The sequence below is a fragment of the Pseudomonas sp. Y5-11 genome, from assembly GCF_022368695.1.
GTDB classification, from domain to species: domain Bacteria; phylum Pseudomonadota; class Gammaproteobacteria; order Pseudomonadales; family Pseudomonadaceae; genus Aquipseudomonas; species Aquipseudomonas parakoreensis.
Map to the genome: position 1 here is coordinate 6,367,412 of NZ_CP058974.1, position 56,879 is coordinate 6,424,290.

Genomic DNA, 56,879 nt, shown 5'->3' on the forward strand with positions numbered 1-56,879 from the left:
TGCGCAACCTGGCAATTGCCTTCGAGCATTACAACGAGCAGCATCCGCACAGCGCCTTGAACTATCGCTCACCGAGGGAGTTCAGGCGCTTGGCAGCAGCATCAATTTGACGGGGAGTTGGTGTCCGGTTTTGTAGGGGCAAGTCCAGACAGCCAAAGATGCTAGCGATTGATAAGGTCAGGAATTGCCCCCTAGCAACCTCATTGAGGTAGAGACAAACCTTGACTTTAAGGATGCAACCTAACCTGAAAAGGCTTGATTTGGCGCTCCGCCAACTCTAACTCCCTTACGCGTTCCCATAGCTGTAGATTTTGTGTGAGGACCCGGTCGCGCTGCGCACGAACAGTTGCTAATTCAGTCGCCAAGGCATCAAGCTTATCTTCCAAACTGTCAATTTTTTTAGTGTTTGAATGACTGCCCCCCCGATTTGCCTCTGCACGAAAAGCCTCAATCCTGGCTAATATGGGCAAATGTGCGTTACGAGATTTCTTGAGGTAGCCACGATCAAATCCGGCTTCGAAACTTACAATGCTCGCGGTGATTTTCGAACGAGATAAGCCTACATGCTCCGCCACAACTGGCCTGCCTTCGAGAAGGCGCTGCAACGCCTCTTCACACTCAAGCAAACCACGACCAACTACTTTATTAGAACGCATAGCTACACATCCTTATCAATAAAGCGCGCCTTAAAGCTCAGGAGTCGTTCAAGATCCCCATTGGCTACTTGATATTCTCCCGAACCATAAGAATATAGCGTTAACTCTTCAGTCATAGCCTCAATGGCATGGCCAACTTTTTCAGGCTGTATTATTGCGCCTTCACATATCAAACATTCTGTGAAATCACCAAGCAAAAAATAATCACATCGACCAACCTTAGAACAACCACCTAAAAAAGTTGGCCGATAGCTAATCTCGCAATTCTTCACACGAATCAAAGTGTCTGCCCTAACATCCTCAATGCATACTTCACCATTCTTCAAACGAGCTTTCTGTTTCTCAATATAAGACCCCGTGCCTCCGAACAATGGTGCTTCCCTGAACAGCACATCGGACAGCAGTTGATTCGCAACAGCCATCGGCATCCCCATCTGAAACTCCAACGCAACATGCGAGTTGGGCAAGACAAAGCCATTACTTTTCGGATCGTAGTATCCAAAAATAGTCTTTAGATTTTGAAACCCATTACTGTAATAGCGAGCCATTTCGAGAGTCACTTGTTTGTATTGCGACTTCAAACTGGGCAACGAAATAAATCCACTATTGCTACCATAGAAAGCTAATGAACGGCGAAACTGGTGACCTGTCAGCGGCCAAGAACGACCTACCGCAAACTCTGGCTCACTGTAAAAGTCACGCTTCGTATCAGTTTGCGCCAACTCCTGTATGTCAGAAAGCTCAATCCTGACACCTTCTATTAGAGGAATTTTATTATAAAAATTCCCTAACTTCCCCACACCAACATCGGTATTGCGTTTTCGAAGGACTGCGGGATTTAGAAATAATGGACAGTCATTATCCACATCAATTTTATAGATACTTGCTAGTCCTCGACAAATTGCCTGCGCAATTTTTACAGCCTTGACAACTTCGCTCGGCGCGAACCACGATTCTGATTTTTTGTACCCTGTAAATTTTGTGGTCGTCGACAGAACTGAGACTGATCTCGCCAAGTCGCGAGTCACTCCATTATCATCAACGACCTCCTTTAAATAGATCTCATCAGACAAACAATCATACTGCATGCGCAGCACCTCTTGCTCTCTCATGCCTGTGTATAAGTGAATTACGTTTTTTACAATGTATTGCATTTTCAATAGCGCAGGGCTCAACCCTCTTTTATGAGAACAAGAAAAAACTCCAGAAAAAACCTCATTCAGACAATGAGCCTGAAGCACCTCAGTCATAATTGGTCTGTAATTAGCCTTTCCGCCAGGCAACAGACTTTTCTGAACATCATGAGCGAGCCCATAGAATTCATCGCAAAACTTAGATACAAAGCACTCCAGGCTTTCTACGCCTCGGTGAATCTGATCAAGCATATCTTGGAGAACGTTTATTAGCTCCAAATAGATCCTAGTTGGAATAACCGGATGTTGATTAGGCTCATGTCGACGCAATTCAATATCACGCGAACTAATAACGCGATAACCCAATCGATCATCACCAACAGAAATTAAATTGGCAAGCAAAGCTGATAGCATTTGCGGAAAATGTGGCTGCGCCCTCTCAGCAATAAACGCTGCCAAATAGACCGGGGTACTGAAAAGTTGTTGCAAGGACAACACACCAACTAAAGGCTTTTGGATTTGCTCATAACAAAACAACACCGCGCTCCGCAAAACCACCCAGCGCTGCTCTAATGTCTTTGCACTCAACCGCCCCAGACGACCACCTCCTGCGAAATATGCAAGACAATAGATAATGTATTTCACCTCATCGATCAACGCTTTGTTTTCGGGACCAATCGACTTTAAAATCTTATCAAATCTAAACTTCGTGACCCTCGTCGCTCCAAGTCGATATGGATTAAAGTCCCATATCCACTCTTTATATATTGCCGTTGGCGTACCATGTTTATTTCGACACAGAACAAACTCAGATGAGGGTTTAAAGTTTATATCCAGCATTGCAGCATCAGGAGCAACGGCACCCAAATTACCCATGGCGGCATATAAACCACTTACCGCAGAGGCACTCAAAATACAACCCCCATTGCTTCATAGCGTTGCAGGCGTCGCTCCCAAAATGGCGTTAGCACCCCAAGATTAAATACTTTATTCCTCATGGCAGATACTAACTGCGAAACAGACTCCGAGCGATTTGCAATTGCCTCTAAGATAAACTCGACCCGAATGGATAAGTCCTTATAGAGTACTTCTGCGTGACCACTATCCTGAGCAGTATTGCGTACAGCGTTAACCACATAATGGAGACTTAATAACTTATGAATATCATCTTCATCGGCGTGACAGAAATAATGAGTGCAATACAAACAGCCGTACTGATTACGACAATTCGGCTGAATCACCGGTGCTTCGGTATCGCTGACGGGAACTGGAAACCTGAACGAGTCACAATGACCAACGGCAATTGAGTCAAGTTTATCTGACGCTGTAACACTTCGCTCACGTACCATTTGAGCAGCTTTACGCACTGAATCCCAGTAAGTACCAAACTCACTTTCCTGCTGTTCAACAGTGGCTTCTGAGTACGACGAAATATTCACCCCACTGGAATGATTTAACGCCCGCGCAACTGTTTCCAGGGAGTACTTAGCCGCGTGATGAGCGGAACTTTTATGCTTACGCGCCTTGTTATAGGTTATTTTTGGATATTTGCCATCTACAAAAACGCCCGAAATCGATGAGTAAAACCTAGTTGCCGCAGCCCCGGCATCAAGATCAGAAAATGATAGACAAACAGCGCCTTTAGAAATCTTTATCTTGAAAAACAATCTATCAACATATTCTCCATTGAGAATCCAATCACGCAACTTAAAATACTCTCGAAGCAGTGTTAACCCTTTTTTTCGCCCTAAGACATATCCGGTCATCTTTCCTCTAGCACGAAATTTTACAGCCGTTAATTCTTTCTTCAATACTGACTTATCAATCCCCAGAGCATCCTCATAACTAAACTGTTCCAGTTCAGTAGGTGATGCACCTGTCATCAACATAAAAAGAGAAATATATGCTTTTACAGCAAAGGCGGCCATTTGCAACCGGACATAATTACGAGATTCAGAATTAGCAAATTCTACGCTAGCCTGCGCATCTGCTATAGCACGCTCTGCTTCACAAAGCCTAATTGTCTGACCTCTTCCAGCATATTTGGACATGTATTCTTCGACTGTTGCAACACGTCTTTCTGCCACGTTATAACAATCATGCCCCTGTCGAAAAGGACTATTCATTCCACCATTAGAAGGAAACTTAACAACTTCATAATTTCTTATCCGGACTACGCATGGAAATGGCTCTTGCTCAAGAATAAAATTACTGTAATCACGCGCAATGGCAATACATACGTCCGTAAAAAAGTGTACATCGGATTCTCTAGGCGGCTTTATTGCTTTTCTTTGCCTAGCAATTGGCACGGCACTACGAACTACATAATCCACTACTGATGAAAACTGGAGTCCAATTATGAACTGTAAGGTCTTCTGACATTTAGCGGCATGCTGAGGAGCAAAATCCCCTTTTCTGATTGAATCATTAAGATAAGATGTGTAGTCAGCGTATGCTCTAGATGCACAACTTACATCAGTAAAAACCTCCACATAACCATTGGCATTTAACCAATTCACGACAATGTGCAACACTCTAAACTGGGTTACTATCGAATTATCGCGCAAACCTATTAGAGAATCGAGGAGCTTCACCACTAGCTCACGCCTACTTTCCACAAGAGATGACTCGACAACCGATATAGTACCGGCATTGTCAAACTCCCTCGATCTAGCTTCGCCTCGCGTTGCATATGCGATACTCCCAATATCGATAGGCGACTTATACCCCTTTGCATTGGCAAGCTTTAGACGCAAGCGCTCCGGAAACACATGCTCCTGACTGATTTCATCTACCGTGATGACTTTTGTTTCACGAAATGACCAATCAACATGACTATTCATCTTGAGCACTCAGTATAAAACTTGAATAACTACCTAAAAATAGACTAGCCTCAAACTTTTCCTGCGCGACAGTTTTCTGAGGAAGCATCTTGAATAGTTGAAGGTAATGCTCTGTCATCTCTCGTGTGGCGTGGTGCATTCGCTCCATTATAAAATCAATATCATCTCCTGGACGCATAAGCCCCACAACAATAAGGGCCTGCAATCTTTGATAGAGCTGAAACCCAAAAGTCGCACGCAACCAGTGATACGAAAAGTCCTGAGGGTACTTATCAGATGTCTTTTGCAATATTTTTCGCTTTATTGTGTCTGTGACTTGGCCAATGGGTCTAGATTTGACAATAGGGTAGCGCGGATCATCTTTTGCCATGTAATAACACCCTCCCTGATCAGATAAAAAGACGTACATATCCTCGTCTTTTATCTGTATATTTGGGTAATATAAAGACAGAGCGGTTCTAAACTTATCTCGCCGTTGCCTCATCATCGGACTATCTCCAAGCACCCGTAACTCCTCAGCAAGTTGCTTTGGCACGTGCAAACGTTGGCTACGGTCTTTCTTGGTATCCATCCCTGTGCCTGGACCGGCATGTAACAGATAGGTGCCATCTAACTGCAGCCTTTCTGAAATGAACCCTTTTAGATGCTTTAACCGCATCGTAAGCACGGTCTGCTTACGGGCGCCAGTCATCAAAGCCGTCAACAGTATAAGACGTTCTAGTGCTGACCACTCCTCACCTTCAATAACCTTCAAAAACTCAGCCAGCTCAACATTAGACAAAGGACGAAGATCTTCGTTGTCCTCTCGCACATACCCTATTGATACCAGCCTTCCTGGAACCGTTGATTTAGTTTGACTACGCTTTTCAGCCGTAATCACCCTAGCGGCCCCGTAAGCATTTTTAATTAAAAATTTTACCTCCTTGACTGTATCTACTCGCTGCAAGTCAATGTCATGCCAATTGGCACAAACAAATCTATAGAAATCAAATACCACGCCTGTGTATTGATTTACGACTGCCGAACTACGCCCACTATGATTTATCAAATGAGCAAAATACTTATATGTAGGTCTCAACACAGGGCGACGCCCCGAAAAGTCGAGCCAGTTAAGTCCTTCGCTTTCACAGTAGATCAAGTAGTCTAATAATTTGCTGGCTCGACGGCGCAGATCATCGGTAGGCCTATTGCTTAACGTTTTATTTTCAATCAAGGATAAAAGGTATGAATTGGCTTCATGCCAAGGCTCACCTTCCTTATGAAACAGAAACGGGAGATTGTAGATATCTCCCGAGGTAAACGAAGAGCCGATTTCCTCAACCTGGTAGAGCTGTTTGGTTTCAGCCCCTTCAAGTACCGATTTAATTGAGTCAACGGGCTGGATACCGACATGCAGGGTCGCGAAGGCGCTCTGCGCGTGAGGGATGAGAACGAGGCGACCTTCGTAACGCCGATTTGAGTAGGACATGACTCACCCTCAAAGGACTGAGTCAACCCTAGATGTTAAGCGCTAAAAATCAAGGCTTCTTGTCAATGTCTTTCTTGTTAAGCGATTCGACCCAAGGGTCTAACTTATGGAATAGCTTCGGATACCGCCCCTTCAGATCCTTTTTCACCTCGGCATAGGTGCTGCGCCAGAAGTTGGCCAGATCCTGTGTCACCTGCACCGGCCGCCGCGCCGGTGACAATAGGTGCAACTTGACCACTTGCCGCCCGCCGGCGATTCGCGGCGTCTCGGCGAGGCCGAACAGCTCTTGCAAACGCACCGCGAGAATCGGCGGCGACTCGCTGTAATCCAGACGAATCGATGACCCCGACGGCACGCTGATGTGATGTGGGGCCAGCTCATCAAGCTTCTGCGGCAACGGCCACGGCAGCAGATTGCGCACGATGCTCGACAGGTCCAGATTGGCGAAATGACTCAGTCGCGAGACTTTGCTCAGATAGGGCATAAGCCATGCTTCCAGGGTTTTGAGCAACGTCGCGTCGCTGACATCCGGCCATTGGCTGTCGGCCTGTGTCGCCAGATCCAATTGCCGCAACAACGCGACCCGCGCCTGCCACTGACGCAGTTCCGGCGTCCACGGCAGCAACTCCAGACCTTTGCGCCGGACCAGATTGACCAGCGCCTGACTGCGCGCCGCTTCGTCGAGCCCGGTCAACGGTTCGCGGCTGAGGATCAGTTCGCCAACCTTGCGCTGACGCTCGGCGCGCAGCACGCCTTCGCGCTCGTCCCAGTCCAGTTGATCGACGGCACGCACTTGCTCGGCGAGCACCGAGTCGAACAGCGTCGGATCGAAATCCGCCGCCAGGTAAATCCGTTCCTCGCGCTGCCCCTGACGACTGCCGAGGTCGGCGATCACAATCCACGCCTCCTTCATCAGGCTGTCGGCTTCGGCGAACAGCGCAGCGCGACCATTGGCCAGCCGATATTCGGCGCCACCGGCGCGCCGCTGTTGGGCGACGCGATCCGGATAGGCCAGCGCCAGCAATGCGCCGAGCCAGCGCGGATGATCGGGATCGCTGACGGGATCGCTGGCCTTGCCGCGCAGGTAACCGCGATACTGCCGCGCCAGTTGCCGCGCACGTTGCACGCCACCCTGAGCACCGCGTGCCGCGCGTTCCTCGCCAGAGAGCAGCACCAGGCGGCTGTGCAGATCCGCCCCGGCGCCGCGCAAAATATCGCGTTCGCCGAGCAGTGCCGCGACGTCGCACGCCATCTGCGCCAGCCCCAGCGCCTGACCGCGCAGCAACAGATGGGCGATGCGCGGATGTGCCGGTAATTCGGCCATGGCCTGACCGTGGGCGGTCAGCGCCTCGCCTTCGAGTGCGCCCAGGCGCTGCAGCAGATCCTGCGCCTGGGCATAAGCCGCTGCCGGCGGCACATCGAGCCAGACCAGTTCGCCCGGCGTGACGCCCCAGCGTCCGAGTTGCAGCGCCAGCCCCGCCAGATCCGCCGACAGAATTTCCGCACTGCCGTAAGCGGCGAGTTGCTCGTGCTGATCCTGCGACCACAGGCGATAACACACGCCCGGTTCCAGACGTCCGGCCCGGCCCGCACGCTGGGTGGCGCTGGCCCTGGAAATACGCTGCGTATCGAGACGGGTCATGCCGCTGCCGGGGTCGAAACGCGGCACCCGCGCCAGCCCGGCATCGATCACCACTCGCACGCCGTTGATGGTCAGACTGGTTTCGGCAATGTTGGTCGCCAGCACCACTTTGCGCTGACCCGCCGGCGCCGGGTCGATGGCGGCGCGCTGGGCATTCAGGTCCAGTTCACCGTGCAACGGGCAGAGCAAGACATCTTTACGCTCACCGATGGCATCGCTCAGTTGCTGATGCACACGACGGATTTCCGCCTGCCCCGGAAGGAACACCAGCAGGCTGCCGGTTTCATCGTGCAGGGCATCGAGGACGGTCTGGGTCACGCGTTGGTCGATGTATTCGCCAGGCTGGAACGGCCGCCCCCAGCGCATCGTCACCGGGTACATGCGCCCTTCGCTGCGCAGGATCGGCGCGTCATCCAGCAACCCGGCCAGACGCTCGCCTTCCAGCGTGGCGGACATCAGCAGAATCTTCAGCGGCTGTTCAGCGCGGAACAGTTCACGACCGTTCAAACTCAGAGCCAAAGCCAGATCGGCATCAAGGCTGCGTTCGTGAAATTCGTCGAAGATCAGCAGACCGACACCTTCCAGCGCCGGATCATCCTGCAGACGCCGGGTGAGAATGCCTTCGGTGACCACTTCGATGCGGGTGTCGGGGCCGACCTTGCTGTCGAGACGGATGCGATAGCCGACGGTTTCGCCCACCTTCTCACCCAGTTCGCTGGCCAGGCGTTCTGCGGCTGCACGCGCGGCGAGACGGCGTGGCTCGAGCATCAGAATGGTCTGCCCGGCCAGCCAGACCTCATTGAGCAAGGCCAAAGGCACGCGGGTGGTTTTACCGGCGCCGGGCGGTGCTTCGAGCACGGCTTCGTGGCGTGTCGCCAACGTTTCACGCAGGGCGGGTAAAACTTCATCGATCGGCAAAGAAATCATGCTGGCTCCCAAACAGAGCCGCGAGTATAACGGCGAACTGCTTGGCGTTCGTCAGGGTCTTAACTTCACAAGACGAAGCTTCGTTAACAGATGACTCAGGAGATTTTCCATGCGCTTACCTTCTCGCCTGATCGGCGGTGTACTGGTCGCCACCCTGCTCACTCAACTTACGGCCTGCGGTTCGATTTTCTATCCGGATCGTCGCGGTCAGATCGACGGCAAGATCGACCCGGCGATTGCCGTACTCGACGCCGTCGGCCTGCTGTTCTACGTCATTCCCGGGCTGATCGCTTTCGCGGTCGACTTCACCACGGGCGCGATCTATTTCGAACCGGGCCATACGGCGCAGGTCGATCCGGCGAAACTCAAACAAGCGATCGGCCCGGACGGCCAGGTCGATAACCTCAAGTTGCAGGCTATTCTCGAAACTGAACTGGGCCGCAATCTGCCGCTGGACGATCCACGCCTGATCCAGCACAAGGGCAGCACCCAGCAACTGGCGATGTTCGGCCTGCAACCCGCCGCCTGATCCATAAGGAATTTCTGCACTCATGACCACCAGCCCCGAACACGCCCGCCTGCTGCGGCTGGCAACCCGCGCCTCGGTAGCGGTGGCCTGCACGCTGATCATCGCCAAAGCCATCGCCTGGTGGCTGAGCGGTTCGGTGAGCATGCTCGCCGGCCTCACCGACTCGGCGCTGGATGGCGTCACTTCGCTGCTCAATCTGCTGGCAGTGCATTACGCACTGCGCCCGGCGGATGACGATCACCGTTACGGCCACGGCAAGGCTGAATCGCTGGCGGGCATGGCGCAGGCGCTGTTCATCGGTGGCAGTGCGGTGCTGATTGCGTTTCAGGCGTATGAGCGCATCAAGCAACCGGAGCCGCTGGGCGCTCCGTGGCTGAGCATCGGCGTGATCGTTTTCTCGCTGTTGCTGACCGCGGCGTTGCTGACGCTGCAACACCGGGTGATCAAACAGACCGGCTCCAACGCCGTGCGCGCCGACTCGCTGCACTACCGCTCGGACATGCTGCTCAACGGCAGCATTCTGATCGCGCTGGTTCTCGCCGGCATGGGCTTTCATCAGCTCGATGCATGGTTCGGTCTGGGGATTGCCGGGTACATTTTGTGGAGTGCGATCCAGATCGCCCGGGAAAGTTTTTCGGTGCTGATGGATGAGGAGCTGCCGAGCGATGTCAGTCAGCACATGCTCGAACTGGCCTGCGGCGTACCCGGCGTGTTGGGCGCACATGATTTGCGCACACGGATTTCGGGTAACCACTGGTTCGTGCAGTTGCATCTGGAGTTGCCGGGAGAGCTGACGTTGTCAGTCGCCCACGGCATCAGCGATCAGGCGGCGGATGCAATTCACGCCGCCTACCCGCGAGCCGAGGTGCTGGTGCACGCCGACCCGCAGGAAGTGGTCAAGACCGAGCGGGCGCAAACCCGGCTTCAGTAAGACACCTGATAACCGCGACTGCTCAGGCAATTGCCCTGAGCCTGGCGGTAGGCCTGCACCACTTCGGGCGCCGGTTGGTACGTCGCGGTACGTGGATCGAAACCGCTTTGCTGCACCGCGTACTGGTAGCACTGGTAACCGTCCTGCTGCACCTGTTCCGGCGACTGACCGTTGGCCGGATACGCCTCGACGTCATAACCCTGCGATTGCGGCTGCGGCTGCGGCGGTTGCTGCACCGGTGGCTCGACCACGACGTAATCCTGGGTGGCTTCCTGATACGCATAGTAGGAACCGGCAGCGAGGAACAGCAGCGCACCGCCGATCCATACTTCGCGGGCGTAGTCCGGCAGGTACTGAATACGAATCCCGCGTGGCGGCTGCACGACGATGTAGCGCGGGCCTTGCGGGCGATACCAGTAGCCGCCGGAATAGAAGTAATCCTGACCGCGATACGGCACGCGATATTCACGATCCGGGAAGCGGTCGATCACATGCCCCGGGCGATATTGCGGGCCAGGGCCCCAACCGTTGCCATGCCCGTCCGGGCGACCCGGCCAGCGATTGTCATTGGGTCGGTTGCCGGTTTGCCATTGCTGGTTGTGGTAGCCATTCTGCGGACGCTCGTCGCGGTAGTAGCCCTGACGCGGCTCCTGAGTCTGGCGCACGGTGTCGGGACGTGGCTGGATCGGCAGGTTGTTCGCCGGTGGCGCCTGATGAACCGGTGCAGGCTGATTGGGCGCGCGGTTCTGGTTCTGCCATTGGCCGTTATTGTGCGGCTGGCCGTTGTGCTCGAATTGGCGGCTGTTGTCGCCGCGAATGATGTCGCTGTTCTGCGGCCGCGGCGGATTTTGCGGCGGCGGATTGTTTTGCCCATGGGGCTGACGCTCGCCGCCATGCCCCTGATTGCCCTGATGCTCACCGCCGTGCCCGTTATTCTCGGGGCCACGATTCTGTGGCTCGTCGGCCAGCGCTTGGGCACCGACGCTCACACACAGCAAACCAACACCGGCCAGACGCCAGATGCGCGACTTCATGCTTTTCCTCACTGCGGGTATTAAGAGGGCTTGTAGCTAAGACCGGGAATACGCACACCGGGTTCTGCGACAGGTTATCAGTCACGAAACTTATTTATTGAGGAAGGCTGTGCATCGAGGCACAAAAATCGCAGACAAGAAAAAGGGAGACCCGTCGGCCTCCCTTTAGAGAACTTCGTCCTGGCTCGACGCTTTTGACGTCGGCTCACCTCACGCCGTCTTCTGGACAGTGTGCAGCTCGGGGGCCGGCACATCCCCGGTGGGGGTGGCGGCCGCGGCGGGCCTGATTGGGCGGGCCGCAGTGGACTGTGTTACCGAGCAGTGATTCTGGTGATAAGAATAGGCCGCAATGCGCGACAGATGATTGCGAAGATTGCTCAAATAAACACCGCTTGCGCAATTTTTAACCCTGGATAGATAATCCGCCGCAATAGTTACAACCAAGGACTGATTCATGAGCAAACTCGACCGTTACGACCTGAGTATTTTGGCGGAATTGCAGCGCGACGCCCGCATCTCCAACCAGGAACTGGCCGAGCGCATCGGTCTGTCGCCCTCGCCCTGCTCGCGCCGGGTCAAACAACTGGAGGATGACGGCTACATTTCGCGCCAGGTCGCCCTGCTTGATCGCAAGATGCTCGGCCTGAGCCTGACCGCCTACGTGCTGATCGGCATGGACCGGCACACCCCGGAACGTTTCGAGAACTTCGAAGCAGCGATCCGCACCTTGCCGCAAGTGCTGGAATGCAGCCTGGTGACGGGCGTGGATGCCGACTATCAGTTGAAAGTGGTGGTGCCGGACATGGATCACTATCAGAAGCTGCTGCTGGGACACCTGACCCGGATTGAAGGGGTGACCAGCGTGCGTTCGAGCTTTGTGCTGAATCAGGTGCTCAACAGCACCGAACTGCCGCTGACTCATCTGCGCAGCTAACCCGCACTCCCCTGTAGGAGCTGCCGAAGGCTCGGGCCGCGATCGGACGATCTTTGGATTTTGCTTTTCAAGATCAAAATCAAAAGATCGTCCGATCGCGGCCCGAGCCTTCGGCAGCTCCTACAGGGGGGGCCGCGTGGTAGAGGTGCGGCACACCGACGCAGATCAATGCGTCCCCAGCCACCCCAGGCGTATAATCGCCCAGCCCTTTCAGCCCTGTGCGCGCCGGAGATGCCCGATGGATCCTGCAGTATTCGAAGAGTGGATGATGACTGGCCTGGTCAGCATCCTGATCATTTTCATGGGTTTCATCGTCTGGGATCTGGCGAAGAAGTCCAAGGCCGGGCGCTTCGGCTCGTTCATTCTGTTCTTCGTGCTGGGTCTGGGCGTGGCCGCGTTCATCATCAAGAGCGTGGTAATCGGCCTGATCGAATCCGGCGCTCTATAACCGCGCTGGCACTTCCTTCCACTGGCCCTGATCGAGCCCTTCGAGCGTCCAGTCGCCAATCCGCACCCGCACCAGCCGCAACGTCGGCAGCCCCACCGCGGCAGTCATCCGCCGTACCTGACGGTTGCGTCCTTCACGAATCACCAACTCCAGCCAACGGGTCGGCACGCTTTTGCGAAAGCGTACCGGCGGATTGCGTGGCCACAGTTCAGGCTCATCCAGTTGCCGTGCCTCGGCGGGCATAGTCATACCGTCGTTCAGCTCGACACCGTCGCGCAGGCGCTGCAGTTGTTCAGCCGTCGGCTCGCCCTCGACCTGCACCCAGTACGTCTTCGGCAACTTGTGTTTCGGGTCGGCGATCCGCGCCTGCAACTGACCGTCATTGGTCAGCAGCAACAAACCTTCACTGTCGCGATCCAGACGTCCGGCCGGATAAATGCCCGGCACATCGATGAAATCCTTGAGCGTCGCCCGCCCGCCTTCGTCACTGAACTGCGTCAGCACATCGAACGGTTTGTTGAACAGGATCAGCTTCGGCTCGGCCGGCGGCGCCTTGGCGACACGACGTGGCGCTGAGGGGGAAGGCTTCGCGCCAGGGCGGCGGGAAGGAGGACGCGGGGGACGGGACATGGCGAAAAGAACATCTGACGGTCAGGGCTGCTAATGCTAGTGCCCCGACCGCCAAATGACCACGACTAACCGTTAACGGAACGGCGGCTCGTCGAAGCTGCGCAGTTTGCGCGAGTGCAGCGAGTTGAGTTCGGTGCGCAGCAGATCCACCGCCGCGATGCCGATCTTCAAGTGCTGGCTGACCGCGCGCTCGTAGAACGCGTTGGCCGAACCCGGCAGCTTGATTTCACTGTGCAGCGGTTTGTCCGAGACGCACAGCAACGTGCCGTAAGGCACCCGCAGGCGATAGCCCTGGGCGGCGATGGTGCCGCTTTCCATGTCCACCGCCACGGCGCGGGACAGGTTGATCAACGGACGTTCCTGCGCCCAGCGCAATTCCCAGTTACGGTCATCGTAGGTCAGCACGGTACCGGTGCGCAGACGCTTTTTCAGTTCCTCGCCCTTCTCGCCGGTGATATTGGCCGCGGCTTGTTGCAGCGCCAGCTGCACTTCGGCCAGCGCCGGAATCGGAATGTTCGGTGGCACCACGCGATCGAGAATCCCGTCGCGACGCATGTAGGCGTGTGCCAGCACGTAGTCGCCGATGGTCTGCGACTGACGCAGGCCGCCGCAGTGGCCGATCATCAGCCAGCAATGCGGACGCAGCACCGCCAGGTGGTCGGTGATGTTCTTGGCGTTGGACGGGCCGACGCCGATGTTGACCAGGGTCACGCCATGGCCGTCGCTGGCGATCAGGTGATAGGCCGGCATCTGGTAGCGGTGCCAGACCACGCCAGCGGCAATCGCCGAGGCTTCGCCGTGATCCATGCCCTTCTCGATGATCACATTGCCCGGCAGGACCATGCGCACGAAACGCGGGTCGTTGCGCAGTTGCTCCAGGCCATGGACGATGAACTGGTCGACGTAGCGATGGTAGTTGGTCAGCAGAATCCACGGCTGCACATGGCGCCAGTCGCTGCCGGTGTAGTGCACCAGGCGACGCAGGGAGAAGTCGACGCGCGCGGCGTCAAACAGCGCCAGTGGCAGCGGATCGGTGTTTTCCCAGTCATAGAGGCCGTCGGCGATGCCATCGGTCGCGGCGGACAGGTCGGTACTCGGAAACACCCGCGCCAGCACCGCAGCGGTGACGCCGGAGCCGGCCAGCTCATCGCCCTGCTCGACCACGTACGGGTACGGAATGTTCTGCTGACTGACGCCGACTTCCACGGTCACGGTGAAGTCGTGCATCAACGGCACCAGTTGTTCCAGCAGGTATTTGCGGAACGCCTTGGGGTGGGTGACGGTGACGCTGTAAGTGCCCGGCAGTTGCACCTTGGCGTAGGCGCGGGTGGTCTGCGGGACTTCGCCCTGACACAGGTAGGTCAGACGCAGTTCGGGGTAACGAAACAGAGCACGCTGTTCGGCGTCAGGCTCGACGCGATCCTTGAGGTAACGCTTGAGCGCCGAGTTCAGCGCAGTGGTGGCCCGCTCATGCAGCTCGGCCAGACGATCCACGGCTTGCTCGGCGGTTTGAACGACAATAAACGCTTCGGTCACGATCAGCTTCCTGTGTTCTGACTTGCAGAGCTTCATCTTGCCTGCATCGTGGTCTCACGGGAACAGTGGCGTTGTGGCTGTACCCAAATCTTTCAAACAAAGCGAATCCCAGTGGGAGCTGGCTTGCCAGCGATGAGGCCGGCACATTCGATATCAATGTTGACTGACAGGTCGCCATCGCTGGCAAGCCAGCTCCCACAGGGTTTTGCAGTGTTCGAGGGACCGGGGTCAGAAACCCTGCGGGGTTGAGCGGGCGACGATGGCTTCGACATCAAGCCCACGCGGCAATGCGCCATAGACCCGGCCGCCACCGTTCAGACGGCTGGCAATAAACGCATCACTGACCGCCGCATTCCCCGCCTCCAGCAACAACTTGGCCTGCAACCCCAGCGCTATATCTTCAGTCAGTTGCCGCGCGCGGTATTGAATATCGCTGGTGTCCTTGAACTGCGCCTGCAACTGCTGAATATGCGCGGCCAGACGCTTGTCGCCATGGCCGTTGCCCAACTCGCTGAACAGCACATCGAGCACACCCGGCTCTTTCGACAGTGCACGCAGCACGTCGAGGCACTGCACGTTGCCCGAGCCTTCCCACGTCGAGTTGACCGGTGCTTCGCGATACAGCCGCGGCAAAATGCTCTCCTCGACATACCCGGCGCCGCCCATGCACTCGGCGGCCTCGTTGATCATTCCGGGGGCGCGTTTGCAGATCCAGTACTTGCCCACCGCCGTCACCAGACGGGCGAATTGTGCTTCGTGGCGGTCATCCAGATGATCCAGCGCCTTGCCCATGCGCAGGCTCAGCGCCAGTGCGGCCTCGCTTTCCAGCGCCAGATCGGCCAACACGTTCTGCATCAACGGTTGCTCGCTGAGCAGTTTGCCGCCGACCGAACGGTGCGCGCAGTGATGGCTGGCCTGAGTCAGCGCCTGACGCATCAGCGAGCTGGAGCCGACCATGCAGTCGAAACGGGTCATCGCCACCATCTCGATGATGGTTGGTACGCCGCGCCCCTCCTCGCCGACCATCCATGCCAGCGCGCCGCGAAACTCCACTTCGCTGGAGGCGTTGGACTGGTTGCCGAGTTTGTTTTTCAGGCGCTGGATGTAGAACTGATTGCGCGTGTCGTCCGGACGATGGCGCGGCAGCAGGAAGCAGGTCAGCCCCTTGTCGGTTTGCGCCAGGGTCAGAAACGCATCGCACATCGGCGCCGAGCAGAACCACTTGTGCCCGACCAGTTCATAGGCCTGGCCCGGACCACTGGCGCCCACCGGATAGGCCTTGGTGGTATTGGCTCGCACATCGGTGCCGCCCTGTTTCTCGGTCATCGCCATGCCGATGGTCACGCCGGCCTTGTGCGCCATACCGACGTTGCGCGGGTCGTACTCGGTAGCGAGGATTTTCGGCAGCCACTGCCCGGCCAGATCCGGCTGCAAACGCAGGGCCGGGACGCTGGCGAACGTCATGGTCAACGGGCAGCCGCTACCGGCCTCGGCCTGGCTGTGCAGATAGCTCATCGAGGCGCGGGCAACATGCGCGCCGTCCTGCGGATGAGTCCAGGGTGACGAGGTCAGGCCATGTTCGATCGCGGTGCGCATCAGCTCATGATAGGCCGGATGAAACTCCACCAGATCAATGCGATGGCCGTACCGGTCATGGCTGACGAATACCGGTTTGTTCTGATTGGCGAGGAACCCGGCTGTCATCAGCGGTCCGCCGGCCAGCGCACCGTAGGCATCGATCCGCGACTCGGCCCAACCGGCGCCAAAGCGGCGCGACCACTCCTGCAATGGCAGGTCGATGCGGTACAGGTTGGCACCGTCCAGCGACGGTGGCTGGTTGGTGACTTCGTGGGTTTCGGCGAACTGATGCAGGTTCATGACGGGGCTCCTTTGGTCAGCCAAGGAATCCAGTTAAGCACCGGCCCGTGGCTGATCAAAGTGTCATATGCGCCGAACTGTCGGCGCTTTCACCCTGTTACGCGCTGAGCACCCGACGCTCCAGCGCCGTCTGCAGGTCTTCGAATTTCACCGGTTTGTTCAGGTAATCGATGCGCGTACCCGGCGCGCAATGCTCGCGATCCGTGCCCTGCGCCAGCATGAACACCGGCAGACTGGCGCAGCCGGGCAACGCATGAATCTGGCAGCACAGCGACGCGCCTTCGTGGGAGGGCAACTGGCAATCGATCAGCACCGCATCGAAGTTTTCCCGTTGCAGACAATCGAGTGCCGCCGCGCCGTGGTCCGCCGTGCGCACGCGGAAACCGAGCTTGAGCAGCATGCCGCGCATCACCAGTTGGTTGACGCTGTTGTCGTCGACCAGCAATACCGTGCAGTCCTGCGGCGCACGGATCCGCTCCTGCAGCGGGGCCGGGCTCGGCGCCGCTTCGACCGCCGGCAGTTCGAACTCGACGTCCAGCTGAAAACGGCTGCCACGCCCGGGTTCGGAACGATGGGTGAGCTTGCCGCCGAGCAACTCCACCAGTTGCCGACAGATCGCCAGCCCCACGCCCAGGCCGCCGTATTCGCGGGTCATCGAACCGTCGAGCTGGAAGAAGCGCTGATACAGCGTCGCCTCGCCCAGATCGGTGAAACCGATGCCGGTGTCGATCACCGCAAACGACAACGCCAAGCGGTTGTCCGCCGTCGGCTTGCCGGTCACCCGCAGCGCCAGACCACCGACCCGGGTGAACTTGATCGCATTGTCCAGCAGGCACTCCAGGCACTGCGCCAGTTTTGCACTGTCGCCGTGCAAGCGATCCGGCAGGGTCGGCAGCACCTCGACCTTGAAGTCCAGCGACTTGCTCGCCGCGTTGCCGTCGAACTGCACGCGCAAGGCCTCGACCACCGCGCGCAGGCTGAAGCTGCCCGGCGTCGCCTTGAGCTTGCCGGCCTGCAATTCGGTGAGGGTGAGGATGCCGTTGACCATGCGCATCATGTCCCGCGCAGAACCGGCGGCGGTTTGCTGGTATTGCTCCAGTTCAGGCTCCAGCTCGACGGTCTGCATCAGTTCCAGCGAACCGATCACGCCGTTCATCGGCGTGCGCAATTCGTGAGTGAGGGTCGCGAGGAATTCATCCTTGAGCTTGTTGCTGTGCGCCAGTTGCTGGTTGAGCACTTCGAGTTTCTGCCCGGCATCGAACAGGGTCTGCGCCTGTTGCTCGCGCATCGCGTTGATGCGGTCGGCCAGCGCCAGCGACAGCAGCGCGACTTCGATCGCCGAGCCGATCTGACTGGCGTACATGGTCAGGAACACGTTTGGCAGCAAGCCGAGCACCATCAGCGTGTTGACGATACCGCCGAGCAAAAACGCCGACCAGGCAATAATGAAGTAACGCGCCACCCGCAAGCCGCGCCACCAGGCGAGGATCCCGGCAGCGAAAATCACCACGGTGAACACCAACGCCAACAGGGTCGCCAGGCGCAGCGACAAGGCGTAACTGGTCATCAGCGACAGCCCGACCACCAGCGCACCGAACGCAATCAAAGCGATCAGCAGATAGTCGAGCCAGCGGCTGTGGGTTCTGGTCTGCAGGAAACTGCGGGCGAACTGGCTGCCGAACAGCCCGGCGCAACCGATGAAGAACGGCGTGGCGGCGTTGGCCCACCACGGATTGTCCGGCCAGAAATACTCGACCGCCGCGCCATTCACCGACAGTTGATAGAGGCCGAACGAGGCGATGTAGAAGATGTAATAAAGGTAGCTGGTGTCGCGCACGCTCAGGTAGATGAACAGGTTGTAGACCAGCATCCCCAGCAGCACACCATAAATAATCCCCAGCACATACAGGCGCACCGGCTGGTCTTCGAGGTAAGCCGTGCTCGACCATAACGTCACTGGGGCCTGGATCGAGCCTTCACTGGCCAGACGCAGGTACACGGTTTTTTGTTGGTCAGGGGCGAAGGTCAGGTCGAACAGGTAATTGTTCTGCCGGATCTCGCGGCTGGCGAACGGCAAAGCGTCGCCGGTTTGCCGGATCAACCGGTAGTCGCCATTGGCATCGGCCATATAAAGGTCGAGGTGATCGAGCGGCGGATACGCCAGCTCCAGCAGCCAGGTGCGTTGTGCGGCCGGATTGTCTGGACGGTAATGCAGGTCGATCTTCAGCCAGAACGCCGAGCGCGAGTAACCGGCATTGAGCGTGGCTTTGTCGTGGGGTTTGAAATTGCCCGCCGCCGCTTGAGCGCGAACGTCGGCGATGTTCGCCTGACCGCTCGGGTCTTCGAACACCTGCAAGGAGCGGCCCAGCGGGAGGCTCTGGGTATTTTCGTCGAACTCGACGGCGCTTGCGAGAAGGGGCAAGCAGAACAGCAACATCAGCAAATAGCGCATTGAAGCCCCAGCGTGGCTCGTCCGGTTGTGTCAGGAAGCCCCCCATTCCCTTTGAGTAGACGTAAAACCGGTATTACCTGTTATTGGTTTGGATCCAGACTAGCATAGCCGTTGATGGCCATTGAGCACCATCGAAATTTTTCCTGCAAAGGCTCTAGAACGGGCGTTTCAGAGCAAAGCTGCGGACTAGAGCTGTTGAGTTGGTCAACTCGCTACAACGGCGCATGTTGTGCATACCTCTGTGGCGAGGGGATTGATCCCCGATGGGTCGCGAAGCGGCCCCAAACCATGCAACCAGATTCTTTCAGACACGATTCGTAAAATGGATTTGCGACTGCTTCGCAGCGCATCGGGGATAAATCCCCTCGCCACCATTGCTACCCGACTAATGGCCGCAATGTGTCAGACAATCTCTAGCCAAACACCGTCAGGACTGAACCCCAAAATCAGGTTTGGTGGTAAGCTCGCGCACCATGAATATCTACAGCTCCCGCCCCGTTGTCCTCTGTCTCTCCGGCCACGACCCCAGTGGTGGCGCCGGCTTGCAGGCAGATATCGAAGCCTTGCTCGCGCAGGGTTGCCACGCGGCTCCGGCCGTCACCGCCCTGACCGTGCAAGACACCGTCAACGTCACTGACTTCCGCGTCCTCGACCGTGAGTGGGTACTGGCCCAGGCCAATGCCGTGCTCAACGACTCCGAAGTCGCTGCGGTCAAACTGGGCATGCTCGGTTCGCTGGAAATGGTCGACACCGTGGTCGAACTGCTTTCTGCGCACCCGCACCTGCCGGTGGTCTGCGACCCGGTGCTGCGTGCCGGCGGCGGCGGACGCCTGGGCAAGGATGAAGTCGGTTACGCGATGCGCGAGCGTCTGCTGCCACTGTCGATCATTGCCACCCCCAACCTGCCCGAAGCGCGGATCCTCGCTGAACTGCCCGAAGGCACCGCAGACGAGTGCGCGGAAAAACTCCTGCCGTTCGTCAAAAACCTGCTGATCACCGGCGGCCACGGCGACGAAACTGAAATCCACAATCGCCTGTACGGCCGTGACGGCCTGCGTGACACCTTCTATTGCCAGCGTCTGCCAGGCAGTTATCACGGTTCCGGTTGTACCCTGGCCAGCGCTATCGCCGGTCGTCTGGCCCAGGGCGAACACCTCGCCAGTGCCGTACGCACGGCACTGGATTACACCTGGCGCACCCTGCGCGATGCCGAACAACTGGGCAAAGGCCAGTTCGTGCCGCGTCGTCTGCCGCTGGATTTTTGCTCGTAACGTCGTGAGGTCTGCCTGATGAAACTACGTGGCCTGTACGCCATCACCGACAGCCAGTTGCTGGCGGGCAAGTTTCTGTCGTACGTGGAGGCGGCGCTGGAAGGCGGCGTCACCCTGCTGCAATACCGCGACAAAAGCAGCGACGAGGCCCGCCGCCTGCGCGAGGCCGAAGCCCTGCGTGACCTGTGCGAGCGCTACAAGACGCAGTTGATCATCAACGATGACGCCGAACTGGCCGCGCGCCTGAACGTCGGCGTGCACTTGGGGCAGACCGACGGCCCGCTGTCGCCGACCCGCGCCCTGCTCGGCTCCAAAGCCATCATCGGTTCGACCTGCCATGCGCAGCTCGAACTGGCTGAACAGGCCGCCAAGGAAGGCGCGAGTTATGTCGCCTTCGGTCGCTTCTTCAATTCCAGCACCAAACCCGGCGCGCCAAGCTGCAGCCTCGATCTGCTCGACGAGGCCAAGCGCAAGCTGCATCTGCCGGTCTGTGCGATTGGCGGCATCACCCTCGACAACGCCGCCCCGCTGGTGGCCCACGGTGTCGACCTGCTGGCGGTGGTCCACGGCTTGTTCGGTGCCCAGAGCACCGCCGAAGTGACCCGCCGCGCCCGCGCCTTCAACGAACTTCTGAAAATCTGATTTGAGAGCCCGAACATGTCTCGTTCCGAAACCCTGTTTGCCAATGCCCAGAAACACATTCCCGGTGGTGTGAACTCGCCGGTGCGCGCGTTCAAGAGCGTGGGCGGCACACCGCTGTTCTTCAAGCACGCCGAAGGCGCCTACGTCACTGACGAAGACGACAAGCGTTATGTGGATTACGTCGGTTCGTGGGGTCCGATGATCCTTGGCCACAGCCACCCGGACGTGCTCGACGCGGTGCGCAATCAACTGCAGCACGGCCTGTCCTACGGCGCGCCGACCGCGATGGAAACCGAAATGGCCGACCTGGTCTGCTCGCTGGTGCCGTCGATGGACATGGTGCGCATGGTCAGCTCCGGCACCGAAGCGACCATGAGCGCAATCCGTCTGGCCCGTGGTTACACCGGTCGTGACAGCATCATCAAGTTCGAAGGCTGCTACCACGGTCACTCCGACAGCCTGCTGGTCAAGGCCGGTTCCGGCGCACTGACTCAAGGCGTGCCGAGCTCCGCCGGTGTACCGGCAGCGTTTGCAAAACACACCTTGACCCTGCCGTTCAACGACATCGACGCGGTTGAGAAGATGCTCGCCGAAGTCGGTCAGGACGTGGCGTGCATCATCGTCGAGCCAGTGGCGGGCAATATGAATTGCGTGCCGCCGGCGCCGGGTTTCCTCGAAGGCCTGCGTGCGCTGTGCGACAAGCATGGCGTGGTACTGATTTTCGACGAGGTGATGACCGGTTTCCGGGTGGCCCTCGGTGGCGCTCAGGCGTACTACGGCGTAACCCCGGATCTGACCACGTTCGGCAAGATCATCGGTGGCGGCATGCCGGTCGGCTGCTTCGGCGGCAAGCGCGAAATCATGCAGCGCATTGCCCCGCTGGGCCCGGTTTATCAGGCCGGCACCCTGTCGGGCAACCCGCTGGCAATGGCCGCCGGTTTGACCACCCTGCGGCTGATCAGCCGTCCGGGCTTCCACGCCGAGCTGACCGATTACACCACGCGCCTGCTCGATGGCCTGCAACAACGCGCCGATGCGGCGGGCATTCCGTTCGTCACCACGCAAGCGGGTGGCATGTTCGGCCTGTACTTCAGCGGTGCCGACGACATCGTCACTTTTGAAGACGTGATGGCCAGCGACGCGGCATTGTTCGGTCGCTTCTTCCACCTGATGCTGGAAGGCGGCGTGTACCTCGCACCGAGCGCCTTCGAAGCCGGTTTCACCTCGATCGCCCACGGCGAAGCCGAGCTGAAAATCACTCTGGACGCAGCCGAGCGCGCCTTCGCCGCACTGAAGTAATCGCCGTGCCGCTGACGTTGGCCATCGCCAGCGTCAGCTTTTACCTACACCCAAGCCGTTTTTCCCACGCCTCTGCTAAAAATCGGCAAGAAAGTGGCCGATATATTCCCCGCGCAGCAGAAAAACGAGTAAAGACTTTGTAAGGTTGGCCCTGCTTATTTCATAATGCGCGCTTATTGGATCCCTCGATGGGTCCGCGTGCCCTTCAGAGGTAAGTCGATTCCCATGAACCGCACCGGCCGCACCCTTGCCTTGGGCTGCCTGTTGCTCCTTCAGCCCCTGCTCGCGCATGCACAAGCAGGCGGCAACTCGTTGTTGATCCCGGCGATGGGTCGTTGCACCCTCAATACCCAGCCGCAAGACGTCACGCAGGCACTGGCCGCCTGCCAGAAAGCGGCGGACGAAGGGGATGCACAAGCGCAATACGAGTTGGGTGAGTTCTACTACGACGGCAAGAATGCGCCACGCGATCTCAATCAAGCCCTGAGCTATTTCGAAAAGGCCTCGTTGCAAGGCCACGCTCAGGCGCAGTTCAAGCTCGGCACCATGTTTTTCCACGGCGAAGGCGTGCAGGCCAATAACATTCAGGCGTACATCGTACTGAAGATGGCCGCGGTCAACGGCGCTGAAGATGCGCTGGACACCGCCGACGAAGTCTCCGAAAAAATGTCCCGCGAAGACCTCGAAACCGCGACCCAGGTGCTGGGGCAAATTTTCCGTAAATACCTGATGGAACTGCAGAACGCCGATGGGCGCACGCCGTTTTCGCCATTGCCATAAGACCTTTTGTGGCGAGGGGATTTATCCCCGATGGGTTGCGTAGCAGCCCCAAAACCCTGCAATCAAGTTCCTTCTGACATACCTTGCTGAATGGACTTGCGACTGCTTCGCAGTCGATCGGGGATAAATCCCCTCGCCACAAATCATTTCAAATCCAGATCCGGGCTTACTTCTCAGGCATCGGCATCGGAAACGGCATCACATTGCCGACCGCACCGCGGGCTTCGCTGATTTTCGGGGTGCCCAGACGTTCCACCTCGTCGATGCGCACGATCGAATGCATCGGCACAAAGCTGCGCACCACGCCTTCGAACTGCGCCTTGAGCTTCTCTTCGCTCGGATCGACCACCACTTGCGTGCGCTCGCCAAAGACGAACTCTTCCACTTCCAGAAAACCCCACAGATCACTTTGATAGATCTGTTTGGCGTACATTTCGAACACCTGGCCCTGGTTGAGGAAAATCACCTTATAGATTGGAGCTTCGCGTTTGGTCATGGCGGGGGGATAACATCGGGGATAAAAATGAGGGCGCAAACTATAGCATAGCCACCGGACGCGCAGCGGTAGGAACCTGAGGGCTTGTTCCCTATAATGCCGGGTTCTTTGAATCACGTGACGACCCTACTCCATGGCCAAGAAGCTTTACATCGAAACCCACGGTTGCCAGATGAACGAGTACGACAGCTCGCGCATGGTTGATCTGCTGGGCGAACACCAGGCCCTGGAAGTCACCGCGCGCGCTGAAGATGCCGACGTGATTCTGCTCAACACCTGCTCGATCCGCGAGCGCGCCCAGGATCGGGTGTACTCGCAGCTCGGCCGCTGGCGCGAACTGAAACTGGCCAACCCGGACATGGTGATCGCCGTCGGTGGTTGCGTGGCCAGCCAGGAAGGTGCGGCGATCCGTGATCGCGCCCCGTACGTCGACGTGGTCTTTGGCCCGCAGACCTTGCACCGTCTGCCGGAAATGATCGACGCCGCGCGCAGCAGCAAGCTGCCGCAAGTCGACGTCTCGTTTCCGGAAATCGAGAAATTCGACCACTTGCCCGAGCCGCGCATCGATGGCCCGAGCGCCTACGTGTCGGTGATGGAAGGCTGCAGCAAATACTGCACGTTCTGCGTGGTGCCTTACACCCGTGGTGAAGAAGTCAGCCGGCCGTTCGATGACGTGATCGCCGAGATCATCCACCTCGCCGAAAATGGCGTGCGTGAAGTGACCCTGTTGGGGCAGAACGTCAACGGCTATCGCGGCCTGACCCATGATGGGCGTCTGGCCGATCTGGCCGAACTGATCCGCGTGGTTGCCGCCGTCGATGGCATCGACCGCATTCGCTACACCACTTCGCACCCGCTGGAGTTCTCCGACAGCCTGATTCAGGCCCACGCCGAAGTGCCGGAACTGGTCAAACACCTGCACTTGCCGGTGCAGTCGGGTTCCGACCGGATCCTCGCGGCAATGAAGCGCAACCACACCGCGCTGGAATACAAATCCAAACTGCGCAAACTGCGCGCCGCCGTGCCGGGCATCTGCATCAGTTCGGATTTCATCGTCGGCTTCCCGGGCGAGACCGAGAAAGACTTCGAACAGACCATGAAGCTGATTGCCGATGTCGGCTTCGACTTCTCCTATTCGTTCGTCTACAGCCAGCGTCCGGGCACGCCGGCGGCCGATCTGGCTGATGACACCCCGGAAGAGCTGAAGAAAGAACGCTTGAATGCCTTGCAGCATCGTTTGAATCAGCAAGGGTTCGAGATCAGCCGACAAATGGTCGGTTCGATCCAGCGCATTCTGGTTACTGACTATTCGAAGAAAGACCCGGGCGAGCTGCAAGGGCGCACCGAGAATAATCGTATCGTCAACTTCCGCTGCGATAATCCGACCCTGATCGGCCAGTTCGCCGACGTGCACATCGACGCGGCGCAACCGCATTCGCTGCGCGGCTCGCTGGTCCAATAACATCGCGCGCTTTCTGTAGTAGGACTGTTGTGGTGAGGGGATTTATCCCCGATGGTTGGCGCAGCCGACCCAACGCTGAAGTTGCGGTGAATCTGCCATACCAAGAGCTCTGGTTTTGGGGCCGCTCCGCGGCCCATCGGGGATGAATCCCCTCGCCACAGATAACTCCACCCGCCACAGAAAGGCGCTCCAAACTCGCATCGATATTTAAGAGCTTTCGCACCCACGCCACTGGCGTTATCCTTGATTTCATCTTAATTGCCCCAGGGCGGCTAAATACGACCTTGAACGCACCCATAGAACCACATCGTTTTATCCTCGAGCCCTTTGAGGCTCGCCGCTTCGCCAATCTGTGCGGGCAGTTCGACGAGCATCTGCGCTTGATCGAACAGCGCCTGGCCATCGAGATCCGCAATCGCGGAAACCAGTTCGAACTGATCGGCGACCCCAAGCACACCACGTCTGCGGAAAACCTGCTGCGCCGCCTGTACCGCGAAACCAAGGGTACCGAGCTGTCACCGGACATGGTGCACCTGTTTCTCCAGGAATCGGCCGTCGTCGAACTGGACAATCACGCTCCCGCTGAAGCTTCCGTCGCCCTGCGCACCAAGAAAGGCATGATTCGCCCCCGTGGCTTGAATCAGCTGCGCTACGTGAAGGAAATCCTCGGCAACGACATCAACTTCGGCATCGGCCCGGCCGGTACCGGCAAGACCTATCTGGCGGTGGCCTGCGCAGTCGATGCCCTGGAACGCGAGCAGATCCGCCGCATTCTGCTGGTGCGTCCGGCGGTTGAAGCCGGTGAAAAGCTCGGCTTCCTGCCCGGCGATCTGGCGCAGAAGATCGACCCGTACCTGCGCCCGCTCTATGACGCACTCTACGAGATGCTCGGCTTCGAATACGTGGCCAAGCTGATCGAGCGTCAGGTGATCGAAGTCGCGCCACTGGCGTACATGCGCGGTCGTACGTTGAACAACAGCTTCATCATTCTCGACGAAAGCCAGAACACCACCGTCGAGCAGATGAAAATGTTCCTGACCCGGATCGGCTTTGGCTCCACCGCCGTGATCACCGGTGACATCACCCAGGTCGACCTGCCGCGCGGCACCAAGTCCGGCCTGCATCATGTGATCGAAGTACTCAAGGATGTTCCGGGCATCAGCTTCACCCACTTCCAGCCCAAAGACGTCGTGCGCCACCCGTTGGTGCAGCGGATCGTCGAGGCCTACGAGCGCTTCGAGACCCGTGCCGAAGCCGCCAGGGAAACCTCGCGCGATGCTTGAGCTGGATCTGCAAATCGCTACCGAAGCGAACGCCCCGAGTGAAACCGAGTTCCGCCAATGGTGCGAACTGGCCCTGCGCCAGCGCAGCGCCGACTCGGAAATGACCATTCGCCTGGTCGACGAGGAAGAAGGCCGCGAACTCAATCACACCTGGCGCCACAAGGATTACGCAACCAACGTCCTGTCGTTCCCGGCGGAAGTCCCGGACGAATTCCTCGACATCCCGCTGCTCGGCGATCTGGTGATCTGCGTGGCGGTGGTCGAACGCGAAGCTGCCGAACAAGGCAAGGAACTCAAGGCCCATTGGGCACATCTAGTCATTCACGGCTGCTTGCATCTGCTCGGTTACGACCATATAGATGACGACGAAGCTGAAGAAATGGAAGCACTGGAACGCGAGTTGCTTGCCGAACTGGGCTATCCCGATCCGTACGCGGACGACGAAACCGAAACATCCCCTATCGTTACAACAAAGGATTCAGAGTAATCGCTATGAGCGAAGATCGATCGAGCAACGGGCAGAAGTCATGGCTGGGTAAACTGACCCAGGCTTTTGCCCACGAGCCGAAGAACCGTCAGGAGCTGCTTGAGCTGCTGCGTGATGCACATCAGAACAAACTGCTGGACAGCGAAGCGCTGGCCATCGTCGAAGGCGCCATTCAGGTGGCTGACCTGCAAGTACGCGACATCATGGTCCCGCGCTCGCAGATGATCAGCATCAAGGCGAACCAGACACCCCGTGAATTCCTCCCGGCCGTGGTCGACTCGGCGCACTCGCGCTACCCGGTCATTGGCGAAAGCCACGACGACGTGATGGGCGTGTTGCTGGCCAAGGACCTGCTGCCGCTGATCCTCAAGGAGAACGGCGACAGCTTCAACATCAAGGACCTGCTGCGCCCGGCCACCTTCGTGCCGGAGTCCAAGCGTCTGAACGTGTTGCTGCGTGAATTCCGCGCCAATCACAACCACATGGCCATCGTCATCGACGAATACGGCGGCGTGGCCGGTCTGGTCACGATCGAAGACGTACTGGAACAGATCGTCGGCGACATCGAAGACGAGCACGACGTCGAAGAAGACAGCTACATCAAGCCGCTGCCCAGCGGTGACTTCCTGATCAAGGCCCTGACGCCGATCGAGAACTTCAACGAGTTTTTCGACAGCGAATTCTCCGACGACGAGTTCGACACGGTCGGCGGTCTGGTGATGAGCGCGTTCGGGCACTTGCCAAAACGTAACGAAATCACTGAAATCGGCGCCTATCGTTTCCGCATCCTGAATGCCGACAGCCGTCGGATTCATTTGCTGCGACTGACGCCAATCGCTCGTTAAATCTAAGGATTGGGGTATGTCATCAGCTATTTCCTGTATCGCGTTGCGCCTGAAAGCGGGCCAGGCAAGGCGCAGTCCGCAGGGAATGGCATTCCCTTTCCAAGGACTGCAACGCAGCATGGCCCGCTTTCAGGCGTAACCCGGAGGGCCGGGCCTGCTGTTACGCAGGGCTGCGTTGCTCGTCGTTCATTTGAAAAACCAAACTTCACTCCTCGCGCCTTGCCCTGCGTAACAGCAGACCCGGCGCGATACAGGAAATAGCTGATGACATACCCCCTGCGCTGGACAACCCGCCCCGGCTGGCCCGGTAACCTGCTGGCCGTGGCGGCCGGTGCAATCACCACCTTTGCCCTGGCCCCGTTCAACATCTGGCCGCTGGCTTTGCTCGCGGTCGGCCTGTTCTACGCCGGCCTGCGTGAGCTGAAACCGCGTCAGGCGCTGGGCCGTGGCTGGTGCTTCGGTTTCGGACTGTTCGGTGCCGGCACCAGCTGGATCTACTACAGCATCCACCATTTCGGTGGTGCATCGGTGTTGCTGGCCGGGTTCCTGATGCTGCTGTTCACCGCAGCGATCGCGTTTTTCTTCGCCCTGCCCGCCTGGGTCTGGGCGCGCTGGTTGCGCCGCAATGAAGCGCCGCTGGCCGATGCGCTGGCGTTTGCCGCACTGTGGGTCGGCCAGGAAGCCTTTCGCGGCTGGTTCCTCACCGGTTTCCCGTGGCTCTACTCCGGTTACAGTCAGCTCGACGGCCCGTTGGCCGGGCTCGCGCCGGTCGGCGGCATGTGGCTGGTATCGTTCGTTCTGGCGCTGACTGCAGCGCTGATCTGCAACGCGCCCCGCTTGTTGCAATCCGGTCGCAAGGGCTTTATCGCGGCTGGCCTGGTGTTGCTGATCGGGCCATGGGTGGCGGGCATTTCGCTCAAGGGCCACGCCTGGACCAGTCCGTCCGGTCCGGCCCTGAGCGTTGCCGCGATTCAGGGCAACGTCGAACAAAGCATGAAGTGGGACCCGGCGCAGCTCAATGCGCAACTGGCGCTGTACCGCGACCTGAGTTTCCGCTCCAAACCGGTCGACCTGCTGATCTGGCCGGAAACCGCGGTGCCGGTGCTCAAGGAGTCCGCCGAAGGCTACCTGAACATGATGGGTAACTTCGCCGCCGAGCGTAAATCGGCGTTGATCACCGGCGTACCGATCCGCGAGACGGTTCGTCACGAAAAACGCTTCTTCAATGGCATTACCGTGGTCGGCGAAGGCGATGGCACCTACCTCAAGCAGAAATTGGTGCCGTTCGGCGAATACGTACCGTTGCAGGATCTGCTGCGCGGGTTGATCGCGTTCTTTGACTTGCCGATGTCCGACTTCGCTCGCGGTCCGGCGGATCAGCCGTTGTTGCAGGCCAAGGGTTATCAGATCGCACCATTCATCTGCTACGAAGTGGTGTACCCGGAGTTCGCTGCAGGTCTCTCGGCACGCAGCGATCTGCTGCTGACGATCAGCAACGACACCTGGTTCGGCACCTCGATTGGCCCGTTGCAGCACCTGCAAATGGCGCAGATGCGCGCACTTGAGGCCGGCCGCTGGATGATCCGCGCCACCAACAATGGCGTGACCGGGCTGATCAACCCGTTCGGGCAGATCACCGAGCAGATTCCGCAGTTCGAGCAGGGCATTCTGTATGGCGAAGTGGTGCCGATGCACAACCTGACGCCGTACCTGCAATGGCGCTCGTGGCCGCTGATCATCATTTGTGTGCTGCTGTTTGGCTGGGCGCTGATGGCGAGCCGGATGTCGAAAACCCTTTAAAAGCAATCCATGAACACTGTGGTGAGGGGATTTATCCCCGATCGATGACGCAGTCATCGCAAATCCATTGCACTCTTTTTACCTGAAAGGCCGAGATGCAGGTTTTGTTTTGGGGCGGCTTCGCCACCCATCGGGGATAAATCCCCTCGCCACAGAAGTCCTCTCAAAACAGTGCTCTTAGCGGTAAAACAGCGAATACCCCACCTGCCCTACCGCCTCATTCAGCAACTGCCCGCTCTGCCAGATCGACTTGAACTCCGGCAGCCAGCCACCAAACGGTCGCGCATTATCGGTCCCGAGAAACCCTACGGGCGCCGGCACCACTTCAAATCCTGCCTGCTGAAAACACCACACGGCACGCGGCATATGCCAGGCCTGGGTGACCACGACCACGCGTTTTATGCCTTGAGGCAACAAAATGTCGGCGCTGAATTTGGCATTTTCCCAGGTTGTGCGACTCTCGCCTTCCTGCCAGCGCGTGGTCACGCCAAAGTCATCGCGCAGCGAATCGGCCATCAGCTTCGCCTCGGTCGGCGGCGTGCCGTAATGCAGGCCACCGCTGGTCAGAATCGGCAGCCCGGAGGCCTTGGCCAGTCGCGCTGCATAGCGCTGACGCTCCAGCCCCACGCCGGTTGGCTGATCCTCACCCCAGGCCAGATCACCGCGCTCGCGCCCGGAACCCAGCACCACGATGGCATCGGCCCGCTGCGCCAGGATTGACCAGGCATCACGGGGCAGCGGCGGCTCACGTTCCAGTGCCTTGGCGCCCCACTGCACGACCACCGGCAGGCTCATCAGCCAGAAACCACCCAGCCCAATGGCAAAACACAAGCCGGCCAGTCGCGGCCGGGAGCGGCGCAGCCACCAGGCGACCAGCAACAGCAGCAAAAGAATGCCGGGCGGCAACAGAAGTTGTTTGATGAAGTAACGAAAAGGCATCGGGGCATCTCCAGAGATGCCCGAAGCCTAAGAGTGTTAATGATGCGTTACAACCGATAGGCAGGATCCTGTTGGAAAAGATCCGTTATCTGACCTGCCATGCGTTTACTTGGCCTGTACAGAACGAACCTTGACGGTGTCTCTGCCGGGCGCCTTGTCCTTGAGCCAGATGACCTTGGCTGAATGTGCTGTATCGAGCTGTTTCACTGCCTGCGACAGGTATCCATGCGCTTCACGCTCACTGCGATCCAGATAGGCCTTGACCAGTTTGAACTCGGCGGGGCTCAAGCCACGCAATTCCAGTTCCACGGGGCGCTCGTCGCGCAGCCGGCCAGCGGTTTTGGCAGCGTCGAGCGCCATGCCCAGACGATCCATCAACCGTTCGTACAACTCGGGTTTCGTCACGTTTTTTTGCCGTTGCTCCACCATCCCTCACCTCATTGAAGATAAGACTCACTCCCCAATAAGAGCTTAGCTTCGCTGCACAAACCGGCTGAACGCCGCGACCAACGGCCCTCGCCACGGTTTTCGGGGGCCAGACAGCTGTAATCAGGGTTTCCCTAGGCCAAGCGCGGTCATGTATGCTACGGCGCTTCCTGTCATTCCACTTCCAGCCTGTCCGGAGCATCCCCCGGAGGGCGCGTTGAAGAGGATTAGGCCACCCCTATCCAGTACAAAAGTAGCCATGCACGAACAATATCAGCCCCGTGAAATCGAAGCCGCCGCCCAGTCGTTCTGGGACGAGCAAAAGTCCTTTGAAGTCAGTGAACAGCCAGGCAAGGAAACCTACTACTGCCTGTCGATGTTCCCTTACCCCAGCGGCAAGCTACACATGGGGCACGTGCGCAACTACACCATCGGCGACGTGATCTCCCGCTACCAGCGCATGCAAGGCAAGAACGTTCTGCAACCGATGGGTTGGGACGCCTTCGGCATGCCGGCGGAAAACGCCGCGATGAAGAACAACGTGGCGCCCGCCAAGTGGACCTACGAAAACATCGCCTACATGAAATCCCAGCTGCGCAGCCTGGGCCTGGCGGTGGACTGGTCCCGTGAAGTGACCACCTGCAAGCCCGATTACTACCGCTGGGAACAATGGCTGTTCACTCGCCTGTTCGAAAAAGGCGTGATCTACCGCAAGAACGGTACCGTGAACTGGGACCCGGTCGACCAGACCGTGCTGGCCAACGAACAGGTGATCGACGGTCGCGGCTGGCGCTCCGGCGCGCTGATCGAAAAGCGCGAAATCCCGATGTACTACTTCAAGATCACCGCCTACGCGGATGAGCTGCTGGAGAGCCTCGACGAACTGACGGGCTGGCCGGAACAGGTCAAGACCATGCAGCGCAACTGGATCGGCAAATCCCGCGGCATGGAAGTGCAGTTCCCTTACAACGTCGACTCGATCGGCGAAGCAGGCACCCTCAAGGTCTTCACCACCCGTCCGGACACCCTGATGGGCGCAACTTACGTTGCCGTGGCCGCCGAGCACCCGCTGGCCACCCAGGCCGCGCAGAACAACCCTGAGCTGCAAGCGTTCATCGCTGAATGCAAGGGCGGCAGCGTCGCTGAAGCCGACGTCGCCACTCAAGAGAAGAAAGGCCTGCCGACCGGCCTGTTCGTCGAGCACCCGCTGACCGGTGAAAAACTCCCGGTATGGGTCGCCAACTACGTGTTGATGCATTACGGCGACGGCGCCGTGATGGCGGTGCCGGCGCACGACGAGCGCGATTTCGAATTCGCCCACAAGTACAACCTGCCGGTCAAATCGGTGGTGCGCACCAGCTCCGGCGACACCAACCCGGCTCCGTGGCAAGACGCCTACGGCGAGCACGGCACGCTGATCAACTCCGGCGAGTTCGACGGCCTGGACTTCACCGGCGCCTTCGACGCCATGGAAGTCGCCCTGATCAAGAAAAACCTCGGCGCCTCGCGCACCCAGTTCCGCCTGCGCGACTGGGGCATCAGCCGTCAGCGCTATTGGGGCTGCCCGATCCCGATCATCCACTGCGCCACCTGCGGTGACGTGCCGGTGCCGGAAGACCAGTTGCCGGTGGTCCTGCCGGAAGACGTGGTGCCGGACGGCGCCGGTTCGCCACTGGCGCGCATGCCGGAATTCTACGAGTGCAGCTGCCCGAAATGCGGCCAGCCTGCCAAGCGTGAAACCGACACCATGGACACCTTCGTCGAGTCCTCGTGGTACTACGCCCGTTACGCCTCGCCGCACTTTGAAGGCGGTCTGGTGGAAAAATCCGCGGCCGACCACTGGTTGCCGGTGGATCAGTACATCGGCGGTATCGAACACGCCATTCTTCACCTGCTGTACGCGCGCTTCTTCCACAAGCTGATGCGTGACGAAGGTCTGGTCAGCTCCAACGAGCCGTTCAAGAACCTGCTGACCCAGGGCATGGTAATCGCCGAGACTTACTATCGTCGCGAAGCCAACGGTGCCTACACCTGGTTCAACCCGGCGGATGTGGAACTGGAGCGCGACAGCAAAGCCAAGGTCATCAGCGCCAAACTGAAATCCGACGGCTTGCCGGTGGAAATCGGCGGCACCGAGAAAATGGCCAAGTCGAAGAACAACGGCGTCGACCCCCAGTCGATGATCGACCAGTTCGGCGCCGACACCTGCCGCCTGTTCATGATGTTCGCCTCGCCGCCTGACATGAGCGCCGAATGGTCGGACTCCGGCGTTGAAGGCTCGCACCGTTTCCTCAAGCGCGTCTGGCGTCTGGCGCAGACCCACGTCACCCAGGGCCTGCCGGGCAAGCTGGATATCGCCGGTCTGAACGACGAGCAGAAAGCCGTGCGCCGCGCCATCCACCTGGCCATCAAGCAGGCCAGTCACGACGTCGGCCAGAACCACAAATTCAACACCGCCATCGCTCAGGTGATGACGCTGATGAACGTGCTGGAAAAAGCCGCGCAAGGCACCGAACAGGACCGCGCGCTGATTCACGAAGGCCTGGAAGCCGTGACGCTGCTGCTGGCTCCGATCACGCCGCACATTAGCCATGAGCTGTGGAAGCAACTGGGCCATGCTGACCCGGTGATCGATGCGGGCTGGCCTGCGGTCGATGAAAACGCACTGGTACAGGACAGCCTGCAACTGGTCATTCAAGTGAACGGCAAGCTGCGTGGCCAGATCGAAATGCCGGCCAGCGCCACCCGCGAAGAAGTCGAAGCGGCTGCCCGCGCCAACGAAAACGTGCTGCGTTTCGTCGACGGTCTGACCATTCGCAAAGTGATCGTTGTACCAGGGAAACTGGTCAACATCGTCGCCAGCTAAATTGGATTGGGCGCCAGGTTCGCCTGGCGCACTGTAAAACCTTTCGGGCCGCAGGGTCGGCCCACATGGTTTCAAGGGGAGCAACACAATGATCAAACGCAATCTGCTGGTGATGGGCCTCGCCGTTCTGCTGAGCGCCTGCGGTTTCCAGCTGCGTGGTACCGGCACCAATGAACTGACGATCAAGGAGCTCGACCTGAGCGCCCGCAACGCTTATGGCGAGACCGTCACCCAACTGCGTCAGGTGCTGGAGTCCAGCGGCGTCAAGGTTTACAACGGTGCACCGTACAAGCTGTACCTGGCTGACGAGCAGGAGAGCCAGCGTATCCTCAGCTACGCCGGGGCCGGCCGTACGGGCGAATACCAGGTCAGCACCGTGCTGAACTACGACATCGTTGGCGAACATAACCTGAACCTGCTGAGCGACAAGCTCGAAGTGCAGAAAGTGTTCATTCACGACGGCAACAACCTCGTCGGCTCCGATCAGGAAGCCAACGACGCCCGTCGCGAAACCCGTCGCGAATTGGTTCAGCGCATGATGCTGCGCCTGCAACAGCTGACGCCGGGCCAACTGCAGCAATTGCAGCAAGCGGCCAACGACCGTGCCCGGGCCGAAGCCGATGCACTGAAGGCGGCACAGAAGGCTGAAGCGGAAACACCGCGTCAGTCGCCGCTCGAACTGCCGCAGCAGTAAGACGTACGGGGCGCTCAGGCGCCCCGTTCGCCCTCTCTTATGAAGCTCGCTCCCGCTCAACTCGGCAAACACCTGCAAGGCGCGCTCGCGCCCGTCTATATCATCAGCGGCGATGACCCGCTGTTGTGTCAGGAAGCCGCCGACGCCATCCGCAGTGCTGCCCGCCAGCAAGGTTTCGACGAACGCCAGGTGTTCGCCGCCGATGCCAATTTCGATTGGGGTACCTTGTTGCAGGCCGGCGCCAGCATGTCGTTGTTCGCCGAAAAACGTCTGCTGGAACTGCGCCTGCCTTCGGGCAAGCCCGGTGACAAGGGCGCTGCCGCACTGATCGAATACTGCTCACGCCCCGCCGAAGACACCGTGCTGCTGATCAGCTTGCCCAAGCTCGACGGCAGTGCGCAGAAGACCAAGTGGGGCAAGGCGCTGGTCGAAGGTCAGCAGACCCAGTTCATTCAGATCTGGCCGGTGGATGCCAATCAGCTGCCGAGCTGGATTCGCCAGCGCCTCTCCCAGGCCGGGTTATCGGCCAGTCAGGATGCGGTCGAACTGATTGCCGCACGCGTGGAGGGCAACCTGCTCGCCGCCGCGCAGGAAATCGAAAAGCTCAAGCTGATGGCCGAAGGTGGGCAGATCACCGTCGAAACCGTGCAGGCCGCGGTGGCCGACAGTGCGCGCTTCGACGTGTTCGGCCTGACCGATGCCGTACTCAACGGCGAACCGGCCCACGCCTTGCGCATGCTCGAAGGCCTGCGCGGTGAAGGCGTCGAGCCACCGGTGATTCTCTGGGCTCTGGCACGGGAGTTGCGCCTGCTGGCCAATATCTCGCTGCAGTACAGCCAGGGCACACCGCTGGACAAGTGCTTCAGTCAGGCGAAACCGCCGGTCTGGGACAAACGCAAACCGCTGATGAGCAAAGCCCTGCAACGCTACTCGGCGCCACGCTGGGCGCAGTTGCTGCTTGAAGCCCAGCGCATCGATGCGCAGATCAAGGGTCAGGCCGCCGGCTCGCCATGGATGAGCCTGAGCCGATTGGCGTTGTTGATGGCGGGCCAACGCCTTTCGCTGCCCGCCGAATAATCTGTCATACCGCAAACGACTCTTCGCGAGCAGGCTCGCTCCCACATTGAAACGCATTCAAATGTGGGAGCGAGTCTGCTCGCGAAAGCGTCAGAACATTCCTACCTATCAGGGACTGGACAGGCGTCCAACATCGGCAGATTATTTCCCCCGCAAAACCACTCACTCGAGAGAATCATCATGAGCAAAAAGCCATCAAAACATGGCCCGAACAAGGCCAAATCCATCGTCGCCCAACCCCTGTTCCGCAGCCGCCAGGAACGACCGTCCAAGGGCAAAGGCAGCTACCGCCGCGAAGCCTTCCAGTCTGACAGCTGGGAGGCTTCTTACTTTCTGGCTGCCTGAAGCGCAGTACCCCCCGGTCATGTTAAGGTCTGTACCTGAATCGTATCCCCTGGAACCGTGCATGCCCTTTCGTCTTTCCCGTCGTTGGCCCGTTCGCCAACTGATCGCTGCCTCCAGCTTCATTCTGCTTGTCGCCTGCGCGGAAAAACCTACCGCCGCCGATGCGCAACCTCTCCAAGCCGCCCCTGTCGCAACAGCCCCGGCAATCATCCCGCCGGTAGTGCCGTCCGCCGACCCTCTTGATCTTCAGCCCACCCAGACCTTTGCCGAATGGCAGGCCGGTTTCCGCAAGGATGCCCTGGCGGCCGGGATCCGCGCCGAGCTGTTTGATCGCGCGTTTGCCAATGTCAGCTTCGATGCCAGCGTGATCAAGGCCGACCGCAGCCAGCCGGAGTTCTCACGTCCGGTGTGGGAATACCTCGACGGCGCCCTCTCGCCACTGCGAGTGCGCAAGGGCCAGGCGCTGATCAGTCAGTACGCCGACATCCTGCAAAGCATCGAACAGCGATATGGCGTCGATCGTCAGGCACTGGTGTCGGTGTGGGGCATGGAAAGCAATTTCGGCCAGTTCCAGGGCACCAAGTCAGTGATCAACTCGCTGGCGACCCTGGCCTACGAAGGTCGTCGTCCGGGCTTTGCCCATGCGCAACTGATTGCGGCGCTGCAGATCCTGCAACAGGGCGATATCACCCCAGAGAAGATGTTGGGCTCGTGGGCCGGTGCGATGGGCCAGACCCAGTTTATTCCGACCACCTACAATACCCACGCGGTGGATTTCGACGGTGACGGTCGCCGCGACATCTGGGGCAGCCCGGCCGATGCTCTGGCCTCTACCGCGCACTACCTGCAAAGCTCCGGCTGGCAGCGTGGTCAACCGTGGGGCTTCGAAGTGCAATTGCCGAGCAGCTTCAACTACACCCTGGCCGATGGCGCGATTCGCAAAACTGTCGCCGAATGGCGTCAACTGGGCGTGAGCCTGCCCAATGGCAGTCAGGCACCGGCCGGCTCGGAACAATTGTCCGCCGCCCTGCTGCTACCAGCCGGTTATCGTGGCCCGGCGTTTCTGATCCTCGACAACTTCCGGGCGATCCTCAAATACAACAACTCGTCGTCCTATGCACTGGCGGTGAGCCTGTTGTCCGAGCGCTTCAATGGCGCTGGCCTGATCAACGGCACGTGGCCGAAAGATGACCTGCCACTGAGCCGTACCGAGCGTATCGAATTGCAGACCCTGCTGAGCGCACGCAATTACGATGCAGGCACGGCTGACGGGATCATCGGCGCCAATACGCGCAAGGCGATCCGCAGTGCCCAGCAGGCGTTTGGCTGGCCCGCGGACGGTTACCCGACGCATAAGTTGCTTGAGAGCCTGCGCGCTCAATAAAGCAAAATCAAAAGATCGCAGCCTTCGGCAGCTCCTACAGGGTATGTATCAATCCCATATAGGAGCTGCCGAACGCTGCGATCTTTTTGCGTCACCCGAGCATTATCGGGTGACCACATCCTGCTCCAGCATCAACTCCTTCTTCCCTGCATCCAAGCGAATCAGCGCCCCCATCGGCAGGGTCAGGTTCGGATCACAATGCCCGCTGCGCCACCCCGACAGCACCGGAATCCGCAACGGCTCGAACGTCTGCTTGAGCAGACGGTTCAACGCATCGATATCGACCCCGGCCACATCACCGACCAGCACCCCGCGCAATCGAGCCAGTTTGCCGGCCAGACGCATCTGCGTGAGCAAACGGTCGATGCGATACAGCGGCTCGTTGACGTCCTCGATCAGCAGAATCACCCCTTCCACGTCGATTTCATAAGGCGTCCCCAGCGTCGAGGCAATCATCGCCAGATTGCCGCCGAGCAAGCGCCCGTGAGCGATGCCCGGTTCGACCGTGGTCAACGGATAAGCCACTGGATGGCTCAGCACACTGCCCGCCTTCAACTGACCGCGCAGCATGGCGAAGAATGAGGTGACGGTCGGTGGTTCCTTGTCGCCCAACAGATCGGCGTTGAGCAGCGGGCCGTGGAAGGTCACGAACCCGGCGTAGCGACTGATTGCCAGATGCAGCGCGGTGATGTCGCTGTAGCCGACAAACGGCTTGGCGTGACGACTCAGCAGGTCGTAATCGATCCGGTCCAGCAAGCGCGGCGTACCGTAGCCGCCACGCAGGCAGATGATCGCGTCGACTTCTGAGTCGGCGAATGCCGCGTGCAGGTCATGGAGGCGTACGTCATCGCTGCCGGCCAGGTAGCCGTCCTTCTCGTAAACACCGGGGAATACCTTCAGCGCATAACCGCGGGTGCGCATCCACTGCACAGCCTTTTGCGTGTCCAGCGCGCCGGGGCCGGCGGGGGCAATCACGCCGATCAGCCCTTCGGATGGTAGCGCTGGTACGGGTTTATGCGGAAAAAGGCTGTGGGTCGGTCGAACGGTCATCCATGGTCTCCCTGTGAACTCATGCACACACAGTAGTCAGGTACAAAGACAAACAAAAGAGTGCGCGGCAGGCGCAAACAAAAATACCCGCCGAGGCGGGTATTTTCGCAAAGCGCTCAGCGCCGGATCAGGAACCGAGCAGCTCGGCCTTGACCAGTTTCGCCTGCTCATCGGCGTGGTACGACGAACGTACCAGCGGACCGGAAGCGACGTTCTTGAAGCCCATCTTGTAGCCTTCTTCGGCGAACCAGGCGAAGGTGTCCGGGTGCACGAAACGCTGCACCGGCAAGTGGCTGCGCGACGGTTGCAGGTACTGGCCCAGCGTCAGCATGTCGATGTCGTGTTCACGCATGCGCTTCATGACTTCGATGACTTCGTCGTCGGTCTCGCCCAGACCCAGCATCAGGCCGGATTTGGTCGGAATGTGCGGCATCATCTGCTTGAAACGCTGCAGCAGAGTCAACGACCACTGGTAGTCCGAACCCGGACGCGCAGCCTTGTACAGGCGCGGCACGGTTTCCAGGTTGTGGTTGAACACATCCGGCGGCTCGGCGGCAGTGATTTCCAGGGCGATGTCCATGCGGCCACGGTAGTCCGGGACCAGGGTTTCCAGTTGCACATTCGGCGACAGCTTGCGGATTTCGCGAATGCAGTCGGCAAAGTGCTGGGCACCGCCGTCACGCAGGTCGTCGCGGTCAACCGAGGTGATCACCACGTACTTGAGTTTCAGATCGGCGATGGCGATGGCCAGGCTTTCCGGCTCGTTGACGTCCAGTGGTTTCGGACGACCGTGGCCAACATCGCAGAACGGGCAACGACGGGTGCAGATGTCACCCATGATCATGAAGGTCGCGGTGCCGCCGGAGAAGCACTCGCCCAGGTTCGGGCAGGACGCTTCTTCACAGACGCTGTGCAATTTGTGTTTGCGCAGCAGGCTCTTGATCCGGTCGACTTCCGGCGAAACCGGAATGCGTACGCGAATCCAGTCGGGCTTCTTCGGCAGTTCGGTGGTCGGAATGATCTTTACCGGGATGCGTGCAACCTTCTCGGCGCCGCGCAGCTTGACGCCGGCTTCAACCTTGGGACGCGGGGCCGGGCGCTCGGTCACGTCGAGCGTCGGGATCATGGTTTGCACTGCATCAGTAGTCATATCAGTCGATTCCGCCCGTCAGGGTCGTCTGCTCAGCATAGTCGAGGTGTTTGACGAGCTGCGCGCGCAGCCGGGCACTTACCTCGGCAAATTCAATCGATCCTGCGTGATCGCTCAGCTGGGTCATCGCCAGCCCGGCATAGCCGCAGGGATTAATCCGTCGAAACGGTTCCAGGTTCATATCCACGTTCAAGGCCAGGCCATGAAAGGAGCAACCGTGGCGAATCCGCAAACCCAGAGACGCGATTTTCGCTCCGTCGACGTAGACGCCGGGAGCATCTGGCTTGGCGGCGGCGGTGACGCCGTAGCTGGCCAGCAGTTCGATCAGGCACTGTTCCATGCGCGTGACCAGATCACGTACGCCGAAACCCAGCTTGCGCACATCCAGCAACAGGTAGGCGACCAACTGGCCCGGGCCATGATAAGTCACTTGCCCGCCGCGATCGACCTGTACCACCGGGATATCACCCGGCAGCAGCAGGTGTTCGGCCTTGCCGGCCTGACCCTGGGTGAACACCGGAGGGTGCTCGACCAGCCAGATTTCGTCGGCGGCATTGCTGCCGCGTTCGTTGGTGAAGCGTTGCATGGCATGCCAGACCGGCTCGTAAGTCATCTGGCCAAGTTCGCGAAAGCCCAGCGTGCCCGGCATCACAACACCATGTGCACGAAACCGGAAGCCCGCAGTTCGCTGTTGATGTTGTACAGCTGATCCTGGTCTGTCGCGACGATGTGCAACTGGATGGTGGTGTACTTGCCGTTGCTGCTTTGACGCTCGTCGATGCGCTCATCATTGATGGTCGCGTGTTTCTTGACGATGTCGATGATCTTGTCTTTATTGCCGACGCCCGTATCGCTGATCACCTTAATCGGATAATCAGTTTGCGGAAATTCGATCTTTGGCGCCTTTACTTCGGTATCGGTCATGGCGTAACGGCCTCTAGAGCGCAAGCCGTGGTAACGCACATGGCCCCGCACCGGAACGGGGCGGGGCCATGCAGGTCAACACAAATCAGTTGAACAAGCCGTAGAAGAATAGACGGATGCTATCCCACATGCGGCGGAAGATACCACCCTCCTCGACAGCGTCCAGAGCGATCAGGTCGGCGCTGTGCACCACCTTGTCGTCCAGTTTCACTTCGACTTTACCGATCACGTCGCCCTTGGCGATTGGCGCGGTCAGTTGCGGGTTCATGGTCATGCTGGCAGCGAGTTTTTTCAGCTGGCCTTTTGGCAGGGTCATGGTCAGGTCCTCAGCCAGGCCGGCCTTGACCTGGCTGGTGGTGCCTTTCCACACCGGGGCCTGAGCCAGTTCGGTGCCCTTCTGGTAGAAGGTCTGGGTTTCGAAGAAGCGGAAGCCGTAGGTCAGCAGCTTCTGGGTTTCAGCGGCGCGGGCCACTTCGCTGTTGGTGCCGAACACCACAGCAATCAGACGCTGGCCGTCACGTACAGCCGAGGACACCATGCAGTAGCCGGCTTCGTCGGTGTGACCGGTTTTCAGACCGTCAACGGTCTTGTCGCGCCACAGCAGCAGGTTGCGGTTAGGCTGCTTGATGCCGTTCCAGAAGAACTCTTTCTGCGAGTAGATCGCGTAGTGAGCCGGGTCTTCGTGGATGATCGCACGGGCCAGGATCGCCATGTCGTGAGCCGACGAGTAGTGCTCAGGGTTCGGCAGACCGGTCGGGTTCATGAAGTGCGAGTTGGTCATGCCCAGATCGGCGACCGTCTTGTTCATCAGGTCGGCGAACGCGTCTTCGCTGCCGGCGATGTGCTCGGACAGCGCCACGCTGGCGTCGTTGCCGGACTGAATGATGATGCCGTGCAGCAGGTCGCTGACGGTCACCTGCGAGCCGACCTTGATGAACATCCGCGAACCGCCGGTACGCCAGGCGTTTTCGCTGACGGTCACCGGGTCGTTTTCACCGATCTGGCCGCGACGGATTTCCAGCGTAGCGATGTACGCGGTCATCAGTTTGGTCAGGCTGGCTGGCGGCAGACGCTGGTCACCGTTGTTCTCCACCAGCACGTTGCCGCTGCTGGCGTCCATGAGCACGTAGGCTTTTGCAGCCAGTTGAGGTGGCGACGGCATCATCTCGGCCGCGAAGGCGGCTGGCGAGAGGAGCAGCGGGACTAGCAGACACAGGCGTTTGGCAAAGGTGGTGATGTTCATCCGTCTCTCGAAATCGCTAATGGAAACTTGCCCGAAGGCAAAACTATTCAGACAGCCTTCTAACGGGCCATCGCGTGTTCAGTTGCTCACTCCAGTCACCCTTGCCGGGCTTTTGTTCTTCGACGAGCCAACAACCTGGTCCACCCCCCAAAACCGCAAGTGAACCGTCAATCAAGTGCTACGTTTCTTACTCGGTGACCACGCTCGGCGAGCCGAGATTGGCCAGGCGTACACTGTTCTGCACCTGGGCGATTTCACCCGGCGAACCGATCGGCCCCAGGCGTACCCGGTGCAGGGTCTGCTGATTGCGCACGATCGAGCTGATGAACACCGGAGCGCTCACCATCCCGCTGAGCTTCGACCTCAGGAGTTCTGCAGCGTCCGGGTTGGCGAACGCGCCCACCTGCAGATACTGGCCAGACGCTGGTGCAGAAGCGTTTTTTTTTGCGCTGATCTGTACAGGGACAGTGTCAGAGGCATGTTGCTGCGGCGGCGGGGTCCACTGCTCGATGGTACCGGCCGACGCCGTGATCACCGGGGCGTTATTCTGCGCGACTTGCGGCTCGTTGAGCATCAGCGGCGCCGGACGGCCCTTGGCGGCCCACCATTGTTGCGGATCGATACCTTCGACCTTTACTCGCGCGGTGCCGATTTCGGCATAACCGAGCTTCTTCGCGGCCGCGTAGGACAAATCGATGATCCGGTCCGAATAGAACGGCCCCCGATCGTTGACCCGCAGGATCACGCTCCGGTTGTTGTCCAGGTTGGTCACACGCACGTAACTGGGCAGTGGCAGAGTCTTGTGGGCGGCACTCATGCCGTACAGGTCATACACTTCGCCGTTGGCGGTGTTCTGCCCGTGGAACTTGGTGCCGTACCAGGAAGCGGTGCCCGAGGCGACGTAGGTCTTGGATTCCTGCAACGGGAAATAGGTCTTGCCCAGCACGGTGTACGGGTTGGCCTTGTAAGGACCGGTGTGCAGGGTCGGCGTGGCGTCGGGGATGCGCGAAACATCGACATCCCACCACGGCGCGCCATCTTTGTGCGCGCGGTTGATGTCCAGCCCCGGCTGCGCACGCACCGCAGTGGACGGGGTCTTCTGGGTCGGCGCGCGGCTGGTCGAACAGCTGGCGACCAGCACCGCCAACGCGGCGAATGCCACCAGCTTCAGGGGTTTATTGATAGGCAATGCCCGCATTACTTGACGCCCCGTGCTTTTACCAGCTCTTCAGACAGTTGATGTACGGCCATGGCGTACATCACGCTGCGGTTATAACGCGTGATCGCGTAGAAATTCTTCAGGCCCATCCAGTATTCAGGGCCGTTGTCGCCTTCGAGGCGAAATGCAGTAACCGGCATATCATCGCGCAGCGCATCATGACTTGACCAGCCCAGCGCCCGCAACTCTCCAACCGTTTTCGTCGGCTCGATGCCGGTGGTCAGACCTTCGTCGACCTGTTCGCCGCGCACGTCGGCGCGGCTCACCACCGGTTCCCCGGCGACCCAGCCGTGACGCTTGAAATAGCTGGCCACGCTGCCGATCGCATCATCCGGATTGGTCCAGATATTGATGTGACCGTCACCGTCAAAATCCACCGCATAGGCGCGAAAGCTGCTCGGCATGAATTGCGGCAAGCCCATCGCCCCGGCGTACGAGCCCTTGAGGGTCAATGGATCGACCTGTTCCTCACGGGCCAGCAGCAGGAACTCACGCAATTCCTTGCGGAAAAATTCGGCACGGGGAGGATAGTCGAATCCGAGCGTGGACAATGCATCAATCACCCGGTAATTGCCGGTATTGCGTCCGAAAAAGGTCTCGACGCCGATGATCGACACGATGACTTGTGCCGGTACGCCGTATTCCTGCTCGGCACGGGCCAGTACGGCCTCGTGCTGGCGCCAGAAGTCCACACCACGGGCGATGCGCGCGTCGGTGATGAACATCGGGCGATATTCTTTCCACTGTTTGACCCGCTCGGCGGGCTTGGAGATGGCGTCGAGAATCGCCTGCTTGCGCTGGGCCTCGCGGAACACGGCCATCAGTTGCTCGCCGGCAAAACCGTAATCGCGGGTCATTTCGCCGACGAATTCAGCCACCTGTGGCGAGCCTTCGTAATCGCCGGCCAGCACTTCCTGCGCGCTGCCAAGGATGCCGACCAGGCCGACCCACGGCGCGTAACGAGTCGCCCAGCTGCGCATGACTTGCATTGAACTCTTCACCTTATTCAAACCTGTGCGATCCACTTGCGATGCGTATGAATCGACATCAAAACCCCAAACGCTGACAGCAGTGTCACCAGCGAAGTTCCTCCGTAGCTAATGAAGGGCAACGGCACCCCCACCACCGGCAACAGGCCACTGACCATACCGATGTTGACGAAAACGTAAACAAAAAACGTCATGGTCAACGCACCAGCGAGCAATTTGCCGAACAGCGTCTGCGCCTGGGCGGTGATCACCAGGCCGCGACCGATCAGCAACAGATAGATCAGCAGCAGCGCGCAGATGCCGACCAGACCGAACTCTTCGCCGAGTACGGCGATGATGAAGTCGGTATGGCTCTCCGGCAGAAAGTCCAGGTGCGACTGGGTGCCCAGCAGCCAGCCCTTGCCGAACACGCCGCCGGAACCGATCGCGGCTTTCGACTGGATGATGTTCCAGCCAGTGCCCAGTGGATCACTTTCCGGGTCGAGGAACGTGAGGATCCGCTGCTTCTGGTAGTCGTGCATGATGAAGAACCACATGGCGATCGCCACCGGCACGGCCGCAGCCAGCACGCTGAGGATCCAGCGCCAGCGCAGCCCGCCCATGAACAGCACGAACGCGCCGCCGGCCAGAATCAGCAGCGACGTCCCGAGGTCGGGTTGGCGCACGATCAGAATGAACGGCACACCGATCAGCATCAGGCTGATGCCGACGTGCTTGAGCTGCGGCGGCAGCGTGCGCTTGGACAGATACCAGGCAATCGTTGCCGGCATCAGGATCTTCATGAACTCCGAAGGCTGGAAGCGGATCACTCCGGGGATGTTGATCCAGCGCGTCGCACCCATGGCGTTGTGGCCCATGATGTCCACCACCATCAGCAGCACCACGCCGACCACATAACCGAGCGGCACCCAGCGGGCCATGAAACGCGGTTCGAACTGGGCGATGACGATCATCGACACCAGGCCGATGCCGAACGAAGTGGCTTGTTTGCCCAGCAGATCCCAGCTCTTGCCGCTCGCCGAATACAGCACGAACAGACTGCCCGCGGCGAGAATCAGCAGCAGGATCAACAGCGGGCCATCGATATGCAGACGTTGCAGCAGCGTCGCACGACGACGCATCACATCCTCACTGGAGAGCATGCGATCAAAATTATTCATCACGGGCCGAAGCCTCCGCACTGATAGGACCGGCGTATTCGGCCTTCAATCGACCCTCCTGATCCAGAAGCCAGGCATCCATGACCTGACGCACCACTGGCGCGGCGACGCCGGAGCCGGACTCACCGTTCTCGACCATCACCGACACAACGATTTTCGGGTTGTCGGCCGGAGCGAAACCGACGAACAAGGCGTGGTCGCGGTGGCGCTCCTGAACCTTGGACCGGTCGTATTTTTCACCTTGCTTGATCGCGACCACCTGAGCGGTACCGGACTTGCCGGCGATGCGGTATTGCGCACCGATTGCCGCCTTGCGCGCGGTTCCTCTGGCGCCGTGCATCACTTGCTGCATGCCGTGATTGACCTTGGTCCAGTCCGACGGATCGCGCAGAACGATATCCGGCATCGGGTTTTCATCTACCGGTTTGGCACCTTCGATGGTCTTGGCCAGGTGCGGCCGGTTCCAGATGCCTTTGTTGGCCACCAGCGCCGTGGCCTGCGCCAGTTGCAAGGGTGTGGACTGCATGTAGCCCTGGCCGATCCCCAGAATCAGGGTCTCGCCCGGGAACCACGCCTGTTTGCGCGTCGCACGCTTCCACTCGCGGGACGGCATCAGGCCGGGAGATTCTTCGAACATGTCCAGCGAGACCTTCTGGCCGATGCCGAACTTGTTCATGTAGGCCGACAACCGATCAATGCCCAGCTTGTGCGCCAGGTCATAGAAGTAGGTGTCGTTGGAACGCATGATCGCCGTGTCGAGGTCGACGAAGCCGTCACCGGTGCGGTTCCAGTTGCGGTACTTGTGATCGTAGTTGGGCAGCATGTAGTAACCGGGGTCGAACACCCGGCTCGACGCCGTCACCACACCGGCATCGAGACCGGCAATCGCCACCGCCGGCTTGATCGTCGAACCCGGCGGGTACAGACCGCGCAGCACCCGGTTGAACAGCGGCCGGTCGATGGAATCGCGCAGCTCGGCATAGGCCTTGAAGCTGATGCCGGTGACGAACAGGTTCGGGTCGAAACTCGGCTGACTGACCATTGCCAAGACTTCACCGGTGTTCGGATCGAGCGCCACCACCGCGCCGCGCCGCCCGCCCAGTGCAGCTTCCGCCGCTTCCTGCAGTTTGATGTCCAGACTCAGGACGATGTCCTTGCCGGGAATCGGATCGGTCCGCTTGAGCACGCGCAGCACGCGGCCGCGGGCGTTGGTCTCGACTTCCTCGTAACCCACCTGCCCGTGCAGTTCCGGCTCGTAGAAACGCTCGATGCCGGTCTTGCCGATGTGATGGGTGCCGCTGTAGTTGACCGGGTCGAGGGTCTTCAGCTCTTTCTCGTTGATCCGCCCCATGTAACCCACCGAGTGCGCAAAATGCGCGCCCTGCGGGTAATGACGCACCAACTGCGCGACCACTTCCACCCCGGGCAGGCGGAACTGGTTCACCGCGATCCGGGCGATCTGCTCTTCGGTCAGCTCAAACAGAATCGGCACCGGCTCGAACGGCCGGCGCCCCTGGCGCATGCGTTTTTCGAAGATCACCCGGTCCTCGGGCGTCAGCTGCAGCACTTCGACGATCACGTCGAGCACTTGCTGCCAGTCGCCGGAGCGTTCGCGGGTCATGCTCAGGCTGAAGCTCGGACGGTTGTCCGCCACCACCACGCCGTTGCGGTCGAAGATCAACCCACGGGTCGGCGGAATCGGCTGCACATGGACACGGTTGTTTTCCGAGAGTGTCGAGTGGTACTCGTACTGGATCACCTGCAAGTAGTACAGCCGCGCAATCAGTACGCCGATCAACAGCATGACCGCAACAGCCCCGAACACGACGCGGCTACGCACCAGGCGGGCGTCCTTTTCGTGGTCCTTGATGCGGATCGGCTGAGACATGAGGGCAGGACTACTTGTGGTAAGGGTGACCGGACAGCACGGTCCAGGCACGGTACAGCTGTTCGCCGATCAGGATCCGCACCAGCGGGTGCGGCAAGGTCAGCGGCGACAACGACCAGCGCTGGTCGGCGCGAGCGCAGACTTCCGGCGCCAGCCCTTCGGGGCCACCGACCATGAAGTTGACCGTGCGCGAATCCAGCCGCCAACGGTCGAGTTCGACCGCCAGTTGCTCGGTGCTCCAGGGCTTGCCATGCACTTCCAGCGTGACGATCCGCTCGTTCGGCCCGACCTTGGCCAGCATGGCTTCGCCTTCCTGGCGGATGAAACGGGCCACGTCGGCGTTCTTGCCACGGGTATTGAGCGGAATTTCCACCAGTTCCAGCGCCAGCTCGGACGGAAGACGCTTGGCATACTCATGCCAGCCTTCTTCCACCCACTTGGGCATGCGTGAACCGACGGCGATCAGTCGCAGTCGCACAGCAATCCCTTACAGCTGGTCTTTGTTGAGTTTGGTGAAATGCTCGTGGGTGTTTTCCGGGCTGTGGTGCTTGGCGTCTGCCGCACGGCTTTGCTCGGCACCGGCCCACAGGCGCTCCAGGTCGTAGAACTGACGTGCCGAGGCAGTCATCATGTGCACGATCACCAGGTCCAGATCGAGCAGCACCCAGTCGCTGTCGCCCTTGCCTTCTTCGCCCAGCGGCCTGGCGCCTTGCTTTTTGACCTCTTCGCGGACCTTGTCCAGCATCGCGTTGATCTGGCGATTGGAGGTACCAGTGGCGATGATCATGTAGTCGGTGATGCTCTGCTTGTCGCGAACATCGATGATCTGGATGTCTTGTGCCTTGACGTCTTCCAGGGCTGCCACGGCAACCTTGACCAGCTCGTCGCCCTTGAGCGGCTCGTTGGTGTTGGCGACTTCCGGCAGCGGCGCGCTCTTGAACGTGCCTTTGCGCTTAACTTTGCTTACATCTTTGTCGGTCATATAAAACTCGTTTTGCTCATGTATTCGGCGGCTTGGCGATACGTGGATTCGTATCAGTGAAGCACGCCTTGTTCAGTTCGACGCACGGTACAGACCGTGCGCATCGATGTAGGCCAGGACCGCGTCGGGCACCAGGAAACGTACCGACTTACCGCTGGCCAGCAGTTGACGGATCTGGGTGGCGGAAACCGCGAGCGGTGTCTGCCAGACGAATGCAATCTGTCCGCTCGGCCCTTTGACGGCCAGCGGGTCGCTCACCGAACGCGCTGCCAGCAGGTTGCGCAAGGCATCCGGCGGTTCGCTGTCGGCGTCCGGGCGCTGTAGCACCAGGATATGGCAATGCTGGAGCAACTCCTCCCAGCGGTGCCAAGTGGGCAGGCCGCAAAATGCGTCCCAGCCCAAAAGCAGAAAAACCTGGGTCTCGGCGGCCATTTCGGCACGCATCAACTCCAGGGTATCGATGGTCCAGGACGGTTTGTCCCGCTGCAATTCGCGGGCGTCCACCACCAGCGGCGGCACTCCGGCCACCGCGCACTCAACCATGGCCAGCCGATCCTGCGCCGACACTTGCGGCGTATCGCGATGCGGCGGCCGGGCGCTGGGCATCATGCGCAGCTCGTCGAGCCCAAGCGCTTCAGCGACTTCCAGCGCACCGCGCAAATGGCCGATGTGCACCGGATCGAACGTGCCGCCCAGCACGCCAATGCGTTGCGGGCGAGACTCGCTGCCGGTTTGCGGCGCTGTCAGGTCGAGGTCGGTCAAGTCAGACCGTCGCCTGGCCGCGCAACTGGCCATCACCGACCACGATGTACTTCTCGCAGGTCAGCCCTTCGAGACCCACCGGGCCGCGGGCGTGCAGCTTATCAGTAGAAATGCCGATCTCGGCACCCAATCCGTATTCGAATCCATCGGCGAAGCAGGTCGGGGTGTTGATCATCACCGACGCCGAGTCGACTTCCGCGACGAAACGCCGGGTGTCGGCGAGGTTTTCGCTGACGATCGAGTCGGTGTGGTGCGAGCCGTAATGGTTGATGTGTTCGATGGCCTGGTCCAGTCCGTCGACCACGCGAATCGACAGGATCGGCGCCAGATACTCGGTGCTCCAGTCATCTTCGCTGGCCGCTACCGCGTCAATGATCGCCCGGGTGCGTTCGCAGCCACGCAGCTCGACGCCTTTTTCGCGGAACTGGGCAGCCATCGCCGGCAGGAAATCCTTCGCAACACTTTGATCGACGAGCAGCGTCTCCATCGCGCCACAGATGCCATAACGGTAAGTCTTGGCATTGAAGGCAATGCGCCGGGCTTTCGCCAGATCGGCGTGGGCACTGACATAAACGTGGCAGATGCCGTCCAGGTGCTTGATCACCGGCACGCGGGCGTCACGGCTGATGCGCTCGATCAGGCCACGGCCACCGCGCGGCACGATCACGTCGACGTACTCAGGCATGGTGATCATCGCGCCGACGGCGGCACGGTCGGTGGTTTCGACCACTTGCACCACGGCTGCCGGCAATTCGGCCTCGGCCAGACCGCGCTGGATGCACGCGGCAATCGCCCGGTTGGAATGAATCGCCTCGGAACCACCGCGCAGGATGGTCGCGTTACCGGACTTCAGGCACAGGCTGGCGGCATCGATGGTCACGTTGGGCCGGGATTCGTAGATGATCCCGATCACACCCAGCGGCACGCGCATCTTGCCGACTTGAATGCCGGACGGGCGGAAGCTCATGTCACGGATCGCACCGACCGGATCCGGCAGTGCTGCCACCTGGCGCAGGCCGACGATCATGCCATCGATGCGCGCGGGAGTCAGTTCCAGACGTTCCAGCAAGGCTGGCTCCAGACCATTGGCGCGACCAGCGGCCAGATCCTGTTCGTTGGCTGCGGCCAGCTCGGCGCGCGCAGCGTCCAGCGCATTGGCAGCAGCCTGCAAGGCGCGGTTTTTCTGCGCGGTGCTGGCACGGCCGATGACCCGGGAAGCTTCGCGGGCGGCGCGACCCAATCGGGTCATGTAGTCAAGAACGGACTCAGTCATGGTCTGCTGGGGTCTTGGCAAAGAGGAAAGCGGCAGATTATAGCTGTCGCGTCCCGGGACTAACAGCGGTGACGGGCGGATGGTCGAAATGGACTGCAATTTGCCGACGTTCAGCCGTAATTAAGCCGCGGATTGTTATCATCGCGACCTCCTTCGCCTGGATAACCACCGTTTGCCATGTCCAACCTGACCGTTCGCGCCACCGCCGAGCGCCTGCCACTGGGCCTTCCGGACACTTTTTTCGACCGTGACGCGCAAGTGCTGGCGCGCGATCTGCTCGGCAAAGTCATCCGCCACCGGGTCGGCGATCTGTGGCTCAGTGCCCGGATCATCGAAACCGAAGCCTATTACTGCGCGGAAAAAGGCAGTCATGCCTCCCTCGGCTACACGGAAAAGCGTAAGGCTTTGTTTCTGGATGGTGGACACATTTATATGTATTACGCCCGTGGCGGCGATTCACTGAACTTCAGCGCTCAGGGGCCGGGCAATGCGGTGTTGATCAAATCCGCCTACCCGTGGGTCGATGAGGTCAGCGGGCCGGCGAGCCTGGCGCAGATGCTGTTGAACAATCCTGATGCCCAAGGCCGCCCGCGTCCTTCGCAAAAACTGTGTGCCGGCCAGACGTTGCTGTGCAAGGCGCTGGGGTTGAAGGTCCCAGTGTGGGACGCCAAGCGTTTCGACCATGAACTGCTGCTGGTGGAAGACACCGGCCCGGCGCCGACGCAGATCATTCAGACCACACGCCTGGGCATCCCCCAGGGCCGCGACGAACACCTGATGTACCGCTTCGTCGACGCCACGTATGCCCAATGGTGCACGCGGAACCCGTTGCGCCGGGGTCAGGTCGAAGGTCGCGATTATTTCCTGCTGTAAACACGTAACCCTGTAGGAGCTGCCGCAGGCTGCGATCTTTTGATCTTTTAACAGCAAAGATCGCAGCCTGCGGCAGCTCCTACAGGGATCATCAATGGTTTGGAGTTTTTTGGTATGGGCCCATGGCTCGATAGCGTGACCGGTTGGCTCGCTGCCAATCCGCAGTGGCTGGCGGCAGCGGTATTTATCGTCGCCTGCGTGGAGTGTCTGGCGATTGCCGGGTTGATTGTGCCGGGCACAGTGTTGCTGTTTGCCGTCGCGGTACTGGCCGGCAGTGGCGCGCTGTCACTGAGCGAAACGCTGCTGCTGGGCTTTCTCGGCGGGATTCTCGGCGATGTGATCTCGTACTTCCTCGGCCGTCACTTCCACCAGAACATCCGCCGCCTGCCAGGTTTGCGCCACCATCCGGAATGGATGGCCGGGGCTGAAACCTACTTCCAGCGTTACGGCATCGCCAGTCTGCTGGTCGGGCGCTTCATCGGACCGCTGCGACCGATGCTGCCGATGGTCGCCGGGATGTGCGACATGCCCTTCCCGCGCTTCGCCGCCGTCAGCCTGCTGGCGGCGGCCGGCTGGAGCGTCGCCTACCTGCTGCCGGGTTGGGCCACCGGCGCGGCGATCCGTTTGCCGCTGCCGGAAGGTTTCTGGCTGCAGGCCGGCATCGTCGCCGCCAGTATCGCAGTGATGGTCGGCCTGAGCGTCAACAGCAGCTTGCGCCAGCATCGCCGGGCGACGATCTGGATCAGCAGCATGAGCCTGTTGATTCTGATCGGCCTGTTTATTGGCTATCCGTATCTGCACGCCCTCGACCAAGGCGTGATGACCCTGGTGCAGGAACATCGCCAACCGATGCTGGACGAGATTGCGGTGACGTTCACCCTGATCGGTGAATTCCGCAACATGCTGATGTTCAGCGCACTGCTCACCGGGCTGTTGCTGCTGTGTCGGCAATGGCGTCAGGCAATCTTTGCCGGTGGCGTGCTGCTGTGCACCGCGCTACTGAACACCGTCACCAAACAGTTTTTCGCCCGGGTCCGCCCGGAGGTGCTGACCGATCCACTGACCAGTTACAGCATGCCCAGCGGCCATGCGTCGGGGGCTTTCGCGCTGTTTCTGGTGCTGGCGGTTCTCGCCGGTCGCGGCCAACCGCCGCGCATGCGCCTGACCTGGCTGCTGCTCGGCTGCATTCCGGCGCTGTCGATTGCGTTGTCACGAGTCTATCTGGGCGCGCACTGGCCGACAGATATTCTGGCGGGTGCGATGCTGGCGGCATGCGTGTGTGCGGCGGGCTTGTGGCTGAGTCAGCGCAAGGCGCCGCTCAACGCCATGCCGTTCAAGGTCTGGTGGCTGATTCTGCCGGCGCTGCTGTTGCTGTTCAGCCTGTTCGTTCTGCGGCATTTGCCGGACACGATGTTGCGTTACGCTTATTGAGAAGCAAAAGATCGCAGCCTGCGGCAGCTCCTACAAGGTTTTGATTTCACATGCGCAAGATGGCGCGGGTATGAAATGAATCTCATGTAGGAGCTGCCGCAGGCTGCGATCTTTTTCGCTCAGGCGAACAGCTCGCCCTGCAGCTCATCGAGCAGCGCCTGGATCGCATCCAGTCGCTGCTGCGGATCGTCGAGTTGCAGCAGGTCGATCTTGTCTTCTTCGGCGAACGGCAGCAGATACGCCAGTTGATTGGCCAGCGACTGCTGCCCCAGCGCTTCGGTGCCCATGTTCAGCGCCTCGACCATCGGGTGCTCGGCCAAGGCCTTGAGCAACGCCACCAGATCGGCGTCTTCGTCCTGCAGCGGTTGCTCCGGCTCATCGTCCAGCCATTCGACGTCGGCAAGGATCAACTGATCGCGCTGCACCTCTGTGCGCAACACCTGAAAACGCCGCCCGCCCTGCACCCGGATCCCGAGCAGACCGTTGTCCTGTTGCTGGAAATCGGTGATCCGCGCCTCGCAGCCGACCAGGGCAAAGCCTTCGGGCGCAACGCCGACTTCGTGGCCGTCGAGGATGCACACTACGCCGAAACCGCCACCCTGTTTCATGCAGCGGCCGATCATGTCCAGGTAGCGCGCCTCGAAGATCTGCAAGTCGAGGTTGCAGCCGGGAAACAGCACTGTGTTCAGCGGGAAAAGCGGCAGACTCATAGACATTTCCTTAGACCACCATCGACACCGCCAACGGCAGGAACACCGCCGTGGCCACGCCCATCAGACTCATCGCCAGCGCCGCGAAGGCGCCGCACTCATCGCTTTCCTGCAGCGCCACCGAGGTGCCAACCGCGTGTGCGGTCATGCCCAGCGCCATGCCGCGCGCTTCAGGACTGTGCACGCCGAGCCGGGTCAGCAACGCCGGGCCGAAGATCGCGCCGATCACCCCGGTGATCAACACGAACACCGCCGCCAGCGCCGCCACGCCACCGATCTGCTCGGCCACCAGCATCGCAATCGGCGAAGTCACCGACTTTGGCGCCATGGTCATCAAAATCATGTGCTCGGCACCGAACCACCAGCCGAGCAACACGCCCATGTTCGTGGCGACCACGCCGCCTATCACCAGCGTAGTAAAAATCGGCCAGAACAATTGGCGGATGCGCTTGAGGTTCAGATACAGCGGCACCGCCAACGCCACCGTCGCCGGGCCCAGCAGAATGCTGAGGATCTCGGTGCTCTTGCGGTACTCGGCGTACGTCAGGCCGCAGCCGACCAGCACGCCGATCACCAACAGCATGGAGACCAGCACCGGTTGCAGAAAGATCCAGCGGGTTTTCTCGAACGCCGCCAGCACCAGTTGATAGGCACCGAGGGTGATGCCGATGCCGAACAGCGGATGATGGATCACCGAAGCCCAGGCACCTTGCCAATCGAAGAGCATCAAGCGTCCTCCGAGTTCGGTGCGTGTCGCTTGACCAGCCGTTGCATCAACACCCCGGCAAAGGCCATCGACAGGATCAACGACAGCACCAGCGCGCCGACAATCGCCCAGAAGTCCGCGGCAATGTCGCTCGCATACACCATCACGCCCACCGCCGGCGGCACCAGCAGCAACGGCAGATAACGCAACAGACTGCCGGCCGCGAGGTTCAGCGGCTCACCGACTTCACCACGCATGATCAGGAACACCAGCAACAGCAGCAGGCCGATGATCGGCCCCGGCAGCACCGGCAACAGCAAATGGTTGAGTGCCGTGCCGAGCAGTTGAAACAGCACCAGCATGGTCAGGCCACGTAACAACATCAGACATCTCCCCCGCAAGTCCTCGGCATTATAAGCACGGCGGCGCTATGGATCGGCATTCGCCAAAAGCATGGTCGGTTGACCGGAGCAAAACGCCATGATGATCTACAGTGGTTCGCAGGGCGGACAAATCCCCCACCTGAAAAACTATAAAACCGATGAACCCAAGGAGAGTCTCAATGCCCTATGTTCCCGTTGCAGAGCTCAAAGATTATGTCGGCAAGGAACTCGGACGTTCCGAATGGCTCACCATCGATCAGGAGCGTATCAACCTGTTCGCCGAAGCCACCGGGGATTATCAGTTCATCCATGTCGATCCGGTCAAAGCCGCGCAAACGCCTTTTGGCAGCACCATTGCCCACGGTTTCCTGTCGCTGTCGCTGATCCCGAAACTGATGGAAGACATCCTCGTGCTGCCGCAAGGCCTGAAGATGGTGGTCAATTACGGCCTGGACAGCGTGCGTTTCATCCAGCCGGTGAAGGTCAATTCAAAAGTGCGCCTGAAAGTCGACCTGGCCGAAGTCACCGAAAAAAAACCCGGTCAATGGCTGCTCAAGGCCACCGCGACGCTTGAGATAGGAGGCTCGGACAAACCGGCCTATATCGCCGAACCGCTGTCGCTCTGCTTCGTTTGAGTCACCGGATGCGAAACAGCGCACGCTGTTTCGCATCCGCGCTGTTTTCCCGGCTGTATAAGGTCACATGGCTGCGGCATACTCGGTCGCCTAATTGCCCGGATCCCGCTATGCGCCCACTCGCTTCTCTTGCACCCCTTGCCCTGACCCTGATGCTCACCGCGTGCGGCGACGGCGAATCGCTGCTGCCCCCGGATGCACGCCTGCCGGACGGCGGACGCTATCGCGGTGAACTGGTCAACGGCTTGCTGCAAGGCCAGGGCCGCGTCGACTATCCCAACGGCAGTTGGTACGCCGGACAATTCGACAAGGGCCAATGGCATGGTCAGGGCGAATGGCACGGCAGTAACGGCGAGGTTTATCGCGGCCAGTTCCAGCAGGGCCTGTTCGACGGCCAAGGCAGTCTGACCACCAACGCCAGCAGTTACACCGGCGGTTTCAAGCAGGGCCGACGCGATGGCGAAGGCACGCTGAAAGAAAACGGCATGACCTACCGTGGCGAGTTCAAGGCTGACCAGTATTCCGGGCTGGGGCGTCTGGAAATGGACGACGGCAGCGCCTATCAGGGCCAGTTCGCCCACGGCAAACCCAACGGCGAAGGCCAGCGCGGCGATGCCAGCGGCAACACCTTCAGCGGCCATTTCGTCAACGGCCAGCTCGAAGGCAATGGCACCTTCAACAGCGCCGATGGCGACATCTATGTCGGCGGCTTCAAGAACAGCCAACTGCACGGCAAGGGTCGCTATGAAAACGCCGACGGCGACGTCTGGCTCGGCCAGTTCAAGGAAGGCGCGCTGACCGGCAAGGGCGAATTGATCGGCGCCGACGGCAGCCACTACATCGGCTATTTCAATGACTGGCGCTTCAGCGGCCAGGGCCGTTTGAACCTGTCTGACGGCAGCTTCTACATCGGCGAGTTCGACAGCGACAGCTACGCCGGGCGCGGCACCCTGGTGCTGACCGACGGCACCGTACTCAGCGGCACCTGGATCAACGGCCAGCGCGTGCGTGACGCCGACGGCAAGCTGCTGCCCGACACCCTCGAACTCGGCTTGCTGGCCCAGGGCCGCCTGCTCGATAACGCGCTGGCCGCCGTGCCCGCCTCGACCCCGGCGGTGGAGTTGTACACCCTGACCCTCGGTGGCGACGGCAAGCAAAGCGTGTTCCTGCGCGAGTCCGACTACGTCGCCAACATGCTCACCACACGTTTCGGCGCTTACGGCCAGATCCGTCTGGTCAACCACCGAGACCACCTCACCGACCGGCCGATGGCCACCCGCGAAAACCTGCGCCGCGCCGCGCAGACCCTGGCCGAGCGCAGCGGCCCGGAAGACCTGGTGTTCATCTACCTGACCAGCCACGGCACCGCCGAACACGAACTGGTGCTCGACCAGCCGCGCATGGAACTGGCCGACCTGCCCGCCGACGAACTCGCCACGGTGCTGGCGCCGCTGAAAAACCGCGACAAGGTGATCGTGATTTCATCGTGCTATTCCGGTGGTTTCATCCCCGCGCTGAAAGATGAGCGCACCCTGATCATGACCGCCTCGCGCGCCGACCGCGTGTCGTTCGGTTGCTCGGAAGAAGCCAACTTCACCTACTTCGGCGACGCCTTGTTCGCTCAGGCGCTGAACCAGACCGACGACCTGGAGCAAGCCTTCAAACTGGCCAAGGCCACCGTCGCCGAGCGCGAACTGGCGGACAACTTCGAAGCCTCGGAGCCGCAGATCTGGGCACCGAAAACCGTGCTGGCGCACTGGCAACTGCTGCGTAAGCAGCAGGCCAGAAAAGCGTTGCAGAGTGCTGCGTTGAACGACGGAGCCACAAACAGCAACTAAGCTGAACAGTATCAAGGGAGAAACACTATGTACTTGACGCCTCAGCACGTTTTGCTTGCCGGAGCCACCGGACTGACCGGTGAGCACCTGCTCGACCGTTTGCTCAACGAGCCGACGATCACCCGCGTGCTCGCCCCGTCCCGCCGGCCGCTGGCGGAACATCCGCACCTGGAAAACCCGGTGGGCGACCCGCAGGCGTTTCTGCCGCAGCTCAGTGGTCGCGTCGATATCGCCTATTGCTGCCTCGGCACCACCATCAAACAGGCGGGTTCCGAAGCCGCGTTCCGCGCGGTGGATCTGGACATGGTCGTAGCGTTCGCCAAACGCGCGCGGGAGATGGGCGCGCGGCACCTGATCGTGATCAGCGCACTGGGCGCCGATCCGAAATCGTCGATTTTCTACAACCGGGTCAAAGGTGAGATGGAGCAGGCATTGCGCGCGCAGGACTGGCCGCAATTGACTATCTGCCGACCATCGCTGTTGCTGGGCGATCGCACCGAGCCGCGCCTGGGCGAACAGCTGGCCG

The 56,879-nt window shown here is 59.7% G+C and carries 54 protein-coding genes (1 of these 54 cut by a window edge); 24 read left to right on the forward strand and 30 right to left on the reverse strand.

All coding sequences use genetic code 11. The features are described 5' to 3' along the window. The coding region (locus tag HXW87_RS28675) for an integrase core domain-containing protein (protein WP_239779193.1) at window positions 1-110 on the forward strand (110 nt) is incomplete at its 5' end. 117 nt (window positions 111-227) lie between these two features. Here the strand turns inward: HXW87_RS28675 and HXW87_RS28680 are convergent. Genes HXW87_RS28680 through hrpB form a run of 5 tightly spaced genes read right to left on the reverse strand, consistent with a single transcriptional unit; the run spans window position 228 to window position 8,669 of the window. Continuing rightward, the gene (locus HXW87_RS28680; RefSeq protein WP_033896464.1) at window positions 228-656 is read right to left on the reverse strand and encodes a hypothetical protein; all 429 of its coding nucleotides are present in this window, start codon (window positions 654-656) and stop codon (window positions 228-230) included. A 2-nt stretch (window positions 657-658) separates the two neighbouring features. Beyond that, window positions 659-2,701 (reverse strand): integrase, encoded by a 2,043-nt coding sequence (locus HXW87_RS28685; protein WP_235378426.1) that lies wholly within the window; start codon window positions 2,699-2,701, stop codon window positions 659-661. After that, complete coding sequence (locus tag HXW87_RS28690; protein WP_143519838.1) at window positions 2,698-4,632, reverse strand: hypothetical protein; 1,935 nt, start codon at window positions 4,630-4,632, stop codon at window positions 2,698-2,700. The genes HXW87_RS28685 and HXW87_RS28690 overlap by 4 nt, the downstream gene beginning before the upstream one ends. Continuing rightward, window positions 4,625-6,100: a site-specific integrase gene (locus tag HXW87_RS28695; RefSeq protein WP_033896462.1), complete on the reverse strand. Its 1,476-nt coding sequence runs from the start codon at window positions 6,098-6,100 to the stop codon at window positions 4,625-4,627. Before HXW87_RS28695 ends, HXW87_RS28690 begins: the two co-directional genes overlap by 8 nt. Window positions 6,101-6,149: 49 nt before the next feature. Further along, window positions 6,150-8,669, reverse strand: coding sequence for an ATP-dependent helicase HrpB (gene hrpB, locus HXW87_RS28700; protein ID WP_239778230.1), 2,520 nt, complete (start codon window positions 8,667-8,669; stop codon window positions 6,150-6,152). Between the two features lie 109 nt (window positions 8,670-8,778). Between hrpB and HXW87_RS28705 the strand changes: the two genes are divergently transcribed. Beyond that, window positions 8,779-9,198, forward strand: coding sequence for a hypothetical protein (locus tag HXW87_RS28705; protein ID WP_025108718.1), 420 nt, complete (start codon window positions 8,779-8,781; stop codon window positions 9,196-9,198). Window positions 9,199-9,220: 22 nt separating this feature from the next. Next, on the forward strand, window positions 9,221-10,129 hold the full coding sequence (locus HXW87_RS28710; RefSeq protein WP_239778231.1) for a cation diffusion facilitator family transporter: 909 nt from the start codon (window positions 9,221-9,223) through the stop codon (window positions 10,127-10,129). Here the strand turns inward: HXW87_RS28710 and HXW87_RS28715 are convergent. Further along, window positions 10,123-11,163, reverse strand: a complete 1,041-nt coding sequence (locus HXW87_RS28715) for a DUF6515 family protein (RefSeq protein ID WP_121187367.1) — start codon at window positions 11,161-11,163, stop codon at window positions 10,123-10,125. The two genes, HXW87_RS28710 and HXW87_RS28715, sit on opposite strands and share 7 nt — an antisense overlap. A gap of 210 nt (window positions 11,164-11,373) precedes the next feature. Continuing rightward, window positions 11,374-11,619 carry a hypothetical protein gene (locus HXW87_RS28720; RefSeq protein ID WP_239778232.1) on the reverse strand — a complete coding sequence of 82 codons (246 nt, stop codon included), beginning with the start codon at window positions 11,617-11,619 and terminating at the stop codon, window positions 11,374-11,376. On the opposite strand from HXW87_RS28720, the gene HXW87_RS28725 reads away from it, so the two are divergent. Together HXW87_RS28725 and HXW87_RS28730 are read left to right on the forward strand one after the other, a co-directional pair. After that, on the forward strand, window positions 11,618-12,097 hold the full coding sequence (locus HXW87_RS28725) for an Lrp/AsnC family transcriptional regulator (RefSeq protein ID WP_007909658.1): 480 nt from the start codon (window positions 11,618-11,620) through the stop codon (window positions 12,095-12,097). The genes HXW87_RS28720 and HXW87_RS28725 overlap by 2 nt on opposite strands. A gap of 238 nt (window positions 12,098-12,335) precedes the next feature. Then, window positions 12,336-12,545, forward strand: a complete 210-nt coding sequence (locus tag HXW87_RS28730; RefSeq protein ID WP_003228500.1) for a DUF2788 domain-containing protein — start codon at window positions 12,336-12,338, stop codon at window positions 12,543-12,545. On the opposite strand, the gene HXW87_RS28735 is transcribed toward HXW87_RS28730, so the two are convergent. The 4 genes from HXW87_RS28735 to HXW87_RS28750 form a co-directional block, all read right to left on the reverse strand. Beyond that, window positions 12,540-13,175, reverse strand: coding sequence for a pseudouridine synthase (locus HXW87_RS28735; RefSeq protein ID WP_047296781.1), 636 nt, complete (start codon window positions 13,173-13,175; stop codon window positions 12,540-12,542). The genes HXW87_RS28730 and HXW87_RS28735 overlap by 6 nt on opposite strands. A gap of 72 nt (window positions 13,176-13,247) precedes the next feature. Further along, window positions 13,248-14,747, reverse strand: coding sequence for an AMP nucleosidase (gene amn / locus HXW87_RS28740; protein WP_179294959.1), 1,500 nt, complete (start codon window positions 14,745-14,747; stop codon window positions 13,248-13,250). Between the two features lie 192 nt (window positions 14,748-14,939). After that, window positions 14,940-16,589 (reverse strand): acyl-CoA dehydrogenase family protein, encoded by a 1,650-nt coding sequence (locus HXW87_RS28745; protein ID WP_239778233.1) that lies wholly within the window; start codon window positions 16,587-16,589, stop codon window positions 14,940-14,942. A 97-nt stretch (window positions 16,590-16,686) separates the two neighbouring features. Continuing rightward, window positions 16,687-19,041: a hybrid sensor histidine kinase/response regulator gene (locus HXW87_RS28750; protein WP_239778234.1), complete on the reverse strand. Its 2,355-nt coding sequence runs from the start codon at window positions 19,039-19,041 to the stop codon at window positions 16,687-16,689. 473 nt (window positions 19,042-19,514) lie between these two features. Between HXW87_RS28750 and HXW87_RS28755 the strand changes: the two genes are divergently transcribed. The 4 genes from HXW87_RS28755 (at window position 19,515) to HXW87_RS28770 (ending at window position 23,033) form a co-directional block, all read left to right on the forward strand. Then, a complete protein-coding gene (locus HXW87_RS28755; protein ID WP_086793042.1) occupies window positions 19,515-20,312 on the forward strand; it encodes a hydroxymethylpyrimidine/phosphomethylpyrimidine kinase in 798 nt (265 codons plus the stop codon). Between the two features lie 18 nt (window positions 20,313-20,330). Continuing rightward, on the forward strand, window positions 20,331-20,954 hold the full coding sequence (gene thiE / locus HXW87_RS28760; protein ID WP_041065048.1) for a thiamine phosphate synthase: 624 nt from the start codon (window positions 20,331-20,333) through the stop codon (window positions 20,952-20,954). Window positions 20,955-20,969: 15 nt separating this feature from the next. Beyond that, window positions 20,970-22,253, forward strand: coding sequence for a glutamate-1-semialdehyde 2,1-aminomutase (hemL, locus tag HXW87_RS28765; protein WP_121187372.1), 1,284 nt, complete (start codon window positions 20,970-20,972; stop codon window positions 22,251-22,253). Window positions 22,254-22,478: 225 nt separating this feature from the next. Next, window positions 22,479-23,033 carry a tetratricopeptide repeat protein gene (locus HXW87_RS28770; protein WP_047296791.1) on the forward strand — a complete coding sequence of 185 codons (555 nt, stop codon included), beginning with the start codon at window positions 22,479-22,481 and terminating at the stop codon, window positions 23,031-23,033. Window positions 23,034-23,199: 166 nt separating this feature from the next. On the opposite strand, the gene HXW87_RS28775 is transcribed toward HXW87_RS28770, so the two are convergent. Continuing rightward, window positions 23,200-23,529 (reverse strand): DUF1820 family protein, encoded by a 330-nt coding sequence (locus HXW87_RS28775; RefSeq protein WP_003185742.1) that lies wholly within the window; start codon window positions 23,527-23,529, stop codon window positions 23,200-23,202. 133 nt (window positions 23,530-23,662) lie between these two features. Between HXW87_RS28775 and miaB the strand changes: the two genes are divergently transcribed. From miaB to lnt, 5 genes are all read left to right on the forward strand, one after another. Next, window positions 23,663-24,991 (forward strand): tRNA (N6-isopentenyl adenosine(37)-C2)-methylthiotransferase MiaB, encoded by a 1,329-nt coding sequence (gene miaB, locus HXW87_RS28780; RefSeq protein ID WP_003228520.1) that lies wholly within the window; start codon window positions 23,663-23,665, stop codon window positions 24,989-24,991. Window positions 24,992-25,275: 284 nt separating this feature from the next. Then, on the forward strand, window positions 25,276-26,274 hold the full coding sequence (locus HXW87_RS28785; RefSeq protein WP_097089326.1) for a PhoH family protein: 999 nt from the start codon (window positions 25,276-25,278) through the stop codon (window positions 26,272-26,274). Then, entirely contained in the window at window positions 26,267-26,761 is a 495-nt protein-coding gene (ybeY, locus tag HXW87_RS28790; RefSeq protein ID WP_182402590.1) for an rRNA maturation RNase YbeY, read from the forward strand. Before HXW87_RS28785 ends, ybeY begins: the two co-directional genes overlap by 8 nt. A 5-nt stretch (window positions 26,762-26,766) precedes the next feature. Then, window positions 26,767-27,606: an HlyC/CorC family transporter gene (locus HXW87_RS28795; protein WP_027612886.1), complete on the forward strand. Its 840-nt coding sequence runs from the start codon at window positions 26,767-26,769 to the stop codon at window positions 27,604-27,606. Window positions 27,607-27,882: 276 nt separating this feature from the next. Further along, window positions 27,883-29,406 carry an apolipoprotein N-acyltransferase gene (lnt, locus tag HXW87_RS28800; RefSeq protein ID WP_239779194.1) on the forward strand — a complete coding sequence of 508 codons (1,524 nt, stop codon included), beginning with the start codon at window positions 27,883-27,885 and terminating at the stop codon, window positions 29,404-29,406. A 177-nt stretch (window positions 29,407-29,583) separates the two neighbouring features. Here the strand turns inward: lnt and HXW87_RS28805 are convergent, their stop codons facing one another. Together HXW87_RS28805 and HXW87_RS28810 are read right to left on the reverse strand one after the other, a co-directional pair. Beyond that, window positions 29,584-30,345 (reverse strand): YdcF family protein, encoded by a 762-nt coding sequence (locus HXW87_RS28805; protein WP_239778235.1) that lies wholly within the window; start codon window positions 30,343-30,345, stop codon window positions 29,584-29,586. A 105-nt stretch (window positions 30,346-30,450) separates the two neighbouring features. After that, window positions 30,451-30,774, reverse strand: coding sequence for a hypothetical protein (locus HXW87_RS28810; protein WP_047296802.1), 324 nt, complete (start codon window positions 30,772-30,774; stop codon window positions 30,451-30,453). 256 nt (window positions 30,775-31,030) lie between these two features. On the opposite strand from HXW87_RS28810, the gene leuS reads away from it, so the two are divergent. The 5 genes from leuS to HXW87_RS28835 all read left to right on the forward strand — a co-directional run bounded on the left by leuS (window position 31,031) and on the right by HXW87_RS28835 (window position 37,137). After that, the gene (leuS, locus tag HXW87_RS28815; RefSeq protein ID WP_095668224.1) at window positions 31,031-33,637 is read left to right on the forward strand and encodes a leucine--tRNA ligase; all 2,607 of its coding nucleotides are present in this window, start codon (window positions 31,031-31,033) and stop codon (window positions 33,635-33,637) included. Between the two features lie 88 nt (window positions 33,638-33,725). Continuing rightward, the gene (gene lptE, locus HXW87_RS28820; RefSeq protein WP_041065019.1) at window positions 33,726-34,331 is read left to right on the forward strand and encodes an LPS assembly lipoprotein LptE; all 606 of its coding nucleotides are present in this window, start codon (window positions 33,726-33,728) and stop codon (window positions 34,329-34,331) included. A 39-nt stretch (window positions 34,332-34,370) separates the two neighbouring features. Further along, on the forward strand, window positions 34,371-35,408 hold the full coding sequence (gene holA / locus HXW87_RS28825) for a DNA polymerase III subunit delta (RefSeq protein WP_025108700.1): 1,038 nt from the start codon (window positions 34,371-34,373) through the stop codon (window positions 35,406-35,408). 180 nt (window positions 35,409-35,588) lie between these two features. Next, window positions 35,589-35,753 (forward strand): alternative ribosome rescue factor ArfA, encoded by a 165-nt coding sequence (arfA, locus tag HXW87_RS28830; protein WP_047296807.1) that lies wholly within the window; start codon window positions 35,589-35,591, stop codon window positions 35,751-35,753. 61 nt (window positions 35,754-35,814) lie between these two features. Beyond that, on the forward strand, window positions 35,815-37,137 hold the full coding sequence (locus HXW87_RS28835; protein ID WP_239778236.1) for a lytic murein transglycosylase: 1,323 nt from the start codon (window positions 35,815-35,817) through the stop codon (window positions 37,135-37,137). Between the two features lie 102 nt (window positions 37,138-37,239). On the opposite strand, the gene HXW87_RS28840 is transcribed toward HXW87_RS28835, so the two are convergent. The 13 genes from HXW87_RS28840 to HXW87_RS28900 form a co-directional block, all read right to left on the reverse strand. After that, the gene (locus HXW87_RS28840) at window positions 37,240-38,187 is read right to left on the reverse strand and encodes an LD-carboxypeptidase (RefSeq protein ID WP_239778237.1); all 948 of its coding nucleotides are present in this window, start codon (window positions 38,185-38,187) and stop codon (window positions 37,240-37,242) included. A gap of 127 nt (window positions 38,188-38,314) precedes the next feature. Beyond that, window positions 38,315-39,313 carry a lipoyl synthase gene (gene lipA, locus HXW87_RS28845; RefSeq protein ID WP_162130488.1) on the reverse strand — a complete coding sequence of 333 codons (999 nt, stop codon included), beginning with the start codon at window positions 39,311-39,313 and terminating at the stop codon, window positions 38,315-38,317. A gap of 25 nt (window positions 39,314-39,338) precedes the next feature. Next, window positions 39,339-39,986 carry a lipoyl(octanoyl) transferase LipB gene (lipB, locus tag HXW87_RS28850; protein ID WP_239778238.1) on the reverse strand — a complete coding sequence of 216 codons (648 nt, stop codon included), beginning with the start codon at window positions 39,984-39,986 and terminating at the stop codon, window positions 39,339-39,341. Beyond that, window positions 39,986-40,261, reverse strand: a complete 276-nt coding sequence (locus tag HXW87_RS28855; protein ID WP_027612895.1) for a DUF493 domain-containing protein — start codon at window positions 40,259-40,261, stop codon at window positions 39,986-39,988. The genes lipB and HXW87_RS28855 overlap by 1 nt, the downstream gene beginning before the upstream one ends. Window positions 40,262-40,346: 85 nt before the next feature. After that, a complete protein-coding gene (locus HXW87_RS28860; protein ID WP_003228546.1) occupies window positions 40,347-41,504 on the reverse strand; it encodes a D-alanyl-D-alanine carboxypeptidase family protein in 1,158 nt (385 codons plus the stop codon). 187 nt (window positions 41,505-41,691) lie between these two features. Continuing rightward, entirely contained in the window at window positions 41,692-42,702 is a 1,011-nt protein-coding gene (locus HXW87_RS28865) for a septal ring lytic transglycosylase RlpA family protein (protein ID WP_121187381.1), read from the reverse strand. Then, on the reverse strand, window positions 42,702-43,712 hold the full coding sequence (gene mltB / locus HXW87_RS28870; protein ID WP_047296814.1) for a lytic murein transglycosylase B: 1,011 nt from the start codon (window positions 43,710-43,712) through the stop codon (window positions 42,702-42,704). Before mltB ends, HXW87_RS28865 begins: the two co-directional genes overlap by 1 nt. A gap of 17 nt (window positions 43,713-43,729) precedes the next feature. Further along, entirely contained in the window at window positions 43,730-44,833 is a 1,104-nt protein-coding gene (gene rodA, locus HXW87_RS28875) for a rod shape-determining protein RodA (protein ID WP_047296919.1), read from the reverse strand. A 31-nt stretch (window positions 44,834-44,864) separates the two neighbouring features. Continuing rightward, entirely contained in the window at window positions 44,865-46,760 is a 1,896-nt protein-coding gene (gene mrdA / locus HXW87_RS28880; protein WP_182402592.1) for a penicillin-binding protein 2, read from the reverse strand. Between the two features lie 10 nt (window positions 46,761-46,770). After that, window positions 46,771-47,238 carry a 23S rRNA (pseudouridine(1915)-N(3))-methyltransferase RlmH gene (gene rlmH, locus HXW87_RS28885; protein ID WP_003185785.1) on the reverse strand — a complete coding sequence of 156 codons (468 nt, stop codon included), beginning with the start codon at window positions 47,236-47,238 and terminating at the stop codon, window positions 46,771-46,773. Between the two features lie 9 nt (window positions 47,239-47,247). Beyond that, on the reverse strand, window positions 47,248-47,742 hold the full coding sequence (gene rsfS / locus HXW87_RS28890; RefSeq protein WP_047296815.1) for a ribosome silencing factor: 495 nt from the start codon (window positions 47,740-47,742) through the stop codon (window positions 47,248-47,250). Window positions 47,743-47,814: 72 nt separating this feature from the next. Then, window positions 47,815-48,504, reverse strand: a complete 690-nt coding sequence (nadD, locus tag HXW87_RS28895) for a nicotinate-nucleotide adenylyltransferase (RefSeq protein WP_179294958.1) — start codon at window positions 48,502-48,504, stop codon at window positions 47,815-47,817. Window position 48,505: 1 nt separating this feature from the next. Beyond that, the gene (locus tag HXW87_RS28900; protein ID WP_121187386.1) at window positions 48,506-49,777 is read right to left on the reverse strand and encodes a glutamate-5-semialdehyde dehydrogenase; all 1,272 of its coding nucleotides are present in this window, start codon (window positions 49,775-49,777) and stop codon (window positions 48,506-48,508) included. A 177-nt stretch (window positions 49,778-49,954) separates the two neighbouring features. Here HXW87_RS28900 and HXW87_RS28905 point away from each other — a divergent pair, with 177 nt between their 5' ends. After that, window positions 49,955-50,650 carry a DNA-3-methyladenine glycosylase gene (locus HXW87_RS28905; RefSeq protein WP_239778239.1) on the forward strand — a complete coding sequence of 232 codons (696 nt, stop codon included), beginning with the start codon at window positions 49,955-49,957 and terminating at the stop codon, window positions 50,648-50,650. A 114-nt stretch (window positions 50,651-50,764) separates the two neighbouring features. Further along, window positions 50,765-52,081: a bifunctional DedA family/phosphatase PAP2 family protein gene (locus tag HXW87_RS28910; RefSeq protein WP_239778240.1), complete on the forward strand. Its 1,317-nt coding sequence runs from the start codon at window positions 50,765-50,767 to the stop codon at window positions 52,079-52,081. A 119-nt stretch (window positions 52,082-52,200) separates the two neighbouring features. Here HXW87_RS28910 and HXW87_RS28915 read toward each other — a convergent pair whose 3' ends face one another. Genes HXW87_RS28915 through HXW87_RS28925 form a run of 3 tightly spaced genes read right to left on the reverse strand, consistent with a single transcriptional unit; the run spans window position 52,201 to window position 53,880 of the window. Beyond that, a complete protein-coding gene (locus HXW87_RS28915) occupies window positions 52,201-52,791 on the reverse strand; it encodes an LON peptidase substrate-binding domain-containing protein (RefSeq protein WP_007960613.1) in 591 nt (196 codons plus the stop codon). Between the two features lie 10 nt (window positions 52,792-52,801). Further along, on the reverse strand, window positions 52,802-53,518 hold the full coding sequence (locus HXW87_RS28920) for an LrgB family protein (protein WP_239778241.1): 717 nt from the start codon (window positions 53,516-53,518) through the stop codon (window positions 52,802-52,804). Continuing rightward, entirely contained in the window at window positions 53,518-53,880 is a 363-nt protein-coding gene (locus HXW87_RS28925) for a CidA/LrgA family protein (RefSeq protein ID WP_047296821.1), read from the reverse strand. The genes HXW87_RS28920 and HXW87_RS28925 overlap by 1 nt, the downstream gene beginning before the upstream one ends. A 179-nt stretch (window positions 53,881-54,059) precedes the next feature. On the opposite strand from HXW87_RS28925, the gene HXW87_RS28930 reads away from it, so the two are divergent. The 3 genes from HXW87_RS28930 to HXW87_RS28940 form a co-directional block, all read left to right on the forward strand. Beyond that, a complete protein-coding gene (locus tag HXW87_RS28930; protein ID WP_239778242.1) occupies window positions 54,060-54,515 on the forward strand; it encodes a MaoC family dehydratase in 456 nt (151 codons plus the stop codon). A gap of 110 nt (window positions 54,516-54,625) precedes the next feature. Continuing rightward, window positions 54,626-56,353, forward strand: a complete 1,728-nt coding sequence (locus HXW87_RS28935) for a C13 family peptidase (RefSeq protein ID WP_239778243.1) — start codon at window positions 54,626-54,628, stop codon at window positions 56,351-56,353. Between the two features lie 27 nt (window positions 56,354-56,380). Then, window positions 56,381-56,879, forward strand: partial view of an oxidoreductase gene (locus HXW87_RS28940; RefSeq protein ID WP_007968134.1) — the 5' portion only. It continues 143 nt past the right edge of the window; only the first 499 of its 642 coding nucleotides appear in the window; its start codon is at window positions 56,381-56,383; its stop codon lies off the right edge, out of view.

Bases quoted from the DNA above. Each gene is read 5' to 3' on its own strand.
- HXW87_RS28680 (WP_033896464.1), bottom strand. From the start codon at position 656: ATGCGTTCTAATAAAGTAGTTGGTCGTGGTTTGCTTGAGTGTGAAGAG.
- HXW87_RS28690 (WP_143519838.1), bottom strand. From the start codon at position 4,632: ATGAATAGTCATGTTGATTGGTCATTTCGTGAAACAAAAGTCATCACG.
- HXW87_RS28695 (WP_033896462.1), bottom strand. From the start codon at position 6,100: ATGTCCTACTCAAATCGGCGTTACGAAGGTCGCCTCGTTCTCATCCCT.
- hrpB (WP_239778230.1), bottom strand. From the start codon at position 8,669: ATGATTTCTTTGCCGATCGATGAAGTTTTACCCGCCCTGCGTGAAACG.
- HXW87_RS28705 (WP_025108718.1), top strand. From the start codon at position 8,779: ATGCGCTTACCTTCTCGCCTGATCGGCGGTGTACTGGTCGCCACCCTG.
- HXW87_RS28710 (WP_239778231.1), top strand. From the start codon at position 9,221: ATGACCACCAGCCCCGAACACGCCCGCCTGCTGCGGCTGGCAACCCGC.
- HXW87_RS28715 (WP_121187367.1), bottom strand. From the start codon at position 11,163: ATGAAGTCGCGCATCTGGCGTCTGGCCGGTGTTGGTTTGCTGTGTGTG.
- HXW87_RS28725 (WP_007909658.1), top strand. From the start codon at position 11,618: ATGAGCAAACTCGACCGTTACGACCTGAGTATTTTGGCGGAATTGCAG.
- HXW87_RS28720 (WP_239778232.1), bottom strand. From the start codon at position 11,619: ATGAATCAGTCCTTGGTTGTAACTATTGCGGCGGATTATCTATCCAGG.
- HXW87_RS28730 (WP_003228500.1), top strand. From the start codon at position 12,336: ATGGATCCTGCAGTATTCGAAGAGTGGATGATGACTGGCCTGGTCAGC.
- HXW87_RS28735 (WP_047296781.1), bottom strand. From the start codon at position 13,175: ATGTCCCGTCCCCCGCGTCCTCCTTCCCGCCGCCCTGGCGCGAAGCCT.
- amn (WP_179294959.1), bottom strand. From the start codon at position 14,747: ATGAAGCTCTGCAAGTCAGAACACAGGAAGCTGATCGTGACCGAAGCG.
- HXW87_RS28745 (WP_239778233.1), bottom strand. From the start codon at position 16,589: ATGAACCTGCATCAGTTCGCCGAAACCCACGAAGTCACCAACCAGCCA.
- HXW87_RS28750 (WP_239778234.1), bottom strand. From the start codon at position 19,041: ATGCGCTATTTGCTGATGTTGCTGTTCTGCTTGCCCCTTCTCGCAAGC.
- HXW87_RS28755 (WP_086793042.1), top strand. From the start codon at position 19,515: ATGAATATCTACAGCTCCCGCCCCGTTGTCCTCTGTCTCTCCGGCCAC.
- thiE (WP_041065048.1), top strand. From the start codon at position 20,331: ATGAAACTACGTGGCCTGTACGCCATCACCGACAGCCAGTTGCTGGCG.
- hemL (WP_121187372.1), top strand. From the start codon at position 20,970: ATGTCTCGTTCCGAAACCCTGTTTGCCAATGCCCAGAAACACATTCCC.
- HXW87_RS28770 (WP_047296791.1), top strand. From the start codon at position 22,479: ATGAACCGCACCGGCCGCACCCTTGCCTTGGGCTGCCTGTTGCTCCTT.
- HXW87_RS28775 (WP_003185742.1), bottom strand. From the start codon at position 23,529: ATGACCAAACGCGAAGCTCCAATCTATAAGGTGATTTTCCTCAACCAG.
- miaB (WP_003228520.1), top strand. From the start codon at position 23,663: ATGGCCAAGAAGCTTTACATCGAAACCCACGGTTGCCAGATGAACGAG.
- ybeY (WP_182402590.1), top strand. From the start codon at position 26,267: ATGCTTGAGCTGGATCTGCAAATCGCTACCGAAGCGAACGCCCCGAGT.
- HXW87_RS28795 (WP_027612886.1), top strand. From the start codon at position 26,767: ATGAGCGAAGATCGATCGAGCAACGGGCAGAAGTCATGGCTGGGTAAA.
- HXW87_RS28805 (WP_239778235.1), bottom strand. From the start codon at position 30,345: ATGCCTTTTCGTTACTTCATCAAACAACTTCTGTTGCCGCCCGGCATT.
- HXW87_RS28810 (WP_047296802.1), bottom strand. From the start codon at position 30,774: ATGGTGGAGCAACGGCAAAAAAACGTGACGAAACCCGAGTTGTACGAA.
- leuS (WP_095668224.1), top strand. From the start codon at position 31,031: ATGCACGAACAATATCAGCCCCGTGAAATCGAAGCCGCCGCCCAGTCG.
- lptE (WP_041065019.1), top strand. From the start codon at position 33,726: ATGATCAAACGCAATCTGCTGGTGATGGGCCTCGCCGTTCTGCTGAGC.
- holA (WP_025108700.1), top strand. From the start codon at position 34,371: ATGAAGCTCGCTCCCGCTCAACTCGGCAAACACCTGCAAGGCGCGCTC.
- arfA (WP_047296807.1), top strand. From the start codon at position 35,589: ATGAGCAAAAAGCCATCAAAACATGGCCCGAACAAGGCCAAATCCATC.
- HXW87_RS28835 (WP_239778236.1), top strand. From the start codon at position 35,815: ATGCCCTTTCGTCTTTCCCGTCGTTGGCCCGTTCGCCAACTGATCGCT.
- HXW87_RS28840 (WP_239778237.1), bottom strand. From the start codon at position 38,187: ATGACCGTTCGACCGACCCACAGCCTTTTTCCGCATAAACCCGTACCA.
- lipA (WP_162130488.1), bottom strand. From the start codon at position 39,313: ATGATCCCGACGCTCGACGTGACCGAGCGCCCGGCCCCGCGTCCCAAG.
- lipB (WP_239778238.1), bottom strand. From the start codon at position 39,986: ATGCCGGGCACGCTGGGCTTTCGCGAACTTGGCCAGATGACTTACGAG.
- HXW87_RS28855 (WP_027612895.1), bottom strand. From the start codon at position 40,261: ATGACCGATACCGAAGTAAAGGCGCCAAAGATCGAATTTCCGCAAACT.
- HXW87_RS28860 (WP_003228546.1), bottom strand. From the start codon at position 41,504: ATGAACATCACCACCTTTGCCAAACGCCTGTGTCTGCTAGTCCCGCTG.
- HXW87_RS28865 (WP_121187381.1), bottom strand. From the start codon at position 42,702: ATGCGGGCATTGCCTATCAATAAACCCCTGAAGCTGGTGGCATTCGCC.
- mltB (WP_047296814.1), bottom strand. From the start codon at position 43,712: ATGCAAGTCATGCGCAGCTGGGCGACTCGTTACGCGCCGTGGGTCGGC.
- rodA (WP_047296919.1), bottom strand. From the start codon at position 44,833: ATGCGTCGTCGTGCGACGCTGCTGCAACGTCTGCATATCGATGGCCCG.
- mrdA (WP_182402592.1), bottom strand. From the start codon at position 46,760: ATGTCTCAGCCGATCCGCATCAAGGACCACGAAAAGGACGCCCGCCTG.
- rsfS (WP_047296815.1), bottom strand. From the start codon at position 47,742: ATGACCGACAAAGATGTAAGCAAAGTTAAGCGCAAAGGCACGTTCAAG.
- HXW87_RS28900 (WP_121187386.1), bottom strand. From the start codon at position 49,777: ATGACTGAGTCCGTTCTTGACTACATGACCCGATTGGGTCGCGCCGCC.
- HXW87_RS28905 (WP_239778239.1), top strand. From the start codon at position 49,955: ATGTCCAACCTGACCGTTCGCGCCACCGCCGAGCGCCTGCCACTGGGC.
- HXW87_RS28910 (WP_239778240.1), top strand. From the start codon at position 50,765: ATGGGCCCATGGCTCGATAGCGTGACCGGTTGGCTCGCTGCCAATCCG.
- HXW87_RS28915 (WP_007960613.1), bottom strand. From the start codon at position 52,791: ATGAGTCTGCCGCTTTTCCCGCTGAACACAGTGCTGTTTCCCGGCTGC.
- HXW87_RS28920 (WP_239778241.1), bottom strand. From the start codon at position 53,518: ATGCTCTTCGATTGGCAAGGTGCCTGGGCTTCGGTGATCCATCATCCG.
- HXW87_RS28925 (WP_047296821.1), bottom strand. From the start codon at position 53,880: ATGTTGTTACGTGGCCTGACCATGCTGGTGCTGTTTCAACTGCTCGGC.
- HXW87_RS28930 (WP_239778242.1), top strand. From the start codon at position 54,060: ATGCCCTATGTTCCCGTTGCAGAGCTCAAAGATTATGTCGGCAAGGAA.
- HXW87_RS28935 (WP_239778243.1), top strand. From the start codon at position 54,626: ATGCGCCCACTCGCTTCTCTTGCACCCCTTGCCCTGACCCTGATGCTC.